This is a genomic window from Corynebacterium sp. HFH0082, from assembly GCF_000411235.1.
GTDB lineage: Bacteria > Actinomycetota > Actinomycetes > Mycobacteriales > Mycobacteriaceae > Corynebacterium > Corynebacterium jeikeium_D.
In genome coordinates this window covers 276829-334499 of sequence record NZ_KE150404.1, presented here as the reverse complement: position 1 = coordinate 334499, position 57671 = coordinate 276829, and the positions used below count along the sequence as shown (strand labels likewise).

The 57671-nt window shown below is 58.8% G+C and carries 42 protein-coding genes and 1 tRNA gene (1 of these 43 running past the window's edge); 23 read left to right on the top strand and 20 right to left on the bottom strand.

Going from position 1 to position 57671, the window contains the following annotated elements; genetic code table 11:
* Together HMPREF1206_RS01410 and HMPREF1206_RS01405 are read left to right on the top strand one after the other, a co-directional pair.
* Positions 1 to 1417: the 3' portion of an aldehyde dehydrogenase family protein gene (locus HMPREF1206_RS01410; RefSeq protein ID WP_016421623.1), read on the top strand. 152 nt of this gene lie to the left of the window's left edge; the window shows 1417 of its 1569 coding nt (coding positions 153-1569); the start codon falls outside the window, past its left edge; it ends in the stop codon at positions 1415 to 1417.
* A gap of 142 nt (positions 1418 to 1559) precedes the next feature.
* Positions 1560 to 2378 (top strand): phosphatidylcholine/phosphatidylserine synthase, encoded by an 819-nt coding sequence (locus HMPREF1206_RS01405; RefSeq protein ID WP_016421622.1) that lies wholly within the window; start codon positions 1560 to 1562, stop codon positions 2376 to 2378.
* On the opposite strand, the gene HMPREF1206_RS01400 is transcribed toward HMPREF1206_RS01405, so the two are convergent.
* Complete coding sequence (locus HMPREF1206_RS01400) at positions 2375 to 3394, bottom strand: hypothetical protein (RefSeq protein ID WP_042388269.1); 1020 nt, start codon at positions 3392 to 3394, stop codon at positions 2375 to 2377. The two genes, HMPREF1206_RS01405 and HMPREF1206_RS01400, sit on opposite strands and share 4 nt — an antisense overlap.
* 204 nt (positions 3395 to 3598) lie before the next feature.
* Here HMPREF1206_RS01400 and HMPREF1206_RS01395 point away from each other — a divergent pair, with 204 nt between their 5' ends.
* The 8 genes from HMPREF1206_RS01395 (at position 3599) to HMPREF1206_RS01360 (ending at position 14472) form a co-directional block, all read left to right on the top strand.
* Positions 3599 to 5083: a YeeE/YedE thiosulfate transporter family protein gene (locus tag HMPREF1206_RS01395; protein ID WP_016421620.1), complete on the top strand. Its 1485-nt coding sequence runs from the start codon at positions 3599 to 3601 to the stop codon at positions 5081 to 5083.
* A gap of 76 nt (positions 5084 to 5159) precedes the next feature.
* Positions 5160 to 5849: a YdhK family protein gene (locus HMPREF1206_RS01390; protein ID WP_016421619.1), complete on the top strand. Its 690-nt coding sequence runs from the start codon at positions 5160 to 5162 to the stop codon at positions 5847 to 5849.
* A 670-nt stretch (positions 5850 to 6519) separates the two neighbouring features.
* The gene (locus tag HMPREF1206_RS01385; protein WP_016421618.1) at positions 6520 to 6612 is read left to right on the top strand and encodes a potassium-transporting ATPase subunit F; all 93 of its coding nucleotides are present in this window, start codon (positions 6520 to 6522) and stop codon (positions 6610 to 6612) included.
* Positions 6609 to 8261, top strand: a complete 1653-nt coding sequence (gene kdpA, locus HMPREF1206_RS01380) for a potassium-transporting ATPase subunit KdpA (protein WP_042388265.1) — start codon at positions 6609 to 6611, stop codon at positions 8259 to 8261. Before HMPREF1206_RS01385 ends, kdpA begins: the two co-directional genes overlap by 4 nt.
* Entirely contained in the window at positions 8258 to 10366 is a 2109-nt protein-coding gene (gene kdpB, locus HMPREF1206_RS01375) for a potassium-transporting ATPase subunit KdpB (RefSeq protein WP_016421616.1), read from the top strand. The genes kdpA and kdpB overlap by 4 nt, the downstream gene beginning before the upstream one ends.
* A gap of 115 nt (positions 10367 to 10481) precedes the next feature.
* A complete protein-coding gene (gene kdpC / locus HMPREF1206_RS01370; protein WP_016421615.1) occupies positions 10482 to 11072 on the top strand; it encodes a K(+)-transporting ATPase subunit C in 591 nt (196 codons plus the stop codon).
* A 46-nt stretch (positions 11073 to 11118) separates the two neighbouring features.
* Positions 11119 to 13722 carry an ATP-binding protein gene (locus HMPREF1206_RS01365; RefSeq protein ID WP_016421614.1) on the top strand — a complete coding sequence of 868 codons (2604 nt, stop codon included), beginning with the start codon at positions 11119 to 11121 and terminating at the stop codon, positions 13720 to 13722.
* A 6-nt stretch (positions 13723 to 13728) separates the two neighbouring features.
* Entirely contained in the window at positions 13729 to 14472 is a 744-nt protein-coding gene (locus tag HMPREF1206_RS01360; RefSeq protein ID WP_016421613.1) for a response regulator transcription factor, read from the top strand.
* Between the two features lie 196 nt (positions 14473 to 14668).
* On the opposite strand, the gene HMPREF1206_RS01355 is transcribed toward HMPREF1206_RS01360, so the two are convergent.
* The 8 genes from HMPREF1206_RS01355 to HMPREF1206_RS01320 form a co-directional block, all read right to left on the bottom strand.
* Complete coding sequence (locus HMPREF1206_RS01355; RefSeq protein ID WP_016421612.1) at positions 14669 to 16351, bottom strand: ABC transporter ATP-binding protein; 1683 nt, start codon at positions 16349 to 16351, stop codon at positions 14669 to 14671.
* Complete coding sequence (locus HMPREF1206_RS01350) at positions 16348 to 17316, bottom strand: ABC transporter permease (protein ID WP_016421611.1); 969 nt, start codon at positions 17314 to 17316, stop codon at positions 16348 to 16350. The genes HMPREF1206_RS01355 and HMPREF1206_RS01350 overlap by 4 nt, the downstream gene beginning before the upstream one ends.
* Complete coding sequence (locus tag HMPREF1206_RS01345; RefSeq protein WP_016421610.1) at positions 17309 to 18235, bottom strand: ABC transporter permease; 927 nt, start codon at positions 18233 to 18235, stop codon at positions 17309 to 17311. Before HMPREF1206_RS01345 ends, HMPREF1206_RS01350 begins: the two co-directional genes overlap by 8 nt.
* Before the next feature lie 4 nt (positions 18236 to 18239).
* Positions 18240 to 19985, bottom strand: coding sequence for an ABC transporter substrate-binding protein (locus HMPREF1206_RS01340; protein ID WP_016421609.1), 1746 nt, complete (start codon positions 19983 to 19985; stop codon positions 18240 to 18242).
* A 498-nt stretch (positions 19986 to 20483) separates the two neighbouring features.
* On the bottom strand, positions 20484 to 22112 hold the full coding sequence (locus HMPREF1206_RS01335) for a protein adenylyltransferase SelO family protein (RefSeq protein WP_016421608.1): 1629 nt from the start codon (positions 22110 to 22112) through the stop codon (positions 20484 to 20486).
* A gap of 140 nt (positions 22113 to 22252) precedes the next feature.
* Positions 22253 to 24484 (bottom strand): 3-hydroxyacyl-CoA dehydrogenase NAD-binding domain-containing protein, encoded by a 2232-nt coding sequence (locus HMPREF1206_RS01330; protein WP_016421607.1) that lies wholly within the window; start codon positions 24482 to 24484, stop codon positions 22253 to 22255.
* A gap of 74 nt (positions 24485 to 24558) precedes the next feature.
* Positions 24559 to 25794, bottom strand: coding sequence for an acetyl-CoA C-acetyltransferase (locus HMPREF1206_RS01325; protein WP_016421606.1), 1236 nt, complete (start codon positions 25792 to 25794; stop codon positions 24559 to 24561).
* Positions 25795 to 26032: 238 nt separating this feature from the next.
* Entirely contained in the window at positions 26033 to 29242 is a 3210-nt protein-coding gene (locus tag HMPREF1206_RS01320; RefSeq protein ID WP_016421605.1) for a type I restriction endonuclease subunit R, read from the bottom strand.
* Between the two features lie 198 nt (positions 29243 to 29440).
* Here HMPREF1206_RS01320 and HMPREF1206_RS01315 point away from each other — a divergent pair, with 198 nt between their 5' ends.
* Positions 29441 to 31162 carry a DUF5635 domain-containing protein gene (locus tag HMPREF1206_RS01315; RefSeq protein ID WP_042388976.1) on the top strand — a complete coding sequence of 574 codons (1722 nt, stop codon included), beginning with the start codon at positions 29441 to 29443 and terminating at the stop codon, positions 31160 to 31162.
* 136 nt (positions 31163 to 31298) lie between these two features.
* Here HMPREF1206_RS01315 and HMPREF1206_RS01310 read toward each other — a convergent pair whose 3' ends face one another.
* The 4 genes from HMPREF1206_RS01310 to HMPREF1206_RS01295 all read right to left on the bottom strand — a co-directional run bounded on the left by HMPREF1206_RS01310 (position 31299) and on the right by HMPREF1206_RS01295 (position 36112).
* Positions 31299 to 32507 (bottom strand): restriction endonuclease subunit S, encoded by a 1209-nt coding sequence (locus tag HMPREF1206_RS01310; protein WP_016421603.1) that lies wholly within the window; start codon positions 32505 to 32507, stop codon positions 31299 to 31301.
* On the bottom strand, positions 32504 to 33553 hold the full coding sequence (locus HMPREF1206_RS01305) for a virulence RhuM family protein (RefSeq protein ID WP_016421602.1): 1050 nt from the start codon (positions 33551 to 33553) through the stop codon (positions 32504 to 32506). The genes HMPREF1206_RS01310 and HMPREF1206_RS01305 overlap by 4 nt, the downstream gene beginning before the upstream one ends.
* A complete protein-coding gene (locus tag HMPREF1206_RS01300) occupies positions 33546 to 35123 on the bottom strand; it encodes a type I restriction-modification system subunit M (protein WP_016421601.1) in 1578 nt (525 codons plus the stop codon). Before HMPREF1206_RS01300 ends, HMPREF1206_RS01305 begins: the two co-directional genes overlap by 8 nt.
* Before the next feature lie 98 nt (positions 35124 to 35221).
* Positions 35222 to 36112: a bifunctional 2-polyprenyl-6-hydroxyphenol methylase/3-demethylubiquinol 3-O-methyltransferase UbiG gene (locus tag HMPREF1206_RS01295; RefSeq protein ID WP_231367156.1), complete on the bottom strand. Its 891-nt coding sequence runs from the start codon at positions 36110 to 36112 to the stop codon at positions 35222 to 35224.
* 93 nt (positions 36113 to 36205) lie between these two features.
* On the opposite strand from HMPREF1206_RS01295, the gene HMPREF1206_RS01290 reads away from it, so the two are divergent.
* Positions 36206 to 37384, top strand: coding sequence for a glycosyltransferase family 4 protein (locus tag HMPREF1206_RS01290; RefSeq protein ID WP_042388260.1), 1179 nt, complete (start codon positions 36206 to 36208; stop codon positions 37382 to 37384).
* Here HMPREF1206_RS01290 and HMPREF1206_RS01285 read toward each other — a convergent pair.
* On the bottom strand, positions 37364 to 39202 hold the full coding sequence (locus tag HMPREF1206_RS01285; protein WP_016421598.1) for a hypothetical protein: 1839 nt from the start codon (positions 39200 to 39202) through the stop codon (positions 37364 to 37366). The genes HMPREF1206_RS01290 and HMPREF1206_RS01285 overlap by 21 nt on opposite strands.
* A 92-nt stretch (positions 39203 to 39294) precedes the next feature.
* Entirely contained in the window at positions 39295 to 40455 is a 1161-nt protein-coding gene (locus HMPREF1206_RS01280) for a DUF3068 domain-containing protein (protein WP_016421597.1), read from the bottom strand.
* Between the two features lie 196 nt (positions 40456 to 40651).
* Here HMPREF1206_RS01280 and HMPREF1206_RS01275 point away from each other — a divergent pair, with 196 nt between their 5' ends.
* A complete protein-coding gene (locus tag HMPREF1206_RS01275; RefSeq protein WP_016421596.1) occupies positions 40652 to 41932 on the top strand; it encodes an acyltransferase in 1281 nt (426 codons plus the stop codon).
* Positions 41933 to 41938: 6 nt separating this feature from the next.
* On the opposite strand, the gene HMPREF1206_RS01270 is transcribed toward HMPREF1206_RS01275, so the two are convergent.
* The 4 genes from HMPREF1206_RS01270 to HMPREF1206_RS01255 all read right to left on the bottom strand — a co-directional run bounded on the left by HMPREF1206_RS01270 (position 41939) and on the right by HMPREF1206_RS01255 (position 46824).
* On the bottom strand, positions 41939 to 45592 hold the full coding sequence (locus HMPREF1206_RS01270) for an alpha-(1->3)-arabinofuranosyltransferase family protein (RefSeq protein ID WP_016421595.1): 3654 nt from the start codon (positions 45590 to 45592) through the stop codon (positions 41939 to 41941).
* 29 nt (positions 45593 to 45621) lie between these two features.
* Positions 45622 to 45816 carry a DUF2613 domain-containing protein gene (locus HMPREF1206_RS01265; protein WP_005510537.1) on the bottom strand — a complete coding sequence of 65 codons (195 nt, stop codon included), beginning with the start codon at positions 45814 to 45816 and terminating at the stop codon, positions 45622 to 45624.
* 197 nt (positions 45817 to 46013) lie between these two features.
* Positions 46014 to 46493: a universal stress protein gene (locus HMPREF1206_RS01260; RefSeq protein ID WP_016421594.1), complete on the bottom strand. Its 480-nt coding sequence runs from the start codon at positions 46491 to 46493 to the stop codon at positions 46014 to 46016.
* Positions 46494 to 46644: 151 nt separating this feature from the next.
* Positions 46645 to 46824 (bottom strand): hypothetical protein, encoded by a 180-nt coding sequence (locus HMPREF1206_RS01255; protein ID WP_016421593.1) that lies wholly within the window; start codon positions 46822 to 46824, stop codon positions 46645 to 46647.
* Positions 46825 to 47001: 177 nt separating this feature from the next.
* On the opposite strand from HMPREF1206_RS01255, the gene HMPREF1206_RS01250 reads away from it, so the two are divergent.
* The 10 genes from HMPREF1206_RS01250 to HMPREF1206_RS01210 all read left to right on the top strand — a co-directional run bounded on the left by HMPREF1206_RS01250 (position 47002) and on the right by HMPREF1206_RS01210 (position 57462).
* On the top strand, positions 47002 to 48333 hold the full coding sequence (locus tag HMPREF1206_RS01250) for an MFS transporter (RefSeq protein ID WP_016421592.1): 1332 nt from the start codon (positions 47002 to 47004) through the stop codon (positions 48331 to 48333).
* Between the two features lie 56 nt (positions 48334 to 48389).
* Positions 48390 to 49559 carry a sensor histidine kinase gene (locus HMPREF1206_RS01245; RefSeq protein ID WP_042388255.1) on the top strand — a complete coding sequence of 390 codons (1170 nt, stop codon included), beginning with the start codon at positions 48390 to 48392 and terminating at the stop codon, positions 49557 to 49559.
* Positions 49556 to 50203, top strand: coding sequence for a response regulator transcription factor (locus tag HMPREF1206_RS01240; RefSeq protein WP_016421590.1), 648 nt, complete (start codon positions 49556 to 49558; stop codon positions 50201 to 50203). The genes HMPREF1206_RS01245 and HMPREF1206_RS01240 overlap by 4 nt, the downstream gene beginning before the upstream one ends.
* Positions 50204 to 50274: 71 nt before the next feature.
* Entirely contained in the window at positions 50275 to 50664 is a 390-nt protein-coding gene (locus HMPREF1206_RS11255; RefSeq protein WP_016421589.1) for a recombinase family protein, read from the top strand.
* Between the two features lie 15 nt (positions 50665 to 50679).
* Entirely contained in the window at positions 50680 to 51147 is a 468-nt protein-coding gene (locus tag HMPREF1206_RS11245) for a zinc ribbon domain-containing protein (RefSeq protein ID WP_224433374.1), read from the top strand.
* Positions 51148 to 51231: 84 nt separating this feature from the next.
* Positions 51232 to 53019, top strand: a complete 1788-nt coding sequence (locus tag HMPREF1206_RS01230; RefSeq protein ID WP_042388966.1) for an ABC transporter ATP-binding protein — start codon at positions 51232 to 51234, stop codon at positions 53017 to 53019.
* The gene (locus tag HMPREF1206_RS01225) at positions 53016 to 54764 is read left to right on the top strand and encodes an ABC transporter ATP-binding protein (protein WP_016421586.1); all 1749 of its coding nucleotides are present in this window, start codon (positions 53016 to 53018) and stop codon (positions 54762 to 54764) included. The genes HMPREF1206_RS01230 and HMPREF1206_RS01225 overlap by 4 nt, the downstream gene beginning before the upstream one ends.
* A 34-nt stretch (positions 54765 to 54798) precedes the next feature.
* Positions 54799 to 55395: an MptD family putative ECF transporter S component gene (locus HMPREF1206_RS01220; protein WP_016421585.1), complete on the top strand. Its 597-nt coding sequence runs from the start codon at positions 54799 to 54801 to the stop codon at positions 55393 to 55395.
* Entirely contained in the window at positions 55388 to 56074 is a 687-nt protein-coding gene (locus HMPREF1206_RS01215; RefSeq protein WP_042388251.1) for an energy-coupling factor transporter transmembrane protein EcfT, read from the top strand. The genes HMPREF1206_RS01220 and HMPREF1206_RS01215 overlap by 8 nt, the downstream gene beginning before the upstream one ends.
* Positions 56071 to 57462, top strand: coding sequence for an ABC transporter ATP-binding protein (locus HMPREF1206_RS01210; RefSeq protein WP_016421583.1), 1392 nt, complete (start codon positions 56071 to 56073; stop codon positions 57460 to 57462). Before HMPREF1206_RS01215 ends, HMPREF1206_RS01210 begins: the two co-directional genes overlap by 4 nt.
* Before the next feature lie 34 nt (positions 57463 to 57496).
* Here HMPREF1206_RS01210 and HMPREF1206_RS01205 read toward each other — a convergent pair.
* Positions 57497 to 57570, bottom strand: a tRNA-Gly gene (locus tag HMPREF1206_RS01205).
* Positions 57571 to 57671: the final 101 nt, after the last annotated feature.

Sequence of the window (57671 nt, the reverse complement as noted above, 5' to 3'; positions counted from 1 at the left end):
CATCGCCGAAGTTGCGGAAGCAGATGCGACCGACACCGAGCGCGCCATCGCCGCCGCCGACGCCGCTTTCCGACGTACCGGGGAAGGTTCCTGGGCATCCTGGAGCACAGCTGAGCGCAGCAAGTTGGTACTCGACATCGGTGCTGCCATCAGGCAGCGCAAGGACGAATTTGCCTGGGCAGAGGCCATGGATACCGGTAAGCGCCTGCCAGAGGCGGCAGCCGATATGGATGACATCATCGCCTGCTTTGAGTACTTCGGGAAGCTTGCAGGCAATGATGCCGGTCGTCTCGTGGACGCGGATGACCCGTCCGTCGTCGCGCGCATTGTGCGTGAACCCGTCGGTGTCTGTGGCCTGATCACGCCGTGGAACTACCCACTGCTGCAGACCGCATGGAAGGTCGCACCGTGCCTGGCCACGGGCAATACCTTTGTGTTGAAGCCGGCGGAGCTGACTCCGCACACAGCAATTCTGCTCATGCACGTTATCGATGACCTGGGTGTTCCGGCGGGCGTTGCCAACCTCATTACCGGCGCTGGCGCCGAAGCGGGCGCACCGTTGTCCTCGCATCCGAAGGTGGACATGGTCTCCTTCACTGGCGGTCTTGTCACTGGCAAGATTATTGCTGGTGAAGCAGCCAAGTCCGTGAAGAAGGTTGCGCTTGAGCTCGGCGGCAAGAACCCGAACATCATCTTCGCCGACGCTGACTACGAAGCTGCTTTGGACAATGCCCTCAATGCTGCGTTCCTGCATTCCGGTCAGGTCTGCTCGGCGGGCGCTCGCTTGATTGTGGAGGAGTCCATCGCCGAGAAGTTCGTCGACGATCTGGTTGAGCGCGCCGGGCACATCCAGCTCGGCGGTCCACTCGATGAGAAGGCCGAGACCGGTGCGCTGATTTCGAAGCAGCACCTGGATAAGGTCGCGGCATACGTCGATCGGGCGCGTGAGCAGGGCGCTCGCGTGCGCGTTGGCGGCGAGGTTGCCACCGGCGCCACCGCTGACGGTTCCGCCTCGCTTGCCGACGGCTACTTCTACCTCCCAACCGTGATTGACCAGGTCAACCGCGAAATGGACTGCGTTCACGACGAAGCCTTTGGCCCGGTGGTGACGGTGGAGACCTTCACCACGGTTGACGAGGCCATCGAGATTGGCAACGACACCGAATATGGCCTGGCCGGTGCGGTGTGGACATCCAACCGCGAGGTTTCTGAGCGCGTTTCCCGCGAGCTGCGTCACGGTACCGTCTGGATCAACGACTTTGGCCCCTACCTGCCACAGGCCGAGTGGGGTGGCTTTGGTCAGTCCGGTATTGGTCGCGAGCTGGGCCCGACCGGCCTGGAAGAGTACACCGAAGCCAAGCTGGTCTACGAGAATACAGCACCGGCGGTTACCGGTTGGTTCGAGGATCGTCGTTAAATAACTCGGCACAAGCCCGAGCAATAATACGGGAAAACGACCCATCGGCCGTTATACTCACCGATTGAAAAAATCGACTCTGCGCACAACTGCGATAAAGGTTTGCAGTTGTGCGCGTTGTGTTTTCTAAAGGACATCTGCCGTGAACGCTACTACCCGCTCCGACAATGCCAGTTCTAGTACCGCCAGTGGGCCAGATACTGCCTGCGCCGATACTGCCAGCACCGCCGCGACCTTTACCCGCTTCACCCGGCGCCAGCATGTCATCGCCTGGGCTGTGCATGCCTTCACGCTGACCGGTTTGGTGTGGGCAACGCTGGCTGCGGTCGCACTGCTGGAGGGCCGCCCACATTGGATGTGGCTCTGGCTGGGCATTGCCCTCGTCGTCGATGGTGTCGACGGCAATATGGCGCGTAAGCATCACATCAAGGAAGTCGTCCCGTGGTTTAACGGCGCAGTGGTGGACAACATCGTCGACTATCTCACCTGGACCGCCATACCCGCGGCTTTCATGGTTATGTATCTGCCGCTGGGGCCACGGCCGTTGGCGATTGCCCTGATCATTTTGGTTCTGGTGTCGTCGATGTTCTGCTATGCCAACGAAGCCGCCAAGTCTGGCGACTACTACTTCGTTGGTTTCCCCGCCGCGTGGAATATCGTGGCGGTCTTGCTGTGGGTATGGAACGCGCCCATGGCGGTGTGTATCTCTGCCATTTTTATCTTCAGCGCAATGACGTTGGTGCCGCTGCACTACACGCATCCATTCCGCGTGGAACGCGGCCGGATTGCCAACATTGCCGCAACGTTCATCTGGATTGTCTCGACCGGCATGCTTATCGCAGGTGAGACGGCGGTAGCGTCGTTAAGCATGACCTCTATCCACGGGCTTGTGGCTGTCAACGTCGCCGCCGGTGCCTGGCTGATTATTGGCGGCGTGCGGCGCTCGCTCAGCGGTCGCTAGCGGCAGGCGGTGGGTGGTTGGCGCAGGATTGCGGAGATGGCGCGGTCGCGTAGCCAGCGGACGTATTCGACGGCGCAGGCTGCGACAATTAATGCAATGACAAAGATGGTGACCCACGCCGGATAATCGCGCCCATTGGCCCAGAAGTAGACGTAAGGCGAGACGAAAGTCACTAGGGTGATCAGGAGCCCCAGCATTCTTCGGCCGAATGAGCGGCCGGTGATCATCTCGACAATTCCCCAGGTGTAGGGGATAGCGGTAATGATGTCGATGCTCCACAGCACCCAGACATTGCCATGGAATCCGGGGACGAAAACCACAGGTAGCGCGCGGAGCGAAGAGTAGACCATCACCACCAGATAGGCGAGGACCTTCGGGTTGTACAGCAGGCGCCACACGGGGTTGCGCTCGATGAGTTTGGTCCCGACTTTGCGTAGTGCCTGCAGGTCCTTTTGCTGCATGACCAGCGTATTTGTTCCCTCCAGCAGGTAAGCGAGCAGTTTTTGCTGCTCGAGACTGCCGTGTGCCCAGGCCTGCACCAGCTCGCTTGGCGAGATAGCGATGGGCACCAGTGGTTCTCCGCGCTGTTTCAGCGCAGTGGGAAGCTCGAGGGTGCTGCCATCGAGCTTATCGACGGCCAGTTCCGGGCCCACCACATGAACGATGTCGCCGCCGAGGATGTTTTGTACCTTCTTCACATCACTTTCGGGCAGCGAGCTGAACCAGAGTAGCTGCCGGGAGGAAATTGCCATCCGCAAGGCGGTGCCCAGAGCTTCTGCCGCGTCATCGATGGCGTAAAAGTCCTGCGTGTTGGTGTGGGCGAGTGAACGCAAGCTGTCGATTGTCACGACATTTTTGGCATTGAGCTCGCTGAGGCGGGCCACGCCGGAAATATCGATGACCGCCTGAGGGTCAAGGGCGAAAGCATGGGTAAAAGGAAGGTCGAGTATCGAGCGCATCGCAAGGAGCCGCTGGTGTCGCTGGTGTCCAACCAGGGCTGAATTCTGTGCGCTCATAGTGTTTTAGCTTGCCACAACTTGCGCTTCTCACCAGCAACTATACGGTTCGGTCTGTCTATTGGCAGGTGTTCTACCCTGTGAAAACTTCATTAAGTTGGACTTTTTTCGCTGTGTAGAGTAGCTTCTAATCCACTAATAGACAGGTCTGTTCATTATGGCTTTGATGGCGGACTGGCTCATACTTTTAGGAGAAACACTCTCATGCTCATTTCAGGACTAGCGCTGGGTGCCGTGCTCGGCTTTGTTATGCAGCGAGGACGCTTCTGCGTCACCGGCTTCTTGCGCGATATCTTCACTCAGCGCAGCTGGCGCGGCTTTGTCGCCCTGCTGATTGTTATTTCCGTCCACGCCATCGGCCTGGCCGCACTGACCAGCGCCGGCGTGATTACTCCCGAATACAACGAGCTGGCACCGCTGGCCGTTATTGTCGGTGGCGTTATCTTCGGACTTGGTATCGTCCTGGCCGGTGGCTGCGCCTCGGGTACCTGGTACCGCTCCGGTGAGGGCCTGATCGGCTCCTGGATCGCACTGGTCTTTTACGCCCTATCCGCTGCTGCCATGAAGACTGGCTTCCTCAACGGCCTGCAGGATTCCCTGAAGGAACGCACCGTCGGCCTGACCAGCATTCACGCCTCTCTGGGCATTAGCATCTGGCCACTGGTCATCGCGCTGAGCGCCGTCACGGCATACTTCGCTGTCCGCTTCCTGCGCGAAGAATTCTCCGGCCCGCGCCCGGCCACTCTGGCGCCGCGCAAGTCCGGTCTCGCGCACATTCTGACTGAAAAGGCCTGGCACGTGTACGCCACCGCCGCCATCGTCGGTGTACTTGGCGTTATCGCATGGCCGCTGTCCGCCGCCACCGGCCGCAACGACGGCCTCGGCATCACGACTCCGTCCTCCAACCTCGCCAACTACGTTGTTACTGGTGACACCGAGCGTTTCGACTGGGGCGTCCTCCTCGTCCTCGGCATCCTCGTCGGCTCCTTCATCGCGGCCAAGGCCTCCGGTGAATTCCGCCTCCGCGTCCCGGACGCCACCCAGGGTGCACGCTCGGTCGTCGGCGGCATCTTCATGGGTGTCGGCGCTGCGTGGGCCGGCGGCTGCACCGTCGGTAACGGCATGGTTCAGACCTCGCTGTTCAGCTACCAGGGTTGGCTCGCACTGGCGTCCATCGCCGCAGGTGTCGCTATCGCCGCAAAGCTCTGGCTGAAGCCGTCCGCATCTTCGCTTAACGACGTCCCGAGCACCCCTTCCACCACCAACGACACAGCGGTATCGGCAACTGCTCCGGTCACTTCGGCTGCTACTTCGCCTGTGTCCCTGCCGGGTAGCGAAGGTGCCGGTGTCGCTGGCACCGAGGCCTCCCCGCTGGCGGGTGCCTTTACTGTCGCGCCGGTAGCGTTGCTCGACCGGAGCGTCGTCAAGCAGGAAGACGGCAAGCTCAAGCCACTGGGCGATGGGCGTTACGAGCTCGACACCGTCGGCGCGGTGTGCCCCTTCCCGCTGATCGAGGCCAAGGACGCGATCAACAAGATTGAGGTCGGCGAGGAGCTGGTGATCCCATTCGACTGCACCCAGGCCACGGATGCGATTCCGCGCTGGGCTGCGAAGGATGGCCACGAGGTCACCAACTTTGAGCAGACCGGTGAAGCTGGCTGGACGATTTCCGTCCGCCGCGGGAAGTAAGGCATGGTGACGGCGGGGGAGCGTTGTTAGGGTGAGGGCATAGATTGATTGACATCAACAACAAAGGAGCTCAACCATGGCAAAGAATATTCGACCACTAGATGCTCTCGTAGTCGCGGGTGCCGCCAGCGTCCTTGTGCTGGCCGGTTGCTCCTCCGATGATTCGGCTAGTACTGAGGCAAGCAGCACTGTTAGCGAGACCAGCTCTTCCGTGTCGGCCACCAGCACTGAGGGCCATGACGACATGGATGATATGGACGATGCCGATGAGCACGGTGAGCACGGCGACCACGGTGAGCACGGCAATCATGATGACGATGCAATGGCAGGCCATAATCACCCGGCCGATGGCGGCCCGGCTCCCGAGGGAATGGCTCCGGCTGACAACGCGAAGTTCCCGGTCGGCACTGAGGTGAAGGTTCTGGCCGACCACATGCCGGGCATGAAGGGTGCAGAAGGCAAGGTTGTCGGTGTTTTCAACACCACCACATACTCCGTGTCCTACACTCCGACCGATGGCAGCGAGCCGGTGAAGGACCACCGTTGGGTTGTCCACGAGGAGATGGAGAACCCAGGCGAGGCTCCGCTTGCCGATGGCTCCGAGATCACCATCAACGCCGAGCACATGGCGGGCATGAAGGGTGCCAAGGGCACTGTTGATTACTCCACCCAGGAGCCGGTCTACATGGTTGATATCGACGAAGATGGCATGACCATGAAGAACCACAAGTGGGTCACGGAGAGCGAGCTCGCACCGGAGGACTAATTAGTCAGGCTTAGTCAGCTACTTCTAGTCCGGTTGCTTCGGGCCGGTTGCTTCGGCCTAACTCAATCCATTAAAACCGGGTATCACGCAGGAAGCGTGGTGCCCGGTTTTTTTAATGCTTCGCGCCTATGCTCGTGTCCAAAAGCCTTCGGGTAGCGCGTGGTCCGACTGTGAGGGGCGGAGACAGCGGGGACGGGGCCGGGGCCGGCGAGGGCAGGGGCGGTCGGCCACTTGTCGATGAGCTATTCACCTGTCGATGCGCTATAGCGTGGCCATCAGTGAATAACGCATCGACAAGTGCCCAGGTAGACCCCACAGCGTGCGCATAAGTGGCGGAAAACCATCGATAAGACAAGGGAAGTCATCGACAGGTCACGGAAAACCATCGATAAGTCGGCAACACCAGTGCGCATGCTCAGCCCACTCGGTCACTGCAGCTGGTATTAATTCGCCGCGTACCTGCCTTGGCACTTTCTTAATCAGAAGTGCATTCGCGCACCTCAAAGCGCATAACCCCAGTTCAGCCGGGTGTTAAAAAAGCGTTAATAGGTGCCCGCCGCGGTAGGTATGAGTGTTTTATAACTGTCATGTTCGTAGACATTTTGCTTCTGCTACTCACCGTCGCGGCCTTCCTGCTACTGCAGGGCTGCGCAAAGGCGGTGAAGAAACTATGACGTGGGAATTGATCGTCGGCGCCATTTTAGGTTTGGCGGCATTGGGCTATGTCCTGGTCGCCCTGATTGATCCGGAGCGATTCTCGTGAGCAACGTCATTATGGGATTTGTCCCGGTAATCATCGTGATGGCCGCACTGGCCATCCTTTACATCCCGCTCGGCAATTACATGGGGCGGGTATTCACCACTGATAAGCACTTGGGTGTTGAGCGCGGTTTCTACCGCGCCATCGGTGTGCGCCCAGAGGCCAACCAGCACTGGACAAAGTACACCGCCAGTGTGTTGAGCTTCTCCGCTGTCAGCGTCATCTTCGTCTACCTGCTGCAGCGAGTGCAGCAGTGGCTACCGCTCAACCACGGCAAGGGCCCAGTCTCTCCGGACCAGGCGTGGAACACCGCGGTGTCGTTTACCACCAACACCAACTGGCAGTCCTACTCCGGTGAAGAAGCCATGACGGTGCTGACTCAGATGGCTGGCCTGGCAGTTCAGAACTTCGTCTCCGCCGCAGTCGGTATTGCAGTGGCGGTGGCGCTGGTTCGAGGCCTGGCCAACCGTCACGGTGACGGCAACATCGGCAACTTCTGGGTAGATCTGACTCGTACCGTCCTGCGAGTGCTGCTGCCCATCGCCGCTATTGGTGCAATTCTGCTGATTTCGCAGGGTGCCATCCAGAGTTTCTCGGCCCCACAGACTATTCAGACTGTCACCGGCGGCAGCCAGACTATCCCGGGCGGTGCCGTGGCATCGCAGGAGGTCATCAAGGAGCTGGGTACCAACGGTGGCGGTTACTTCAACGCCAACTCCGCGCATCCATTTGAAAATCCGAATGCGTGGACCAACATGCTGGAAATCTTCCTTATCCTGTTGATTCCGGTCTCGTTGACCAGGGCATTCGGTGTCATCATCGGCGACAAGCGCCAGGGCTGGGCCATTCTGTCCACCATGGCGGTGCTCTACTTCATCTCTCTGGCTGTCGTTATGTCCAGCGAGACTGCGCTGCAGTCCTTCCAAGGTGGCGGCATGGAGGGCAAGGAGTTGCGCTTCGGTGTGCTGCCGAGTTCCTTCTTTGCGGTGACCACCACCATGACGTCGACAGGCGCGGTGGACAGCTTCCACTCCAGCTACTCACCACTGGCAGGCGGCATGCTCATGCTGAACATGCTGCTGGGTGAGATCAGCCCTGGTGGTGTGGGCTCCGGTCTTTACGGCATGCTCATCATCGCCATCCTGACCGTGTTCATCGCCGGCCTGATGGTCGGCCGTACGCCGGAATACCTGGGCAAGCGCATTGGTGTTTCGGAAATCACCAAGGTCTGCCTCTACATCCTGGTCATGCCAGTGCTGGTGCTGGCAGGTGTCGGTATCTCCACCATGCTGCCGTCGACGCTGGACTCCGTGTCCGCTGATGGACCGCACGGCTTCTCCGACCTGATTTACGCCTACACCAGTGCGTCCAACAACAACGGTTCGGCATTCGCGGGCTTCGGTGCCGACACCCCGTGGTTCAATATGAGCCTTGGCTTCGCCATGCTGTTCGGTCGCTTCCTGCCAATCGTCATGGTGCTGGGTCTGGCTGGTGACTTTGCCAAGCAGAAGCCAGCGGCTGAAACCGCAGGCACGCTGCCGACCCACCGACCGCAGTTTGTGGGTCTGACCGTTGCCATTGCAATCATCGTCAGCGCCCTGACATTCCTACCAACTCTCGTCCTTGGCCCGCTGACGGAGGCCCTGTCATGAGCAAGAATTCCAACGCATCTTCCGCTTTTACTCCCAGCGCGCTGAAGGCCGCTCTGCCGCTTGCGTTGAGCAAGATGAATCCGCGCCAGCTCGTCGCCACTCCGGTGATGTTCCTGGTTGAGGTCGGCGCTGCATTCACACTGGTTCTGGCCATTGCGCACCCATCGCTGTTTAGTTTCTCCATCACCGTGTGGCTGTGGCTGACGGTGTTGTTCGCAACGCTGGCCGAGGCCGTCGCCGAGGGCCGCGGTAAGGCACAGGCTGAGTCGCTGCGCGCCTCGCGCACCACCTCCGATGCCTTCAAGCTCAATGAGGGGGCCAATGCCGCTGAGGCGCTGATTAGCCCTGCTGCTCAGACGACCAAGGTCGCTGCCACGGAGCTTGTTCCGGGCGATATCGTCATCGTCTCCGCAGGTGAGGCCATCCCCGCAGACGGCGATGTCGTCGTTGGCGCCGCCAGCGTCGACGAGTCGGCCATCACCGGTGAGTCCGCGCCGGTAATCCGCGAGGCAGGCGGCGATCGCTGTGCGGTCACCGGTGGTACGCGCGTGCTTTCCGACGTCATCGCCATCGAGGTCACCACCATGCCTGGTGAGAGCTTCATGGATCGGATGATTGGCCTGGTCGAAGGCGCACAGCGCAAGAAGACTCCGAATGAGTTGGCGCTCGGCTCCCTGCTGCACGTGTTGACCTTGATCTTCCTCATGGTCGTCATCGCACTGGCGCCGATGGCTATCTTCAATGGCGCTGAGCAGGATCCGTTGGTCCTGATTGCGCTGCTGATCTGCCTGATCCCGACCACTATCGGTGCACTGCTGTCCGCTATCGGTATCGCTGGCATGGATCGTCTGGTGCAGCACAATGTGTTGGCCATGTCTGGCCGTGCGGTTGAGGCCGCTGGTGACGTCGCCACGCTGCTGCTGGATAAGACCGGCACCATCACGTTCGGTAACCGCCAGGCCGCGGAGTTCACTGAGGTCGGTGGGACTAGCCACGCTGAATTGGTGTACGCCTGCCAGCTCTCCTCGCTTGCCGACGAAACCCCCGAGGGCCGATCCATTGTCGAGCTCGCGGAAAAGGAATCCAGCGAACGTATCGACGAGTCCGTCTACGCCACCGCGACCTTCATTCCTTTCACCGCTCAGACTCGTATGAGTGGTATCGAGTTCCCGGCAACCGGGGAGCAGAAGAACCGCAAGGTGGTAAAGGGTGCAGCTACCGAAATTGTGAAGCTGATGAAGCGCATCGGCGTCACGGTTCCTCCCGAGGTCGAGGGCATTGTGCAGCGCATTTCGGAAGCTGGCGGTACCGCACTCGTCGTGGCCGAGATTATCGGCGGGGAGGACGTAACCAGCGGTGACAGCGGCCGTGTGCTCGGTGTGATTTACCTCAAGGACATCGTTAAGCCGGGTATGCGTGAGCGCTTCGACCAGTTGCGCGAAATGGGTATCCGTACCGTCATGATTACCGGTGACAACGCCGTGACAGCGCATGCGATTGCGAAGGAGGCGGGCGTTGACGATGTTCTCGCCGAGGCTACCCCGGAGCAGAAGCTCGAGCTGATCCGCAAGGAGCAGTCGAAGGGTCGTCTGGTCGCTATGACGGGTGACGGCACCAACGACGCGCCAGCATTGGCGCAGGCTGATGTGGGTGTGGCCATGAACACCGGTACGTCCGCCGCGAAGGAAGCGGCCAACATGGTGGACCTGGATTCGGATCCGACCAAGCTGATTGACGTGGTGGGAATCGGCAAGCAAATGCTGATTACCCGCGGTGCGTTGACGACTTTCTCCATCGCCAACGATGTGGCGAAGTATTTCGCCATCATTCCGGCCATGTTCGTTACAGCCTTGCCAGGCCTGGACAAGCTCAACATCATGAATCTGCACTCGCCGGAAAGCGCCATCCTCTCTGCGGTGATTTTCAACGCACTGGTTATTGTCGCGCTGATTCCGCTGGCGCTGAAGGGCGTGAAGTACCGCGCTGGTTCCGCAGCATCGCTGCTCAGCCGCAACCTGCTCATCTTCGGCGTCGGTGGCATCATCGCACCGTTTATCGGCATCAAAATTATTGACCTCCTGCTCTCCGGAGTGTTCGGGCTGTAGTCCCGTACCGACAGTTCCGCACTAAGAGCCCCGAACCAAGGGGCTCGTACCTACAGTCCCGCACCAAGGGGCCCGCACTCACGGTCCCGCAGGACGGAAAAGAATTGAGAAGGACATGAACAAGAATTTTCGGTTGATATCCACCACAATCAAGGCGTATCTGCTGCTCACGGTGGTTCTCGGCCTGCTTTACCCAGCTGCCATCTGGGCAGTGGGACGCATCTGGTCCGATAATGCCGATGGGTCGCTGATCTACAACTCAAAGGGTGAAATTCAGGGCTCGGAGCTGATTGCCCAGGAGGTGACGAAGCCGGGCTTCTTCTACCCGCGCCCGTCCGCCGCTGGCGATAACGGCTATGACGCAATGTCGTCCTCGGCATCCAACGTCTCGCCCTGCAACAAGGAGTTCCAGGCTGAGATTGAGCAGCGTCGCAAGGGCGTTGCAGCGCGAGAAGGTGTTAATCCTCAGCAGGTTCCAATCGAGGCAGTTACCGCTTCCGGTTCCGGCTTGGACCCGCACATCTCCCAGAAATACGCCGAGCTGCAGGCGCCCCGTGTGGCTAAGGAACGAAACCTGCCACAGGCTGAGGTGGAGCGTCTAATCTCTGAAAATAGTGAGAACACAATGACGGAACAGGGCTCGCAGGATGGTGGGCGACTGGTCAACGTCGTAAAGCTGAACGCCGCCCTGACAGACGGACAGTAAGCATCCCGCGATCGGGCAAGGTAAGGCAAGTAAAGGTCTGTAAGAAATGGCCAAGCGAGGAAAACTGAAGGTCTACCTGGGGTTTGCCCCGGGCGTGGGCAAAACGTGCGCCATGCTGAGCGAGGGGCACGATCTGTACTCCCGCGGGCACGAGGTAGTCGTTGGGCTGGTGGAGCACCACGGTCGCGAGCGGACGAAGAAGCTCATCGAAGGCCTGCCGGTGTTGGATTGCCGAAAGGTGTCCTACCGAGGCAACACCTATCGTGAGCTGGATGTTGATGCGATTATCGAGATGCATCCTGAGGTCGCCCTCGTCGACGAGCTCGCGCACACCGTCGTCACCGATGAGCCGGACAACGAGTTCGTTCAGCAACGCAAGCGCTGGCACGATGTCTACCAGCTTCTCGACGCAGGCATCGATGTCATCTCGACGATGAACATCCAGCACCTGGAATCGCTTAACGACGTCGTTGCGGCCGTCACCGGCGTGCGCCAAATGGAGACGGTGCCCGACCGTGTCCTCCGCGATGCGGACGAGATTGAGCTCATCGACTTAAGCCCGGATGCCCTGCGTATCCGACTGTCCCGCGGCGAAATCTACCGCAAGGAGCAAGCGGAACTGGCGCTGCGGAAGTACTTCCGACCCGGCAACCTCAGCGCCCTGCGTGAGCTGGCACTGCTGTGGCTGGCCGACAAGGTCGAAGAGGTTCTGGACTCCTACCGCGAAGATGAGGAGATCGACGATCATTGGACTACCCGCGAGCGTGTGGTGGTAGCGGTGCGTGATGACAACAACGCCGAGGCCATGATTCGTCGCGGTGCTCGTATGACCGGTCGCGTGGCCGGCCGCGAGATGATTGTCGTGCACATTACCGGTGATGACGATGGCCTCGACCGCGGCTACTTGCGTCGACTGCGAAAACTGCAGGACCTCACCGAGTCGCTGGGTGGGCAGTGGCGTACCATCGTGGGCGATGATGTGCCGGGCATCCTGCTGGAGTTCTCCCGCACGGTGAATGCATCGCAGCTGGTCATCGGATCGGAGCTGGGGTTGCGACGCTATGTGGGGTTGAGTACTTCCCAGCGCATCATTGATCAGGCCGGGCCTATCGATGTGCACATCATCTCCTCGAGCTCAGAGAAGAAAGCTAAGCGGCGCAAGAAACTGCGCTCTCGCTTTTCCAAGGAGCGACGCATCACGGGGTGGCTCCTGGCGCTGGTGGGGCCAGTGCTGTTGACGTTGCTGCTTTACCAGCTGGACACCGGCCCGGAGTTCCTGGGCGTGCTGCTGCTGACCTACCTGATGCCGATAGTCTTCGCCGCGATGGCGGCAGGATTGGTGCCGGCGCTGGCGGCAGTGGCGGTCGCCTCAATACTGGCGAACTGGTACTTCACCGCTCCGGTGAACACCCTGACCATCACCGAGCCGGCTAGCTTGGCGCAAATCCTGCTCTTCGGTGTGATTGCCGCGGCTGTGGCGACGGTGGTGGAACGTTCCGAGCGCCGCCGAGAGATGGCGGACAGGAGTCTGCATCAGGCAGTCGTAATGTCCGAGTTGGCACACGGTGTCGTCCACGATGGCGACAACATGTCCAACCTGGTCCACAGCTTGGCGGATACGTTCTCGATGGAGCGTGTGGACGTGCAGCGTTACTCTTCAGAGCGCAAGAAGTGGTTGACCATTGTCACCACCGCAGAACACGGCTTGTCCGAACCATGGACGACAGAGCTGCCGATGACCAAGGTCAGCTCCGGCGATGATCTGCGCTTTGTGCTCAGCGGGCGCGAACTCACCGCCGCGGAGACCGCCATGATTGCGGCTCACGGTTCCCGCATCCGGGCGCTCATGGACATGGAGGAGATCGCCGCGATGCGCCGCGCCACCGCCGCCCTCGAGGCAGGCAACCGCGTGGGCAGTGCGGTGCTGACCGCCGTTTCACACGACCTGCGCACACCGCTGGCCAGCATCAAGGCCGCGATCTCCAGCATGAATATGGAGGACGTCGAGCTTGACGACGAAACGCGCCTCATCCTCATGGAGACAATCGAGAGTTCCGCGGACCGACTAGAAGTGGTCATTGGCAACTTGCTCGATGCCAGCCGCATCGACTCCAGCACCAAGCGGGTGGAAAGTGTGCCGGTTAGCGTCTCCGATGTCGTGGATGCCGTATGCGCGGAGTTGCCGGAAGCCGCAGGTCACATTGACCGCGATATTGACCGTGACGTCTGCATGGTGGAAGGCGATCCGGGACTTATCCAGCGCATTGTCTCCAACATCGTCATCAACGGTCGCCAATATGCGCCGGAGTCGAACCTGACCATTCGTACGCGGCCCAGCGAGCGAGGTGTGCGCGGTCCCGCCGACATGCCCGTCATGGGCTCGCTGGGAGCCATCGCTGCGAGCGCGTGCATAGACATTTTGATCATTGACCACGGTAAGGGCATCCCGGAGGATAAGTTGGAGGAGATTTTCCAACCATTCCAACGCCTTGGCGACTACTCGGCACAATCCCAAGGTCTTGGCCTGGGCCTTGCCGCCGCCTCGCGTTTTGCCGACGCTATGGGAGGCGCCATCCGCGCCGAACAGACACCCGGCGGCGGTGTCACCTTCGTGCTGACTTTGCCGCGCGCAATGGGCGAGAGAAAGTAGGATTCCATGAACCTCAGTTCAGGCAAACTCACAGGTCAGGCTGGTGACAAACCCGGACGAAAGATCCTCATTGTCGAGGATGATGTCGCCATGGCCCGCACTGTGCTTGTCAGTTTAAATGCCCGCGGTTACGAGCCACGTGTCGCGCAAACGGCTACGCGCGCGTTGGCCGCGGTCAGCGAGTGGAAGCCCGACGCCGTTCTCCTGGATCTGGGCTTGCCCGATGTTAGCGGGCTGGAAGTGTTGCGTTCTTTGCGCAGGTGGAGCGATATTCCAGTGCTGATTGTCTCCGCGCGTCACGACGAGGCGGGGAAAATCAACGCACTGAACGAAGGGGCCGATGACTACGTCACCAAGCCCTTCTCGATGGGGGAATTGCTGGCTCGGCTGCGTTCAACCATGCGGCGTGCCAGCAAAGTCGTGGTCGAAGAGGTGCCGAAGGTGACCTCCGCAGATGGTCATCTAGTGGTTGACCTGGCCAAACGACAAGTTCTCGTGGCGGACGAGCTCGTGCATCTGACCCCGCGCGAGTGGGATATCCTGGTCTATCTGGTGCAGCATCGCGGCGAGTTGGTGACCAAGCTGGAGCTTCTAAAGGCCGTCTGGGGTGATCAGTACGAAAAAGAGACCAACTACCTGCGCGTTTACATCTCCCAGCTGCGCCACAAGATCGAACCCCAGCAGGCTCACAACAAGTACTTGCGCACTGAGGTGGGGGTCGGCTACCGCATGGTGCTGGGCGAGGAGTAGCAGTCGGCTGCCTTTCCCGGTCCCCGTTTCTGCGCCGCTCCCCGCGCCGCCCCCCGGTCCGCTCCGTTCCCCTCCGTTCCCCTCCCGCGACTTCACGACGCCCATGTCACCTCATGCCACCTCCACAGCTGGCATGAGGTGACGCTTGTGTCGTGAAGTGCTGTGTGTGCGGGCGGCGGCAGGTGGCGCTGCCCAGCTACAGCTCCAAATCCAACGACGCACCCGGGATGGCATCCAGCAGGCGCTGCGTGTACTCCTTCTCCGGGTGGTCGAAGAGATCATCGGTCGGACGGTGCTCCACCATCTTGCCGTGCTCCATCACGATGATTTCATCGGCTACCTGGCGCACCACCGCGAGGTCATGCGTGATGAACAGGTAGGCCAGGTCCAGCTCTTCCTGCAGCTCAGCCAGCAACTCGAGCACCTGCGCCTGCACCACCACGTCGAGGGCGGAAACGGCCTCGTCACAGACCACAACCTCAGGATTCAGCGCCAGCGCACGCGCAATCGCCACACGCTGACGCTGACCACCCGACAGCTCACCGGGGAAGCGGCGCCCCATTTCCGCGGGAAGTGCGACGCGGTCGAGAAGCTCGAATACGCGCTGCTCACGCTCCTTCTTGGTGCCAATCTTGTGAATCCGCAGCGGCTCCTCGATGGAGGAATGCACCGTGCGCATCGGGTCCAGCGTCGCATACGGGTTCTGGAAAATCGGCTGAATGCGACGCCGCAGCTCCAGCTCCTCTTTACGATTCCGGCCCTGGACGCGTTTGCCGTCGAAAAGCACTTCGCCTTCGGTCGGATCGAGCAGCCCCAGCGCCATGTTGGCGACAGTGGACTTGCCCGAACCGGATTCGCCCACGATTCCAATGGTGCGACCGCGACGCAGCGTAAAGCTGATGTCATCGACGGCGCGGAAGGAATCCTTGCGCCACGGACGGTCGCCGCGGATGGCAAAGTCGCGCACCAAGTTCTTCGCGACCAGAATCTCCTTCTGGTCCGCATCCGATGTCGTCGGCGCCGCCACCACGCGATCACCGCGCCGGGCAGCCAGCGATGGAGCCGCCGCGATTAGCTGCTTGGTGTATGGATGCTGCGGGCGGGTGAGAACTTGCAGGGCAGGGCCGGTCTCCACGACACGTCCTGCTTGCATAACGACGAGTCGGTCAGCGCGCTCGGCAGCCAAGCCGAGGTCATGGGTAATAAGCACCACGGACGTGCCGAGTTCGCTAGTGAGCTTGTCGAGGTGGTCGAGGATTTTCTTCGCCACGGTCACGTCGAGAGCGGAAGTGGGCTCATCGGCAATCAGCAGCTTTGGGTGCGCGGCCAAGCCCATCGCGATAAGCGCGCGCTGGCGCATGCCGCCGGAGTACTCGTGTGGGTACTGGTCGATGCGCTTTTTGGCATCGGGAAGACCAGCCTGTTCCAGCAGTTCAATCGCCTTTTTGTGGGCCTCGGAGCCAGTGGCGATGTTATTTGCGCGCAGCGCCTCGGTAATCTGGGCGCCGACGGTCCACACCGGATTCAGGTTGGTCATCGGATCCTGCGGGACCAAGCCGATGCCGCTACCGCGGATACTGACAAACTCGCGGTCTGTCAGATGCGTGATGTCGCGGCCATCAAAGGTGATGGTGCCCCCGGTGACTTCGCCATCACCGGGCAGGAGCCCCAGCGCGGCATGGACAGTGGTGGATTTACCCGAGCCGGATTCGCCAACAATGGCGACCGTCTCACCGGGGAAAATCTCCAGGTCGACGTCATGCACCACATCGGTCAACGATTTACTGCGGCGGCCGGACGCTGTGGTCGTCGGAAAGCCAATGCAGACATCCTTCAAGGTGAGAATGGGCGCTGCGGAAGTATTGGTGTCGGTGCTCATCGACGACGCTCCTTCGGGTCGAGAGAATCCTTCAAAGCGTCACCCATGAGGATGAAGCCGAGAACGGTAATCGCCAGGGCGAGTGCTGGCCAGAACAGGTTGGACGGGGCCTGGCGGAGCACCTGCTGTGCGACAGAGATGTCGTTGCCCCAGGAAACGGTGGTCGTCGGCAAGCCAATGCCCAAGTAGGACAGCGTGGCCTCGGCGACGATGTAAATACCCAGTGAGGTCGTGGCCATGACGATGACAGGGGCGAGGCAGTTCGGCAGCACATGGCGGAAGAGAATGCCAGTGCTGGACAGACCGAGCGCCTTGGAGGCGGTGACGTATTCCTCGTTTTTCACTGAGATCACCGAGGAGCGCACCACGCGCGCCATCTGCGGCCAGCCGAAAGCAGCGAGCACGAAGACCACGGACCAGATGGTGCGTTCGGTAAACAGCTGCATCAGCACGATACCGGCGAGAATCAGGGGGATGGCAAAGAACATGTCCGTGATGCGAGAGAGCACCGCATCGACCCAACCGCCGAGATAGCCAGCGATGGCACCGAGGATGATGCCCACCACGGTCACGGCCAGGGTGACGCCGATGCCGACGATGACCGAGGCGCGGGCACCGTAGATGACACGGGCGTAGACGTCGTAGCCCTGCTGAGTGAAGCCCATCGGGTGGCCGTCGCGGGCTGGGGCCAGCGAGTCACGCAGGTTTGCCGCCGTCGGGTCCACAGAGGTGAACAGCGACGGGAATGCGGCCACTGCGATGGAGAGCAAAATAATGAATGCGGAAACCCAGAACAGTGGGCGGTAACGCAGGTTCTGCCAGGCCGAACCCCAGAGCCCCAGCGGCGGGGTATCCGGCAACTGCTTGTGGTCGGGGTTCGTTGCCTGGGCGGTGCCGGTATGCACGGTGTTGGCCTGCTTTTCTGGCTGAGTCGAATCTAACTGCGTCGAATCTGGCTTAGGCATAACGAATCCTCGGATCCAGGACTGCGTAGAGCAAGTCGATGAGCAAGTTGGCGAACATGTAAATAACCACCAGGATGGTCACGATGCTGACCACGGTGGGAGCTTCACCAATCTGGACGGCGTGGAAGATCAGGCCACCGATACCGGGCACGTTGAAGATGCCCTCGGTGACAATTGCGCCACCCATCAGAGCAGCGAGATCAGCGCCGATGAAGGTCACAACGGGAATTAGCGAGTTGCGCAAGATGTGGCGGCGGGTGACTTCAGAGGTTGGCAAGCCCTTGGCGCGGGCAGTGCGTACGAAGTCAGCATGGCGTGCCGACGAAACCTCGGAGCGCGTCAGTCGCAGAACATAAGCAACCGAGACGAGACCCAGCACGAATGCCGGCAGCAGCAGGGAAGTAAAGGAGGCATCGCTACCAACGGTGGGGGAGACAATCTCCCAGCGCACACCGAAGAGGTAGCGGGCCACGAAGCCGAGCACGAAGGTCGGAGTTGCGATAACCAGCAGGGACATCACCAGAACGGTGGAGTCGAAGAATCCGCCCTTGCGCATGCCGGCAATAACGCCGAGGCCAATGCCGAAAATGGCCTCAATGGCAACGGCCATCAGCGCCAGGCGAATCGTAATAGGGAAGGCCAGCGCAATTTCCTCGCCGACCGAGCGGCCGGAGAAGGTCTCGCCCATATCCAGGGTGAATAGGCCCTTGAGATACTCCCAGTACTGGACGAGGAAAGGCTCATCCAGGTGGTAGTGAGCGCGCAGTGCTGCGACCTGCTCCGGTGGCAGCTGCTTATCACCAGCCAGTGCAGCGATGGGGTCGCCTGGCATGGCGAAGACCATTGCATAAATCAGCAGTGTGGCACCGAAGAAAACCGGCACCATCTGCAGGAGTCTCTTTCCGATGTACCAACCCATGGTGCTAGTCCTTCTCAATCATCGGGTAGTCCAAAATGCCGTCCCACATCACCACGGGGTTACGCAGCTTCGGATTCCACGCCACCGAAGCATTCGGGTACCACAGCGGGATTGCAGGCAAATCTTCCATCAACACCGACTGAGCCTTGACGTAAATCGGCTTAGCGTCTTCTGGGCTCTTTGCCGAGGCCGCCTCTTGAATCAGCTTGTCGAACTCCGGATTGGAGTAGTGGTTGTCATTCGAGGAACCACCGGTGACGAACTGCGGGATCATGTAGTTGGCCACTGACGGGTAGTCCGCTGACCAGCCAGTGCGGTAGCCGCTGGTGATGGTCTCGTTGGAGATTTCATCGCGCAGCTGCTTGAAGGTCGGGTAGGCCTTGCCGTGGGAATCGATGCCGAGGGTCTCGCCAATCATGTTGGTCACCGCTTCGACCCACTGCTGGTGTCCTCCGTCGGCGTTGTAGGCAATGTCGAACGAGCCGGTAAACGGCGCAATTTTGTTGGCTTCGGCCCACAGTTGGCGGGCCTTCTTCGGGTTGTATTCCAGCACCTCTTGGCCAGGTACGTTCGGGTCAAGGTCGCCGAGCGTCAACGAGCTGAACTCGCGCGCCGGGGTGCGGGTGTCGAAGAAAATCTTCTCAGTGATTAGTTTCCGGTCAATCGCCATGGAAATCGCTTGACGACGAAGCTTGCCCTCTTCACCCGAAAAACCTGGCAGATTTCGCGGAATTGCGAAGTACTGCGAAGAGGAGGTCGGGACGTTTGCGCTGGAGTCGGGGAAGTCGGTTTGGAAGCTGGCGAGAGCCGTTGGTGGAATTGTGCGTGGCAGCGTGTCCAGGCGGCCTGCCTGGAGGTCTGCGTATGCGGTGTCCACGTCCGAGTAGAAGCGGTATACCAGGCCGTTGTTACGGGCCTTGTGCTCACCGGCGAAGTCATCATTGCGAACCACAGTTAGCTGGTTGTTGTGCAGCCAAGCGCGGCCTTCGGCCATCTTGTACGGTCCATTGCCGATTGGGTGTTCACCGAAAGCCTTCTTGTCTTCGAACGCGGCCTTCGGCAGCGGCATAAACGCGACATAGCCGAGGCTGAGCGGGAAGGAAGAATCTGGGTTGGTCAGATCCACGGTGAACCTCAGGTCATCGACCTTTTTCAGGCCGGAGAGTGTTTTCTCCGTGGCCTTTTCTCCCGAAACAGCATCAAAACCCTGCACGTTGGCGAAGAAGGACTGCTGCTTCTGCAGGTTCGGTCCGTAGGCAGCGTAATTCCAGGCATCGATGTAGCTCTGCGCGGTGACTGGTTCGCCGTTGTGGAAGGTCCAGCCCGGTTTCAGCGTGATGTCGAAATGAGTCGAGTCCTCGTTGGGCTTAATTTCTGCCGCATGATCCAGGATCATCGAGCCGTCGGTGTCGTAGCGCACCAGACCCGAGTAGAGCATGCGGAGGATATCGCCACCACCGGTTTCATTGGTGTCAGTGGTGTACAGCGGCGACTGTGGCTCGGAGTTCTGGACCACAATGAACCCCGCGCCGACCTGTTGCTGGTCAGTGCTGCAGGCAGCGAGCGCGCTTCCTGGCAAGGCGATTACCAGCAAAGCCGCCAGGATCTGGCGGACATGCAGCGTGAACTTTCCTTTTCCGCTGAGCGTTGTTGCGTGCAGTTTTGTGGCACGGGACTTCTCTCGCTGTCGGAGCTTCCGCCGGAGTTTCTGCCGGGTGTGGAAGGGGCCGGAGGCAACGGGTCTATGCATCGCGAGCCTTTCTAGATTCTGCCAGATAGGCGATATGAATTTGGCGATCGGCTCACTCCAAATGACTTAGATACCCACCTCCCACCTGCATAAGCAATGGTGGTGGTGACAACTTGGGTGTGGTGGACTCTAAGGTTTGGATACGACCGTTCAATACAGTCTCTAACCATACAAGTCCAAAAAACATATGAGTATTAATCAGGCGAATCATCCCTTATTTGACGGTGTCTTTTACCCTCGATTGGGGAGTTAATCCTGTGCAGTGGTGCAACGTTGTAACATTCTGGCACCCCCGCAGGGGTTGCCCTTTGGTTCTCCGCGCCGCTGGCACTCAGTCAGGGCCCTACCCGCGTTGGGCCCGTCCGCGGGCCCATCCGCGACTTCACGACAGCTATGTCACCTCATGCCACCTCCACAGTTGGCACGAGGTGACACCCGTGTCGTGAAGTGGGTTTTGGAAGAGGAAGTGGACTTTGAAGGAGGCGGAGAGACAGCGCATTAAGTCCCGCAGTACGAGTGGAAAGCACCCAACTCCCGCGGTGCCGGCTCCGTGAACCCCGCTGGGACGTCTTGCGACTCAAAGGGGTTGGTTACCGCCTCCAGCAGGTGCCGGTAGTCGGTCAGATCCCCCGCCCCTGCCGCCGCTAACGCTTCCGTGACCAGGTGGTTTCGCGGAATATACAGCGGATTCGTTTCCTCCATAAGTGCCAGGGCCGTCGTCCGGTCGATTCCCAGCTCCTTCCGCGTCCGCTTCCACAACTGCCCCCACTCAGCCGCGGCGGCGGGGAACGCAGGATCAGCGGTCAGCCTGGTCAGCGCAGCCAACGCAGCAACTGTATCCCCATCACCATCGGCCAGAACCTCAATCAGCGCCCGATGAGCATTCGTATGGTCGAGCCCAAACTTCGCCAGCAACGCCTGCCACTGCTGCACCAGGGGGATGGCCAGCGGGTCGTCGTAAAGCGAGGGGAGAATCCCCAACTTGGGCAGCCACCTGCGGCTGAGCGCATCGGTGAATTCGTCGGCGAATTCGCCCAGGATGTCGCGGGCGCGTGCGAGGGCTTCCTCCGGGGTGCCTGCGAAATGCGGTAGCAAAGTCTCCGCAAGCTTCGACATATTCCACCCGGCAATCGTCGGCTGCGCGCCGAACGCGTATCGACCGCCTCGATCAATGCTGCTAAACACCGCCCGGGGGTCGTGCGCATCCAGAAACGCACACGGCCCGAAGTCGATGGTCTCGCCCGCGATGCTGGCATTGTCGGTGTTCATCACGCCGTGAACAAAACCGCAGGCCAACCACGCCGCAACGAGATTGGCTTGCCGCTTGACGACGTCCCGGAGAACCGACTCCGCCGAACCTTCGTAGCCATGCCGCTGCGCGGCGAACTCGATGAGCCGATCCATGATTCCGGTGTCCGTTCCGGAGCGAGCGACCAGCTCGAACGTGCCAACTCGCAGGTGGCTGGATGCTACGCGCACGACGATGCCACCCGGTTGAAGTTCGGTGGTGGGGTCGGTGTTGTCGAATGGGGTTTGCGAGCCGCGGTAAATCTCTTCGCCGGTTTTGATGACCGCCAGCGCGCGGGTGGTGGGGATGCCGAGCGCATACATGGCTTCGCTGATGAGGTACTCCCGCAGCGCGGAGGTCAGCGTGGCTTTGCCGTCACCGCCACGGGAAAAGGGCGTGGGGCCGGTGCCTTTCGCCTGAATCTCGTAGGCCTGGGTGTTGTCGCTGTGGGTTGTCTCTTTGGGGCAGTCGGGCTGGTTAGGCGGACAGTGCAGCCCAGTCAGCCCCGGTTCAACCTCAACTGTGGCAAGCAAGAGCGCGCGACCATCACCGAGTAGGCCTGCGAAGTTGCCGAACTGGTGGCCGGCATAGGCCGTGGCCATCGGGGTTGTGTATGCGCCGAGTGGGGTATCGGTTTCCTGGCCGACTCCGTGATCGGCGCCGTGGCCAGTGAGGAACTTCAGGCCAGCCTCCGAGCGAAGCCACTGCGGGGAGAGGCCGAGTTGGGTCGCGAGCTCGTCGTTAAGCATGACCAGCTGCGGCGATGGGGCATCAAACCCCTGCTGGTCGATAGCGAGTTCAGGCAGTGCGGTGGGCAGATCAGCGACGTTTCTAGCCATGTGCGCAGTTTAACGGGTAGGCCGAATTGGGGTTGGCGCGCTGGTGCGTTCAGCGGTGCTACGCCGTTGACGTGGCCTCGAAGGCGAAAAACCCCGGTTACTGGAACAATTCCAGCAACCGGGGTGCGCTCGGGGTAGTCCTACTTCTTCAGGGACTCCGGAGCGTTGAAGCGCTCACCGTGCTTAGCGGCCAGCTCTTCGGCGCGCTCGACGAAGCCCGCGACGCCGCGGCGCTCCGGGTGAGCTGCGGCCGGGTCGACAACAGTGGCGCCGTCGTAGTTCTTAATGAACTGGCGAGTACCACCGGTCCAGGCCGGGTAGCCGATACCGAAGATGGAGCCGATGTTGCCGTCGGCGTCGTGAAGCAGAACGCCCTCGTCGACGCACTTCTGAGTCTCGATGGCCTCGATGAAGAGCATGCGGTCAACCAGCTCCTGCAGGTCGGTGTCCTCCGGAGCGATCGGGGTGATGTTTAGCTCCTCGCGGAGCTCGTTGAACAGGCCCGGCCAGAGACCGGAGCGCTTGCCGTCGACGTACTCGTAGAAGCCCTTGCCCTCGAGCTTGCCCGGGCGCTCGAACTTGTGCAGCATGGCCTCGACCAAAGCCGGTACGCCGCCCTCGTCCAAGGTCTGACCTGCAGCCTCGGCGGCAGCGCGGGTCTCGCCAGCGATCTTCTCCATGAGCTTGAGGTTCAGCTCGTCGGCAAGCTGGAGCTGCGGTGCCGGGTAACCGGCCTGGCGACCAGCGGCCTCGATGATGGCCGGGTCGTAGCCCTCAGCGACCATACGCAGGGCCTCGTTGATAACGGTGCCGATGACGCGGGAAGTGTAGAAACCGCGGGAGTCGGTAACGACAATCGGAATCTTGCGGATTGCAACAGCGAAGTCCAGCGAAGCGGCGAGGATTGCCGGGTCGGTGTTGTCGCCGGAGATGATCTCAATCAGCTGCATCTTGTCCACCGGGGAGAAGAAGTGCAGGCCGATGAAGTCCTTCTCACGCTTGACGTGGGAAGCCAGCTCGGTGATCGGAAGGGTGGAGGTGTTGGAGCCCAGGATGCAGGTCTCCGGAACTGCGGCCTCGATCTCGGCGTGAACCTTGTGCTTGAGGTCGGTGTTCTCGAAGACGGCCTCGATGACCAGGTCGACATCGGACAGGTCGTCGTAGGACTCAGTCGGCTTGATGCGGTTCAGCAGCGCTGCGGACTTCTCCTCAGTGGTGCGACCGCGCTTGAGAGCCTTGGCCTCCAGACCTTCAGAGTAGGACTTACCGCGCTCGGCGTTCTCCAGGGAAATGTCCTTCAGGACAACTTCCATGCCAGCCTTTGCACACACGTAGGCGATACCTGCGCCCATCATGCCGGCGCCGACAACGGCAACCTTCTTGAACTCGCGCTTCGGGTACGGGGTGCCGTCAGCCTGCAGCGGACGGGAGCCGCCGCCCTGAGCGTGATTGAGGTCGAAGAAGAACGCCTGCATCATGTTCTTCGACTGAGTGCCGGTGACCAGCTCGGTGAAGTAGCGGGACTCGATACGCAGTGCGGTGTCGATGTCGACCTGAGAGCCCTCGATGGCAGCCTGCATCGCAAGGCGCGGAGCCTTCATCGGGGAGCCCTTGAGCTGCTTGGTCAGGTTTGCCGGGAAGGACGGCAGGTTCATTGCGAACTTAGGAGTCTTCGGGTCGCCGCCCGGGATCTTGAAGCCCTTCTCGTCCCACGGCTGTGTGGCCTTGGCATCTTCGCTGGTCAGCCATGCTCGAGCAGTGTCAATGAGCTGCTCCGGAGCAACAACCTCGTCAACGAGGCCAGCTGCGAGGGCCTTGCCCGGGTTCATCTGAGCGCCGGTCAGAATGACCTTCATCAGCGCGTCCTGAATACCCAGCATGCGAACGACGCGGGAGACACCGCCGCCACCCGGCAGCAGGCCGAGGGTGACCTCTGGCAGGCCAATCTTGGAACCGCGGGCATCAGCCGCAACGCGGTGGTTAGCAGCCAGCGCGACCTCGAGGCCGCCGCCCAGTGCTGCGCCGTTGATGGCGGCAACAATCGGCACCGGGAGCTTCTCCAGGCGACGCAGGGAGGCCTTCATGTCCTCGACCATGTTGAACATGTCAGCTGCATCGTCCTCAGTGGCCTTGGACATCTGCTTGATGTCACCGCCTGCGAAGAAGGTCTTCTTCGCAGAGGTGATGATGATGCCCTTGATGGAGGTCTCAGAGCCGTCGCCAATTTCGTTTTCCAGGCGCTCCACGGTGGCGCGGATGTCGTCCTGGAAAGTCTTGTTCATGGTGTTGACCGGTGCGTTCGGGTCATCCATGGTGAGGGTGACGATTCCGGCGTCGTCCTGATCCCACCGGAACATGTTATCTGTGCTCATAAATCAGTCAGTCCTTTGTGGTTATCGCGGTGTGGCCGCGGTAATTGTCGCTGTGAGTTTCGTTCCGGTTTGCTTTAGACGCGCTCGATGATGGTTGCAACACCCATACCGCCAGCCACGCAGAGCGAGATGAGTGCGTAGCGGCCACCGGTGCGGTGCAGCTCGTCGATTGCAGCGCCGGTGATCATGGCGCCGGTTGCACCCAGCGGGTGACCCATGGCCATTGCGCCACCGTTGATATTGAGCTTGTCGTAGTCGATGCCCAAGTTCTGCTGAGCATGCTTGACGACGGCGGCAAACGCCTCGTTGATTTCCCACACGTCGATATCGTCGACGATCAGGTTTGCCTTGGCCAGAGCCTCGCGGACCGCCGGCTCGATGCCGGTCAGCATGATGGTCGGCTCGACACCATTGACGGCGGTGGCGACAACGCGTGCGCGTGGGGTCAGACCCATGTCTGCGCCGGCCTTCTCAGAACCAACCAGGGTCAGTGCAGCGCCGTCGACGATGCCGGAGGAGTTACCTGCGTGGTGGACGTGGTTGATGCGCTCGAGCTGCGGGTACTTCTTCAGTGCAACTGCGTCGAAGCCACCCTGCTCACCCATCATGGTGAAGGCTGCGCGCAGGCCGGCCAGGGACTCTGCGGAGACGCCCTCGCGGATGGTCTCATCGCGGTCGAGGATGGTCAGGCCGTTAGCGTCCTTGACCGGGACGACGGAGCGGTCGAAGCGACCCTCAGACCAAGCCGTTGCGGCACGGGCGTGGGAGAGTGCTGCCATTTCGTCGAGGGACTCGCGGTCAAAGCCGTCAAGCGATGCAATTAGGTCAGCGGAGATACCCTGCGGGACGAAGTCAGTTGCGAACGAGACCTGTGCATCCATTGCCATTGCGCCGCCGTCGGACATCATTGGCACGCGGGACATGGATTCGACGCCACCGGCGAGGACGAGCTCGTCCATGCCGGAGCGGACCTTCTGAGCAGCCAAGTTGATGGCGGAGAGGCCTGAAGCGCAGAAGCGGTTGATCTGGACACCGCCGGTGCGGTACGGCAGACCTGCGGTGAGTGCTGCGGTGCGGGCAATGTCCGCACCCTGGTCGCCGACCGGGCTGACGCAGCCAACGATGAGGTCGCTGATGCGTTCTTCATCCAGCTCCGGGAAGCGGTTGCGAATTTCGTCGATGAGGCCGACGAGAAGTGATACCGGGCGTACCTCGTGGAGGGAGCCGTCCTTCTTGCCCTTGCCGCGCGGGGTGCGAATTGCCTCGTAGATGAAGGCTTCGCCGCCCGGCTGAATGGTGGCGGAAGTCATGTGTTTTTACCTCACAGATTCGTCGTAAAGTGTCGTGCGTCACTCTATAACGAATGCCGGATTGCCGGGGGTGATTTGAGGGGTACTGGGGAGAAAGTTAACTTGCCGTAGTCTCTCACCTGCGGTTATGGGAGAAACCGGGGGTAATTACATAAGTATTTTTAAACACAGCTTCGCGGAAGCGAGGCGGTAACGGTCTGCCATGTGAAGGCCCAATCGTTACGCCCGTCCGCAACCATCAAGCCGCCTCTCCATCATCCTGCGCGAACCCCAAGTTCCGATAGCGCTCGACAAAGGCCTGGATGCGCTGCAGCACCCGCGTCTTGACCTTCTCGCGCTCATTACCTGGAGTAAACCGCGACATTGGCGGAAGAACTCGAACAATTCCGGTGCCAAGCGTGCTGACAATGCCGGTGGTCAGCGCCTCTTCAATGAAAGATTGCGCAGTGGGCATCCGCAGCTTTTCTTCAGTGATGATCGCATTGAGTTCTTCCGTGCGTTTGGTCCTGATGAATTCTTCCCACTGCTCGTCAACGGGCTGTGTCAGGCTCACGGTGTTGACAAATTCTTCAATCAGATCGCGCTTGTTCCGCAGTGATGGGCTGGAGTTTGCAGCGCGAGAAATCTGGGCACGAATTTCTTCTCTCTCGTCACTGCCGTGGGTTTCGCGGTATTGCTCGACGAGCATGAGAATGTAGTCGACATTGATCTCTACCTGCTTAATCAGCTCCATCTCGAAGACCACATCTTCGTTGATGGACTCCCGTTCCCCGTCGCTTTCAGTACGGAATTCCGCGAACAGGTCGAGGTAGATACTGCGGTAGTCCTGCTCCTGGCGAGGCGTCAGCAGCGCGTCATCGGCGAATTGGTCGAAGGAGGTCAGGATGTTTTGGACACGCAGAATCGCGCCGAAAAGCTTGATGAACTCTTTTTTCGCCTTCTCGCCAACAATGACCTTATCCAGCGGGTATTCCTGGAGCAGCTGATTCACTAGCTCGGCGTATTCCGCAAAGTACTCAGCGTAGGGCTTGAGCAGCACTACGCTTTGCGCATCGGTGTCGCCGAAGAGCCGCAGCGCCTCATTTGTGGCATCTTCGAGGTCTCGGAAGCAGACAATGTTGCCGTACGTCTTGACTGAGTTGAGGATTCGGTTGGTACGCGAGAACGCCTGAATCAACCCGTGGTATTTCAGGTTCTTGTCGACGAACAGGGTGTTCAAGGTGGTGGCATCGAACCCGGTGAGGAACATGTTGACCACGATGGTCATATCGACTTCCCTGTTCTTCATTCGCAGGGAGAGGTCTTTGTAGTAGTTCTGGAATTTCTCGGCTGAGGTGTCGTAGTTGGTCTTGAAATATCCGTTGTAGTCGGCAATCGCCGCTTCCAGGTAATCGCGCGCAACCTTGGGTAGCTGCTCGGGCTCCATGCCTTCTTCACGGAGCAAGCCTGTCTCGTCGGCCACGGCAGTAGCTGCCGCAGCGTTTTTCTTTTCGCTTGACGACGGAATCGTCGGTGACTCATCCTTTTCGGCCTCATTTGGCGCGAATGAGTAAATCATGGCGATCTTCAGCCGCTCTGCTTCCGGCAGTGACGCTTGCGCTTCTTTGAAGAGGTTGTAATAGGTGTAGGCAGCCTCAACAGAAGCGGTGGCGAAGATAGCATTGAAGCCACGAACTCGTTGATTTTTCTTTATTTCCTTAATGCGACCGCGGTGTCGGGCCTTTGCTGAGGCGGATACGTTCTCGACAACGCGGTGTTCGTAGAAGGTTTCCCGCTTCGTTTTCTGCGCGAAGTGTTCGAGCGTGTAGTCGACGACGTTTTTCAGGCGTGGTTCCGCCAGGAGTGCGCCTTCGGTGTCGATGCCTGTGACTTCCTTGTCTTTAACGTTTCCAACCGAGATGGTGTTGACGTAGTCAATCCGGAAGGGCAGGACATTTCTATCGGTGATGGCGTCAACGATGGTGTAGGCGTGGAGTCGTTTGCCGAAAGCCTGCTCGGTGGTTTTGAGGTTGGCCTTGGTGCCGCTGGTGGAGTTGTCGGCGAAGATGGGCGTTCCGGTGAATCCGAAGAGGTTGTACTTTTTGAATGCCTTCGTGATGGCAGTGTGCATGTCACCGAATTGGGAGCGGTGGCATTCGTCGAAGATGATGACTACGTGCTTGCTGTAGACATCGTGGTGTTTGTTGCCTGCGATGAAGTTCGACAGCTTCTGAATTGTGGTGATGATGATGGCCGCATCGTCGTCTTCCAGCTGCTTCTTCAGCACGGCGGTCGAGGTGTTGGAGTTGGCAGCACCCTTTTGGAAGCGGTCATACTCACGCATGGTTTGGTAGTCGAGGTCCTTGCGGTCGACGACAAAAAGGACCTTATCGACATGCGAGAGTTTACTAGCCAGCTGTGCTGTCTTGAATGAGGTGAGGGTTTTCCCCGAACCGGTCGTGTGCCAGATGTAGCCGCCGGCCTCCGTGGTGCCAAGGCGTTCACGATAGTTATTGGAAATCTCAATTCGTTGCAGAATCTTCTCAGCAGCGACAATCTGGTACGGGCGCATCACCAGTAGTTCTTCCGCGGCGGTGAAGACGCAGAACTTAGTCAGAATATTGAGAAGCGAGTGCTTGGACAGGAATGTCTTAGTGAAGCCAACAAGATCCCGGATGGGTTGGTTGTTTGCGTCAGCCCACCACGATGTGAATTCAAAGCTCTTAGCACCGCGTGCTGGGCGGCCTTTTCCTCCCGTTTCCTTGATGTGCAGTTCACGGGTGGTGTTGGAGTAGTACTTGGTCAGCGTGCCGTTACTGATGACAAACAGCTGCACATAATCGAACAAACCGTCGCCAGACCAGAAAGAGTCACGCTGGTAGCGCCTGATCTGGTTAAAGGCTTCACGCAGCTCTACGCCACGACGCTTGAGTTCGATATGCACCATGGGAAGGCCATTGACCAGGATGGTGACGTCGTAACGATTGGAGTGTTTCGCACCGCTTTCGCCCTTTTCCACCTCGTACTGGTTAATGACCTGCAGCCGGTTGTTATGGATATTTGCTTTATCCAGCAGTCGGATGTTTTTGCTTGTGCCGTCGTCACGCGTAAGAACCTGAATGTGGTCTTCGTGGATGCGACGGGTCTTTTCCTTGATTCCGTCGTTGGCACTGGTGATGCAGGTGTGATAGAACCGTTCCCATTCCGCGTCGCTGAAGGTGACGTGGTTGAGGGTTTCTAGTTGGCGGCGAAGGTTGGCAACGAGGTCTGCTTCGCTGTGGATGGGCAGGTAGTCGTAGGCCTGCGACTGGAGGATGTCGATGAGCTCCTGCTCCAGTTGCGCCTCGGTTTGGTAGTCCTCCGAGGTGCGCTCCTCGGCCTGGTACTCCGCGACGACGGTGCTCTGCTCACCGACAGCGATCGGGTCGTACTTGGTTACTCGTCGCTTGCCGACGCCGTCCTGGTTCATGCTGCCAGCACCTTTTCCATAGTGTTAATTTGAAGCGTTACTTTTATGAGTCTCTATCTTAGAGAGTCCGGGGTAACACGGGGTGGTGCAGCTAATCCACCAAGGTTCCCACAAAAACCACAACCACTGTTAGAATAAGGGGGCTCTAATCTAACAATCCCCAGGTGGTGGTTCGCTGTGGCTCCGACTTTGCCGGGAATGGAAGTTCGCCGGGAGCAGCTGATAGCTCAAGTTGACGCTATTTTGGAGTCGGCAATCGACGATTGTGTGCGTAAAACCAAAGAGACCCAGTCGATTGATTTCAAAGAGGAAGCTGGCCGACGTAGAGGTTCCCAGATTGAACCTGGTAAGTCGGAGAATCCGACAGCTGCCGACAAACTTGCCGACGAAGTGGCCTGCATGGCCAATACTCCTGGTGGCGGTGCCTTGATTGTTGGAATCGAGGATAAAACAGGGCGGATTATCGGTACCGAACTGGACATAGATTGGTTGCGGCAGGCTATCTATAGCCGGATTGATATTGCGCCCGATGTTGTCGAAAAGCGTGTGCAGGGCCAGCGAGTGCTTGTCATTTATGTTGCGGCAGCCTCTGAACCCGTTGAAGATACTGGGAACAGGCTGCGTTGGCGTGTTGGTGATTCGTGCAAGCCGGTGGACCGGTCGGAATGGTGGGAGTATCGGCGTGCGCAGGACGGCTTTGATTCAATGGCGCAGGTTAGTGCCGCAACACTTTCCGATGTCCGTCCCGGTGCCCTGGCGTTGGCCAGGAAATGGGACCCAGTGTTTGCCGAGCTTACCGACCAAGAAGTGCTGCACGGCATTGGTGCTCTTGATGCCAATGGATTCCTATCAATGGCAGGAAAGCAGCTATTTACTTCGGCAGGGCGTACGGTTATTGAGCTCAGCATTTTTGATGTTCACGGTGGTCAGGTGCTTAACAGAGTGGTGCCGGAACCTGAGAAGTCGTGTCTTGAGCAGCTTGCGTACATAGAGCAGGCTCTGAATGTGGTGAATAAAAACAACACTGTGGTGGAGGGGTTCGTACATAAGCCAGTGCCAGAGATTCCACGCGGTGCAGTGCGTGAGGCGATGCTAAATGCCATGATTCACCGCGATTGGAATCGAAGCGAAGCCATTGATGTGCGATGGATTGAGCTCGACAGCACCTTGATTGTGCGAAGCCCCGGTGGTTTTCCAGGAGCAATCACCGAAAACAATGTGTTAAGTAACCGTTCTGCTCGTTACCCCGCTCTGGCTGATGTGTATCGCGCAATTGGGCTCGTAGACAAGCAGGGTGTTGGGGTGGATCGCATGTACCAATCGATGATTGCCCTGGGGCATCGGCCGCCCACCATTGAAGAAGTAGCGGGCCCGTTTGTGGAAACGACTTTGGTGGGGGGCAGTCCCGTGCTGCCCGTTCTTGAGCTGATGTCAAGGATAATCCCGCAAGCACGGCAGGAAGATTACCGCATTGCAATCGTGTTGTATCTACTTTTTCAGCGCCCATTTGTCACGGTTGCGGAAGTAGCGCGTGGGCTGCAAGCCGGGCCTGAATCGGCTCACAATGCCCTGGATGCAGCCCGACAAACGACGGTACTGGGTGAACCGCTGATTGTCCCCCATGCTGGAGTGTGGGTGCTTGGCGAAACATGCCGAGCAATCTTGCGCAAAGCTGAACCGACGCCATTCTTGCCTGCGCGGTACCTCACCACCGATCAGGATGAACTCCAGAAAGCAGCGATGTTGTGGCTGTGTGAGGTTGGGGATATCGCTACAAGTGACCTCATGGTTCTGTCTGGAAGCTCCCGCGGCACAGTGAAGGCCTGTATCGACGTCATGGTAGAAGCCGGCATTGTCACTGCCATTGGCAACGGCCGATCGCGCAGGTATCGGCTCACTAATCCGTCAAGGTCCCTGTAGAAACCGAAATCATTGTCAGATTAGACACTGCCTAATCTGACAATCCGGAGGTGGGCGATGAATGCGGAAGTATCGCTGACCTGATGGAGCGAGGGAAGTCCGGCGTCCCGCTGGGACTCGCCGACGTCTCCCTGGTTTATGCCGAAAGCTCCTTAAACGTGAGTAGTTGATCCCGGTAGTACTCGTACTGCTGCCGGCGAGCTTCAATCTCGGCAGGCAGACCGGAAGTGAGGTCATTCACGAGTGCATCGAACTTGTCGAGGATGTTTACGATGCGCTGCTGTTCTTCAAGGGGAGTGATGGGGATTCGGAAATTCTTAATAATTTTGGAATTAAGGTCGGAACGCGCACCGCGTCCTAATGCCTTCAATTCTTCATAGTGAGCAGCTGTCCAGTAGAAAGCGAACTTAAAATTAACAGCTGTTTCGTCGAGTTCTATATTGCAACAATGTTGATTAGTGGTTAGTGGGATTTTATTCACTGCACAACGGCCGGCGCTTGCTCCTGAAATTGCAACAATCAGACAATTTTCTGGAATCCAGTGCGCCCCTGTTTGCGCAACAGCTTGCTCGGTAATGAATTCGTTGGTTGAGTAAATCTCGTTGAAAACGACCTCTTGAGTTCGAAGCCAAGGTATCTTTCCACCTTGGTAGAAACCTCTGTTTGATTTTGCCGGAGTTGCGCCTGAGCTGACCCGCTGGGAAACCTCGCCTAATGTTGCCCACCGGACTCTCTCTCTCTCGGTAAATGTCAGCAGTTGGTCACGATAAAATTCATACTGCTTTTTCCTAGCTTCCAGCTCCGCTTCCAGCTCCGCTTCCAGCTCCGCTTCCAGCGATTGGAAGGTATCGAGGATTTTTACAATTTCATTCTGAATAACCAGAGGTGGGATGGGGATAGGTAAAGTGTCCGTATCCTTAACACTAAGTTGTGGGATTTTTACCGATGTTGCCCGTGCGTACTCCTGAAGTTGTGGAGATTTGGTAGTTAGATAATAGAAGACGAATTTCTGATTAATATTCCCATTCTCATTTATTGAGTAAGACCATAATTCTGATTTATGTGTGAATGGTTGGTCGTAGTATTCAAAACCAATATAGCCGCGAGATTTTACGATGATGCTCGGTTTGTAAATTATTCCTTTTGACTCAATTGATGTCGACTGGGCCTGTACTGAAGTTTTCCCGCCTGCAAATATTTTGATATCACCAGTGTTGTCTGCAATATCGCGCATTTTCTTTGCGGTGATCGGAATGCCTTTATTTCGAACCCCTAAGGACCCCAGCGGTTTGTACTCCACACCATCCGGGCAGAGTTCCTCGATGAGTTTTTCGATCTGGTTCACTTCTGCTCCTTCGGTGGTTGCTGGATCTGCTTCTGAACTGCAGTGATTTCCTTGAGATAGTCCCGTTCCACACCACTCGGTTGGGCATCCATCACAGTTTTGTACTTCTCGTATTCCTCATGGGCCTTCTGTACCGCTTGGCGGTGGGAAACCGTTCCTGCTCCCTCCAAGGACTTGCCTCCCATGGCCGCAATCATTGTGGTGAGATGATCCATCCAGTCCGCCATGTACGTCGGCTGGTGCATCTGCGCACGGAATTCTGCCGCATCGAAGTAGGCAGAAACCAAGGTATTTAGGCGTTTTAGCTCGTCCTCGGCAAGGAAATTCTTGGCAATCTCCACCTCGGCCTTGGTGATGCGTTCGCCCTTCCAATTGGTCAACCCCATGTTTGGCTTTGTGGCATCCGAACGCTCGAAAACCACCTCGGCTGCCGTGTGGCCGTGAGCACCAAAATGAAGCTTATTTTGGACCGTGGCAAAGAACTGCTTACTCACAGCGGCCCGTGGATCGTAATCCACGCTGGTGGCGTACAAATCTAGAACCTGGCGATGAATGACCTTCTCACTAGAGCGAATATCGCGGATACGCTCCAGCAATTCACGCCAGTATGTTCCGCCGCCGCCTTCTTTCAGCCGCTCATCATCCATGGCGAAGCCCTTGATCAGGTATTCGCGCAAGACACCTAGCGCCCACTGTCGGAACTGAGTACCGCGCAGGGACCTCACTCGGTAGCCCACGGAGATAATCACGTCGAGGTTGTAGTGTTCCCGTTCGCGCGAAACTTCCCTTGAGCCTTCGAGTTGAACTGTTCGGAATTTCCGAACAGTTGCCTCTGACCTGGGAAGCTCGCCTTCCGCAAACACATTCCTAATGTGCTCGGAGACGTTCGCCTTCGACGACTGAAACAGCTCCACCATTTGGGCCTGGGTGAGCCAGACGGTTTCGTCGACAAGCCGTACCTCAATGCGAGTAGCGCCGTCGTCCGTGCGGAACATCACCAGCTCGCCCGCAGACGCCATGCTCATGGCACCGTTCATGTCAGACATCGGTGCGGGTTCCCTCAAGATCTGCCACAACCTCATCGATGGCCTCGCGCAGCTGGCGCTGGCGCTCCACAATGCCAACGATCTGCTTATTCAGCTCCACGATGTCAATGACCTCGCGGGTGTCTTCGGGTTCGACGTAGGAGGAAACTGCGATGTTGTAGTCGTTATCCGCAATCTCCTCAGCGGGCACCAGCTTGGTGAAATACTCCACATCCTCTCGGGCAGTGAAGGCATCCAGAATCTTCTTCTGGTTCTTGTCATTCAGTCGGTTCTTGTTGCCACTGCGCTCAAACTCTGCGGAGGCATCAATGAAGAGAACCGAATTGTCCTTCTTCGACTTCTTCAACACGATGATGCAGGTCGCGATGGTGGTGCCGAAGAAAAGATCCGGCGGCAGCTGAATAACCGTATCGACATAGTTGTTATCCACCAGGTACTTGCGAATCTTCTTCTCCGCGCCGCCGCGGTAAAGCACACCGGGGAACTCAACAATTGCGGCTGTGCCATTCGTCGCAAGCCACGAGAGAATATGCATCGTGAAAGCCAAGTCAGCCTTTGACTTCGGCGCAAGGACGCCTGCCGGTGCGTAGCGCGGATCGTTAATCAGCAGAGGATTGTTATCGCCCTCCCACTTGATGGAGTAGGGCGGGTTGGACACGATTGCCTCAAACGGCTGGTTATCCCAGTGCGCAGGTTCAGTGAGTGTATTGCCCAGCGCAATGTCGAAATTGTCGAAGTTCACATCGTGCAAAAACATGTTGATGCGCGCAAGGTTATACGTGGTCAGGTTGATTTCCTGGCCGTAGTAGCCCTCGCGGACGCCGCCTTCGCCAAGCACTTTCTTGAACTTCAACAGCAGCGAACCGGAGCCAACAGCCGGGTCGTACACCCTGTTCACGCTATCCTTGCCCACCACAGTGATCCGGGTCAGCAGCTCAGAGACCTCCTGCGGCGTGTAGTACTCGCCACCGGACTTGCCTGCCTGAGAGGCATACATGCCCATCAAGTACTCGTAGGCATCGCCGAATAGGTCGATGGAGTTGTCATCGGCTTTAACGGTGAGAGGCATATTGCCGATATGCCTCATCAGCTCGTAAATCTTGTTATTGCGTTCGATGACCGAGTTGCCAAGCTTGTTGCTGTCCAGGTTGATGTCGTCGAAAAGCCCTTGAAGATCGCTTTCGCTAGCGGTGCCTTTTGCAGATGCTTCGATATTTTTGAATACCTGCTGCAGTCGCTCATTGAGGTTCTCGCGGTAATGTTCGTCAGCCGCCTGCTTGCAGACATTCGTAAACAACTCAGAGGGCAAAATGAAGTAGCCCTTTTCCTCGACGATACTGGTGCGTCCCCACTCAGCATCCTTGTCAGAAAGGGAAGCGTAATCCGCGTCCTCATTTCCGGCGTCACGTTCGCCGTCATCGATGTACTCGGAGAGCTTCTCTGAGATGAAGCGGTAGAACATCATGCCGAGCACATAAGACTTAAAATCCCAACCGTCCACGCTGCCACGCAAGTCGTTGGCGATGTTCCAAATAGTCCTGTGCAGCTGTGCCCGGTCCGCGTCGCTCATAGTGAAAATCCCCGCTCAATCAGTAAAAATGCTTGAGCTCCCAGTCTAGTGGCAGACGATACGAAGTCAGGGGAGCACGCTCCGAGAGAAACTGGCCCCTACCGCTTCCGCAGCACCAGCACCAGGTTCGACACCGCGAACTCGCGCAGCCCCGGTACGTGCACCATCCACCAGGCCCACCACGGGTGGTAACGCGGAAACGCGGCCAGCAGTTCGCAGTCGCCGGCCTCCGCGGCAGCGTGCGCCCACTTCAAACCTTCACCGCAACCGACCTTGAACAGAGACTCGCCAAAGTAGTTCTTCGGCCGCTTGCCATGCTTCTTCTCATACATGCGCCGCGCGCGGTCGCCACCCAGGTAATGCGTCATCCCCATCTCGTGGCCGCCGAACGGGCCGTACCAAATGGTGTACGAGTAAACGACCAGTCCGCCCGGCTTGGTTACACGCAGCATTTCCTCGCCCATCGTCCATGGCTCGGGCACGTGCTCGGCAACGTTCGATGAGTATGTCAGGTCAAAAGCATCATCGCGAAACGGCAGTTCCAGCCCCGATCCGCGTACCGACGACTCCAGTTTGATACCCGCCGCCGCCATCTCGCCCACATCTGGTTCACAGGTGTAATATTCCACGCCACGCTGGGCAAATGCTCGGCCAAAGTACCCAGGGCCGCCGCCGACATCAAGGATGCGCTTGCCATGCAGTGCGGTATTCGTCGTAACGCTTGACGACGTGCCCCCTGCGCCCGGCGACTCCGCCGTACCAGCGGTGCCCCTCGCATCCACCGCGCCCACTGAACCATCCGCGCCAGCCGCGATGCCTTCTAGGAGGCCGATGGTGTCCTCGGCAAGGTGCCCGTAGAAGATATCGGGATCGGTTTGCTCGTATTTGAAGTCGTTGAGCAGCCCAAATGAGCGCGACAGAGTAGCAAAGCTGCGCAGCTCTTTCAGAGCGGGCGGGACGATAAAAGCGGGAAAGCGAAAGCTGGTCACGTCAAACAATCTAATGGACTGGTTGGGTCTGGGAGTATGGATTTGAGCTAAAGCGGCAACGAAAGCCGTGCCGAGCGTTAGGCTCATATTGTTATGAAAATCTTATTGTTGTGTTGGCGCGACACTGGTCATCCCGAAGGTGGAGGTAGTGAGCGCTATTTGGAGCGCGTCGCAGGTTACCTTGCCGACCAAGGCCACACTGTGGTGTTCCGCACGGCCAGCTACCCAGGCGCACCGGCCCTTTCACGTCGTGACGGCGTGACTTTCTCCCGCGCTGGTGGAAACTTCTCCGTCTACGTGCGTTCCTGGACCGCGATGCTGGGGGCTAGATTTGGCGTGGGGCCACTTGCCAAGGTGCTCGGCGGCAAGCCGGATGTCGTGGTCGATACCCAAAACGGTGTCCCCTTTTTCGCGCGGATTTTCTCCGGCGCACCGACGGTGCTCCTGACACATCACTGCCACCGCGAGCAGTGGCCAGTGGCGGGGCCGATTATTAGCCAGCTGGGGTGGTTCATCGAGTCGCGTCTGTCGCCGATGATTCACCGCCGCAGCCGCTACATCACGGTTTCCGAACCAAGTGCCGCTGAACTGGTAGAACTCGGAGTGTCGCCGGGGCGCATCGCGGTGATTCGCAATGGTGTGGACCCGATTCCGGGGGAGTTGCAGTCGACCGAAATCATGGCAGATCTATCCGAGTGCGACGGTCCGGCACCGCATCTGGTGACGCTGTCGCGATTGGTCCCGCATAAGCAGATTGAGCACGCCATCGATGTGCTCGCAGATCTTGTGCAGGATCGTCCAGGTGCGATTCTCGATGTTATTGGCTCGGGGTGGTGGCACGACAACCTCGTGGAATATGCCCGTGACAAGGGTGTTTCGGATCACGTGGTCTTCCACGGGCAGGTCACAGAGGCGGATAAACACCGCATCCTCTCCAAGGCGTGTCTGCATCTGATGCCTTCCCGCAAGGAGGGCTGGGGGCTCGCCGTCATCGAATCGGCGCAGCACGGCGTGCCAACGGTCGGTTACCGTTCCTCGGCGGGATTGCGCGACTCGGTCAACGACGGTGAAACTGGCCTGCTGGCCAGCGATGAAGCTGACCTAATTGCCAAGACACGACAGATTCTCGATAACGGCGAACTGCATCGCGCCATGTCCAAGGCATGCGTCGCCCGTGCCTCAGAATTTGGCTGGGACAAAACCGGCGAGGCAGTTCTGAATGTCTTGGAAAACCCAACTCTGGACAATCTGCTACCTGCGGCGGGGCAGTAGCGCTTCCTTTACTCCAGCCAATAGTCCCGCCAGTAGCCCAGCGAGCAGGCAAAGAGTCCAGATTCCAAAGGCTATCCACGCAGCTGCATAGGCCCCCTGGCTTGGTTCTGTGGTCGGATTGATAACGCCGGGAACATGGTATAGCTGCAGGTCAGGTGTTTCATAGACGGGATCTAGCGCTGCCACAATGTCAGCTGAATCGCCGAAGTTGCCGGGCGAATTCTCCACTAGGACCCAGCCAACGCCCTGGTCCCGAAGGCTCTGGAGCGCAGACGCAAGCTCCTCCTGCCTCTTTGCACCGCCGAGCAGCGTACGCTCAACGGTTGTGGCTCCCTCGCCAGACACCGACTGCCCAGAAACGATCAATTCGCCGGAGCTCACCACCGGAGCGGGCAAAATCTTCGTAGCCGGGTCGAGGACAGGGCGCCCATTAATGATGCGGTAAGAACCGGCAGGTAGAACCGCAACGCGATCGTCGTCAAGCGCGACGACACCGGAAACCGCCGACCAGCCCTCCCATGACGGAATGGGGCGGAGTGGAGCGACATCGGCGGGCAGCGTGGGGACAGCGGCAATGATGATGAGCGCGCTGACGCCAGTAGCCAACCACTGGCCGATATTGGCGGTGGCGCTGCGAGCGCGGCGTGCCAGGTACTCCGCACCGCTGGCGGCGAGGATGACATAGGCAGGGACAGCGAGCGCGATCCACTTCTGTGCATCACGAAGCAGACCCGCCCCCGGGATGTGCTCGAGCGCCCAACCCATCATCAAAATGCCCGGCGTTGTTGCGGCGAGAGCGACGAGCACAATGCTCAGGGCGCCGGCAATCATCAGACCCCGCCAGCGCTCCTGCGAATCCCAGACACGACGGAACCCCAGGCCCATGAGTACCAAGAGCACCAGCACCATAATCGCTGAAAAACCGGCCTCGCGAGTTAGCGGCACAGCCTGCTTATTCCAGATGCCACCCAGCCCCAACAGGCTGCCGAGCGTGCCGACGTGAGCCTCTGCTCTGGCCGCAAATGCGGCAGCGCCAGCCGCATCGGAGGACCCCGCCGCACTGGGGTTCAGCAAAGATGCGATCAACCACGGCGAGCTGACCGCTACTGTTGTGGTCGCGATCCAGGCGCGATCGCGGTGATTGCGGGCGGCGACAAGGCCGGTGATACCAGCCAAAAGAGCACCGGTCGGTGTGAGACCCGCTGCGGCAATGACACTGGTGCGCCACAAAGCACTGCCCATCTGCGTTGCCAGAACAACTGCTGGAAGTAGCAATACAGCGATGACCAGTGACCACTGCCCCTGCAGTAAGCGCTCGACCACGAACGGATTCCAGAGCAACATCGTCGGTGCAATCAGTTGGCTGACCAAGCTCGGAGTCATTCGAACAAGCCCCGAACCAGGTGTGGCACTGGCGCCGGCGCCAGCGCTGTCGAGTGTGAGCCTGCGGGCGAGCTCAGCAGCTGCAAGGCCGCCGATTAAGCAGGCGCCAACCATGGCAAAGCGCACCCAATGGCTGGCATCCACAAAGTAGCCCAGCGCCCACAGGGCAGTGTCCTGCGGAACTGCTCGTGCCGCAGCGGGGCCGAGCCCCAGGGCTGCGTCGGTAAGCGGTGGGTGATTGGGGATGATCATGTCGCGCAGCAGAAACATCGGTGCCCCAAAGCGACCCTCATCCGGTGCCTTGTGCGGGATAAAGAGCGGCCAGCACACGGCAGTGGTCAGCATAAGAATCCACGAGAACACAAAAACCCAGGCGACTCGCTCCGAGTGAGAGCGAGCCGACTGGGTCAAAGTAGTGCGGAAACGTTGCGTCACGTGCCCTATATTAAATTATTTTTAGATTCCCTCAGTGAAACTCGGTGTAAGCGAGTGTCTGAGGAATCCTAGCGGTGCCGTAGCTTGGCCTCTTAGGCAGACTTGCTGCGAATACGGAAGCCAATCACGATCAGGACCAGGCCGAGGATGCCGAGAATCCACGGTGCGACAGTGCCACCGATAGTCAGCGACTTACGTGCGTCCTTCGCGCGGTCCATTTGGCGACCCTTGGAGTCTTCGTCCCACTGAGCGGTGTACTTCATTGCGGTACGGTTTTGCTCCTTGGCCTCCTTCTCACGGCCAGCCTTAGAAGCAATCTCTTCGGCTTCCTTCTGATCCTTGGCGTAGAACATGAACATCTCTTCAGTACCGTTTACAATCACGCCAGAAGTCGGCTCGACGCGAACAGTACGGACGTTGGTGTAGTAACGATCCATCTCGACGTCGTCGTCACCCTCCAGGCCCCACTTGTGAGCCGGGAAGCTCAGGCGCATGGAAGCCAGCGAGGACTTGTCGGCCTCGGTGAGTTTGCGGCCGTCACGAGTGAAGTGCTCGGTCAGGGACTCGTAGAGGTTCTGCGGCGGAATCGTCATGGAGTACTTGTAGACCTTGACGCCGTCCTGAGTTTCCTCACCGACGAAGTCGATCTCGAAGTTACGCATCGCCTGGACATCGTAGTACGGGTAGGACTTCTTCTCAGCGCCAAACGGGAACTGGTACTGGATGCCCGGACGGGTGAACGTCGGCGGCTTGGTGTCCGAACCGCCCTGCGGTGCGTTAATAGCAACGCTGGAAATCGGGTCATCTACCGGGTACGCAGTGCTGCGGTCGACAGTGATGCGGTCAAGGGTCGCATTGATGAGGTTCTTCGGCTCTTCGCGGTCATCGCGCAGCAGAGTGGTACCGACCTGGAGGGTTGCGATCTTGTCGTCAGCCGGCTCCTCAATCTCTACGTGGCGCTTCGACTGCATAGGAGTCTTGTCGTTGATGAAGCAGTGGATCGGGAGGTCGCGCTTCTCTTCGTCCGTTTCTGCCTCACAGCGCGGGTCATTCTTGCGGTTTGGTGTTGGCTCATTCTTGCCCAGCTGGCCGGAGTCCAACAGAGTGCCGTCGCGCACCTCCGTGATGGTATCGCTCACAGTGTCAAGCGGGATGACCCGGAGGCGCGGCACCAGGAAGGTTGGCAGAAGGACGGCAATGACAATCAATGCAGCACCGATGATAATCAGTGCATGTCCGAGAGTTCTCTTCATCAGCGGATAGTCCTTTAACTGTACGTAACTTTCTGCTGCAAAACCTAGCAGGAAGTTAGGAGCGTTGTGGTGCGTTTTTTAAAAATAACTTGTCAGGAAAACAAAAGAATTTTGGAAAAACCGGTCTGAACAGGACTTATTTCATAATAAAATACAAGTGATTTTACTCATTCCGGTCTCCGTGTAAGAAAGTACTATGACGTCCAAGGCATCTGAGACAGCGCCGAACGTCGAGCTAGCCTCCGCGACAAATGTAGCGCCGAACTCCGCGCCGAGCACCAGCTCGCACACCGGGTCAGGCTCGTCGTCAAGCTCGGCCACCACCTTCCGTCCGGGCTTCCTGCCCTCGCTGGAGGGCCTTCGTGCTGTGGCTTCGATGGGTATCATCGGCACGCACGTCGCATTCCAGACCGGGCATGATGTGGGGGCGCTGTGGGAGCGTGTCCTCGGCCGCTTCGACTTCTTTGTGGCCGTCTTCTTCGTGCTGTCCGGATTCTTGCTGTGGCGTTCTCACCGCTCGGGTTACGGCGGAATCCCCCGTCGGAAAGCGCTGGCTGATGCTGACGGTGGGCGGAAAAAGAGCTGGGCGAAGTACTACAAGAAGCGCGTCGCGCGCATTATGCCTGCCTACTGGGTGCTGGTACTTATTGTGCTCATCGTACTGCCGGTGGGCCGTGGGGCGGATCTCAAAATTTGGATGACAAACCTGACGCTGACGCAGGTTTATTTCTCCGGCTCGCTGCACGGTGGGCTGACGCACCTGTGGTCGCTGTCGGTGGAGGTCGCGTTCTACATCACGCTGCCGCTGTTTGCCATCGCACTGAGCCGGTTGGACCCGCATCGCCAGCAGGGGCGTCGCATAGTGGCGCTTACTCTGCTTGCGATTTTGAGCTTCGGCTGGCCCTACTTGCCGCTGCCGTACCCGGACGGCGTGAACCCGCATATCCAGCCAATTGCGTACTTTTCATGGTTCGCCGCTGGCATGATTCTCGCCGAACTGGAATCGCTCCAAGTCGTCGATACCGATGCCGCACGCGCGAAGGTGGAAACCATGCAGCGCTGGGCTCGCCGCCGCCCACTGTGGCTGGCGATCGCCGTTGGTGCGCTGGTCCTGGCTTCTTACCTGGGGCCCGAAGGGCTAGTCGAACTGACCAACTGGGAATTCACCCGCCGCCTGCTGTGCGGTCTGGTCTTCGGTGCCGCCATCATCGGTCCCTGGACGATGGCGCCGGAATCGCGCTTCCTCGAACACCCCATCATGCAGGCGCTGGGACGCTGGTCCTACGGTATCTTCCTCTGGCACGTGGCGATGCTCTCCATCGCATTCCCGCTGCTTGGTGTGAAGCTATTTACTGGCCATCTTCTCAGCGTCACCATTGTCACGGTCGCACTGTCGATTCCGGTGGCTGCCGCCTCCTACGCGCTTGTCGAGGAACCCGCACGTCGCTTCTTCGCACGAGTCTGGGTCAACCGCTAACAGTTTTTAACCAGCATCATTGCCGGTGTCGTCGGCGTCATTGTCGGCGTTGTCATCAGCACCGTTGCCCGAAAACATCGAGCAGCATGCCACAATCGTCAGCGCCGCCGTCAGCAGTAACTGCAGCGGCCAGCCAGCGCCGGCGTAGTCATCCTTTGGCCACGGGTTCGCCGCCAGCACCATGCCCGCAATCGTCATCGTCGCAGCAAGCGCCACAATCAGTGCGTTTCGCACGTTCAGCCACGGCTTGACGACGTCCCCACGCTTCCGTGCCCAGAAAGCCCCACCAAGGGTAGCGGTAACCACCACGAGGGCAACGACCACGCCAGGCCAGCTGGATACCAATGTCACTGTCGCGGCAGCGGCAATGCCAATAGCCGCCCGCGGCAGGTCATTGCCCAGCGAAGCCCTGGGAATCGGAGAAGGGTGAGCGAATCGTCGCCAAGCGTATGCCAGCCCCACAGTGACCAGCGCGTACACGGCTGCGAGTGCGCCGCCTGAGAGGATTCCAGTCCGCCAGGTCTGCTGCGGCGGGTAGGTCAGCTCGACTGCGCCACCAACGCCAGCCGGAATCGTCCAACCCTGCTGCCATCCAGAGACTGTTACCGGATTCATGGCGGCACCTCCGACTCGCAGCTCGTGGCCCGCATTGACGGAGATGGGCAACCACACAATGCGGTCGCGGTCGCTAGCACCGATGGTGCCACTCAGATCGATTGGCGTGACCTGCTGCTGCTCGGCTGACGGCGCGAAGTAGTCGGTCGAGGTAAGTGATACCCAATCGGACTTGGCATCGATGCGCCATGGGCCCGGCGAGAGCTCAATCTCTTCGCCACAGGTCAGCTCACGGTGATCAGAACCGTCACCGCGCTGGAGGCTGGCCCACGGATCTCCGATGTTGCTGCGGCAGGTGTCCGCATCGACCTTCACCTTTACCGGCTTCGGAACAGTGAACAGGCGCACCAGCGTGCCCTCATGAATCTCTTGACCAAAGACCCAACGCTGTGCCAGCGATGAGGAATTCGGCACCACCGGGACACGAACCGGAGTGAGGTCCTCCGCTATGTCCTTGTCGGAAAGCTGGGTCTCCGCATCGGAATCTGGGGTAGCAGTTTCGTACGCATCGAAATCAGTGTCCCGCTTTGGAATCACCAGCCTCAGCTCGGAAATAGAAAAGCCTACAGGGGCAATCTTTGCAGTGATAAGTACAGATGTGGTCTTGCCGCCAGGCAGTGGAATACGAGTCGTCTCACCCGGGACCAACTGTACGGAGCTGGAGGCCGTATCAGTCTGGATGCGCAGTTGCACTGGAACGCGAGCACCGGTCAGGACGAGCACCGCGTTGTCGGTTGGCTTCTTCCAGGAAAGCTTGACCCACTCAGCCTGGCTCTTACCCGCCAAGGGTTCCCACCAGGTGGAAGTGTCGCCGTCGAGCATTGCGTTGACGGAGTGGTCGGCGGATGCACCACCGACGTTGTATGGCTCCGAGGCCGACGACGAAACCTCAATTGTGGCCCGGCCCGTTGCCGTCTGCGTCAGCGGAAGCCCAGCGACGGGGTAGTCCGGAACGAGGTTGCGGACATATGAATCCTCGTCTTCGGCCAGGATTGCCGACTCCGCGCCAACGACTTCACCGTAGTTACGGCCGCGGCGTGCAGGAGTGTCGGTGACCGTTCCGGCATCCTTGCCAGACAGAATGCGCACTGGGGCATCGGAATCGACCTCATCAAGCCGCGGGAGCACCTCGGGACCACCGGCGACCAGCGGCACCTGCGCGGTGTCCACCAAGCGCGGTGACAGAGCGTGATTGCGCAGTTCCTTCGGTCCTGCACCCCAGATCTGGATAGCAGTATGGCCGTCCTCGTCCGCAAACTCTGCCACCTTTTCCATGGTCGGGGAGTCCTGCAGCGTGGAGGTAATGGCGCGCAGTGAATCGCCTCTTGATGCCACTCGCAGGTCGTGGCGGACCAGTACATAGCCGATGCCATTGTTGCGCAGTGTGGCGTCCAGCGCCGGTACTTCACGCCCACGAGTCAGCGAATTGCGCAGACCATCGAGGCCGCGAATCGCCTCTGGAGGCGCCAATGGCACGGTATCGCGGACGGCCCAGGGGACGTCGGCAAGCGGCTGGAGTGGTTCGTCACGAGTATTGCCCCACGTCTGATCGGCAAACGGTGATGACGGTACGACCAGCGTGCGGGTGTCCTCGCCCTGCTTGTTCAGCCAATCGGCGGCCTCGTGCCAGTAGCCCGGAACCTCGGAAAAACCTCCTGCCGGAGCTAAGCGAGCACTCCACGCAGGTGCGGTGGCGCTAGCGAGAACCATCAGAACCAGCATCGATGCGATAGCGCGCGGGTGCTTCTCCGGGTGCAGCCACTGCTGCCAGCCGATGGTCGCTTGAGCTGCGGTTGGCACCTTGGCATCGGTGTTTTCGGCGTCAGCATCAGCACTCGCCTTCTCCGCACGGTCAATCGCAGGTTCCCGCCACGGCCATGGCAGCTGCGCTGTCGCATGAGCGAAACCGATAACGAGCGGCAGGCGCACAATAGTGTCGAATTTGTGCAGGTTGCGTACCGCTGCGAGCGTGGAATCGAGCATCTCTCGAGCCGATTCCCACACCAGTCCGAATGGCTCCGTCCAGGCCGCCATGATGACAAGGCCGATGAGCATCATCAGCAGCCACATCCGGCGCAGCGGCAGTGAACGCATGACCAGGCCAAGCAGTCCGATTGCTGCGACAGCCATCGTGGCGTAGATCAGAATTGGCTCCGCGACCAGCGCATTTCCACCCACGCGCTCAAAAGAGACAAACGGCGTCCACGAGGTAGCGCCGCGCAGCGTCTCGCCGAGGCTCAGCCAGCGAGTGGTCACACCGGAGGACTCAATGTAGTCCGTAAACGGTGGTGAGTACTTGCCCAGCAGTAGCAGCGGCACGATCCACCACATGCTGACCGCCGCGCACGCAGCCAGCCAACCGCCGAGCATCGCCCATGCGCGCCCACGGCGGGGTCCCGTAAAAGCGAAGAAGAGCAGCATCAGTCCGGCAGGGATGCAGGCCGCAGCCGTACTGACGGCGTTGACTGCGCCAGTGCACAGTACAGCTAGACCGGAAAGCAACACAGCGCGGGTGGTCGCACGCCAGGGCAGCTCTTCGCGCCGGGCGGCAACCCGCAGTAATGGAAGGAGGATCCATGGCGCTAGCGCCACAGGCCAGGTCTCGGACGAAATCGCGCCCAACGTCGTAATTACGCGCGGCGACAATGCGTACAACAATGCCGCCAGCACGCGCGAGGTATGCGTGCCGACGCCGATAGCTTCGGCCACACGATATGCGCCGGTAAAAGCTAAGCAGAGAGTGAGACTCCACCACAGCGCCTGGATAATCCAACTGGGCGCTAATACGTCGGGCAGCAAACTGAACAGGGCGAAGAATGCGCCTTGCGGAAAGAGGTAACCATAGGCCTGGTTCTGGAGCTGTCCCAGCGGCATGGTGTCTGACCACATGTTAAGCGATGCGGACAAAAACCCGATGGGGTTTTCCGTCAGGTCGTGCTTGGTGTCAGCGACAGTTTTGCCGGGGGACTGAATGAATGCCAGCAGGCACAGCAAAGCCCACCAGGGTACAAGCACGCGCTTACGCGCTCGAACAAAGGTGGGCATAGCTTTAAAGGAGGGCTAGCGTTAAAGGGTTAACGCTGACCGTATTCGACACCGCCAAGCAGAGCGTCATCGGTGGAAACAGCCTGTGCTTCCGGAATTCGGTCTTCGGTCAGAGCCTGGCCGATGCCGAAAATTGCGGCACCACCGAGAAGGGCACCAATAAGCGCCGAGGCCAGGGCGGGGCCAACGCTACGACGCTGCTCGGAATCAGTTTCGTATGCCATGTTGAGGACTCCTCGTGTGCATTAAGTCAATACTGTTTATAAAACTACACTCTGTGACTTCTGTAAACCAGTGGAACAGCTGGGAATCTTTCCCTGCCTTGAATTTTGAGTGGCTTCAGCGATCATTGAGTTTTCTTAGTTGAGAGGTTATACCATTTTCTATCAGCTAAGTAAGTTTTTGAAAATTTTCTAGAAATTTATTCCTTTTCCCCTGGAACTACGAGGACTGGGCGACCAGCATTCTTGAGCAATGCGTCGGAGGTGGAGGCAGTAAATAGTCCGCGCAGACCAGTGACGCCACGAGTACCGGAGATAATCACACCCGCATCGAGGTCGTGAGCTGCGTCGACGATAGCCGACCAGATAGTAGTTTCGGTCTCTACCAGGTATGGCTCCGCGACGAAGCCGGCCTCAGCGGCAATTTGCACGCCCTCACGGCAAATGCGTACAGCCTCGTCGTGAGCCGGATCGCCGTCTTCAGTAGTGGCATCCCAATCAGGTTGCATCATGCCTGAGGCGCCAGCGGTACGAGCTGCAGCGCGCTGCAGGGGCTCCCAAGCAGTCAGAATGTAGGCAGTTTTGACGCGCAGCAACTTTCCGGCGTAGGCCAGTGCCCGCTTGGCTTCGTCGGAGCCGTCGTAGGCAATGAGCATGGAATCAGAAATCGGTTCAACCATTTTCAGTTCGATCCTTACGTCAGAGATAGCTGGAAGACTGTCAATAGATACAGAAAAAGAGATGTCGCTGTAGTCCAGGATAGGGCAACAGCGACATCGTGTACGTCAATTTTTCAGGCTACTCCCGGCCATTGGTGGCAGAAGCACTGAACTAGCCGAACAGGCGTCCGAGGAAACCGCGGTTTGCACCAGCCGCCTTAATTTCTTCATCGGTGTGCTTTCCGCCGCACCACTGATCTGCCGGAACAGTTGCCTTTACCTGGTCGATGTGCTGCCCGCAGCCAGCCCAGGTCGTCTTGTGGCAAACATTGCATTCAACGGGTCGACACATACTTCATCAATCTCCTTGAGGGGCGGCCAACCTGCCTGCTGGCCAGGGGTAGGGGCGTGAGGGCAATGCCGTTTCACTACCGAAAATTATCCCCTATTCAAGTGGAAACGATAAATCGACCGGGGGAGTCGTAGCCGGCTAGAGAGGCATTAACAGGAAGCGGTAACGTCCACTGTTATGGCAATAGAAGAAAAACCGGGGCAACCACAACCAAAAGCTACTGGTACCTCGAAGAATGCCATTACACTCGGCGTTCCCATCCTCGTCATAGCAGTAATCGTTGCGGCGCTGAACTTGCGCCCGAGTATCGCGTCGATCGGCCCGGTGCTCGATCAGCTCCTTTCCACCCTCGGTGCATCCTCCGCCTTTGGTGGTCTGATTACGGCCATTCCGGGGCTCGCGTTTTTCGCGATTGGGTTGTCTGCGGTGTCCGTCGGCAAGCGCATGGGGCTAAGCGGCGCGCTCACACTGTCAGCGGCGTTGCTATTCGTCGGCCTTGCGGTGCGACCGTGGGTGAGCAGTATCTGGCTATTCCTACTGTTCACTGCGCTGTCAGTTGCTGGTATCGCGCTGGGAAATGTGCTGCTACCTGCGTGGATTAAGGTGCACGGCGGCCGTCATACGGTCGTGCTGATGATGCTGTATTCCAGCATGCTCGCCCTCGGTGGCGGCCTGGGGCCGGCGACGGCGTTTTTGATTAGCGATTCACCCGAAGCGTCCGCAGGCAGTATCGACATGTGGCGCTGGGCGATTGCCGCATGGGCGATTACCGCCCTGGTGCAGCTCGTCGTGTGGGGTCCGCTGCGTGCGCGCATTGGATTCGACTACCCGAAGGCGCCGGTCAGCTCTTCGGCAAATACACCAATCTGGAAGTCGCCGACAGCCATTGCACTGGCGGTCTTCTTCGGCGTGCAGTCTATGAACGCCTACGTTCTCATGGGCTGGATGCCGAAAATGCTTATCGACGCTGGCATCAGCGTCAGCGTAGCCACCGCAGCATCCATGCTCGTCCAAGGGTTGGGCATCATCGGTGGTCTGCTGATGCCGCCGCTGATTGCACGGCTTCGTACCATGTCCTACGTCGCTTTTAGTCTCGGCTGTCTTTTCTTCCTCGGCTATCTGTTGATGATTCTTATCGACCAGCGAGGAGCGGCAGCAACTGGTGCGGGATACGCTATCGGCGCTGCGTTCCTGCTGGGTGTGGGTGGTTTTTGTTTCCCCATGGCTATCGCGCTGATTCCAGCTCGCACTCGAAGCCATGAGCTGACCGCGCGGTTGTCCGGCTTCGTGCAGCCAATCGGCTACATTTTCTCCGCAGTCGGGCCATTCCTGGTGGGCGTGGCCGCCGGAACCGCGGAAACATGGACCCCCATTCTGATTGTGCTGCTTGGCACCACCGTCGTGCTTGCAGTGCTTGGACTGATTATCGGTCGGCCAACGTTCATCGATGACGAATTGGCCGACCGTGGTATCGGAGAAAAGAAGTCGGGGCGTATTCAGCTCGACTGAATTTAGGGGAGTCAGCTCCACTGTTTTTGGGCGCGGGCCAATTTAGCTTTGAAACTATGACAAAGAAAAAGAATTTAATCGCGCTGGCCTGGAGTTTTATTCTCGGACTGCTGTTCATTCCGGGTTTGATCGTCTCCGTCGTTCTTCTGCCCTGGATTCCGCTCATCGGCCGCGGCGCCGACTGGCTCTCTCGTATGGCGGCATCGTGGTCCGGCACTCCAATCCCCAATCGTGTGACAAATCGCTGGTTCGACATCCGTAACTTCGTCAACCTACTCGTCCAATTGGTCATTGGGTTCGTCACCTTTACAGCGTGGGTCGGCGGTGGTTTTACTGTCGGAGTGCTCTTCGCTGCACCTTTCCTGGTTGACGAACTGGAGTTTTTCAGCTGGACTCTGACGGATCCCGCGCAGAAGATCACTGTTGGCTGGGTTTTCGCAATCCTCTTTTTGGTGCTGACCATCGCCATCAACCTCGGTGCCGGCTTGCTGTCCATTTGGCTCTCCCGCGTCATCCTCGCACCATCCAGCGAAGAAGTCAGCCAGTCCCGCGACGTGCTCATTGGCTCCTTCTCCGGTGAGCGCCGCCGCATCGAACGCGAGCTTCACGACGGCCCTCAGCAACACCTCACCGCCTTGAAACTCAACATTGCCGCTGCTCGCATGGGCAAGACTGAAGAAGAGGTAGCCGAGGCGCTCACCGCCGCCGATAACAATGCAACGCAGGCGCTTGCACAGCTGCGCTCCGTGGTGCTTGGCATTGCCCCGCCGGTACTGTTTGAAAATGGACTGGTCGCTGCCGTGAGGGAGCTGGCAGCGCACGCTGGTATGGAGGTTTCCGTCCGTGAGGACGGTGTCTCAGACTTCGGGCCAATTGATGAAACCACAGCTCTGCTCGCCTACCACTGCGCAGCGGAGGGGCTGACCAACGCCACTAAACATGGCCATGCCCATCGGGCTGACATCACTCTCGCGGTTCAGACTCCGAAGAAGGCGCTCGTGTCGCATCTCGGTACGCTTATGGTCACTGTGCGCGACGATGGTGTAGGGCTCGAAGAACCAACGAGTGCGGGCGCTGTAGACGTCGTAAAGCATGGTCGGGGCACCGGCATTGCGGGCCTGTGCGAACGGGCGGCAGCGCTTGGCGGAACCGTGTCGCTCGCCAACGCCGACGGCGGTGCTGAATTGCGGTTGGAACTGCCCGTTCGTCAAGGAAGGACACGATGAAAGTACTGCTGGCCGAGGATTCCGTGCTCCTGCGCGAGGGGCTGACCGGCCTGCTGCGGGCGTTGGGGCACGAGGTCGTCGCCGTCGGCGATGCAGATCAGCTGCTCGCCGCTGCTGAAGGGCAGGTGTTCGATGTCATCGTTACTGACGTTCGGATGCCGCCGAGCATGCGTGACGACGGCCTGGTCGCGGTATCCACATTGCGTCAGAGCAACCCCAACCAGCCAGTTGTCGTGCTCAGCCAATACGTGGCGGCCAGTTACCTGGATCGCCTGCTGCAGCATGGTGGCTTTGGGTACTTGCTGAAAGAACGTGTCTCGGATGTCGAGCACTTTGTCTCAGCACTGGAAGAGGTACGAAGTGGCGGTACCGTGGTTGATCCTGAAGTGGTCGCGACGCTGCTTACTGCAAAGCAGTACGGTATCGCCACGCTGACTCCGCGTGAGCGCGAAGTGCTCAATCTGATGGCGCAGGGGCTCAGTAATAAGGAAATAGAAAAACGCCTGGTACTAACCGCAGGCGCTGTGAGTAAACATGTGGCAAATGTGTTCTTGAAGCTGGGTTTCCAACCGGAAGATACAAACCGTCGTGTCAAAGCCGTGTTGCGGTGGCTGAGGTACACCGCGCCGTCGCCATCCTCGTAAACCGCGACCACGTAAAAGCCCCACGCCAACTCCTCCGAAACGGGAGTCGGCGTGGGGATTATGGGTAATTGGTGCTACTCGGACATAAGAAAGGCGAGGGTGGAAGCCTCGTCATCGACGAGACGCAGGCTCCGACCGTGCGGTTGATCTACCAGCTGTTCCTTGATGGGATAGCGATCAGTGAGATTAAAACCGAGCTCGCTGCCCGCAAGATTCTCACCCCGCGCGGGAAAGAAGTGTGGTCAACCTCGACAGTGTGCTCCATCCTGTCCAACGAAAAATACAAGGACGACGCCCTGCTGCAAAAGACGTTCACCACCGATTTCCTTACTAAGAAGATGAAGGTCAACGAAGGCGAAGTACCCCAATACTATGTATCAGGTAATCATGAGCCGATTACCGAACCGCGTATCTGGGATCAGATGCAATACGAACTCGCCACCAGGCATGGCAACATATAGTCAGCGAAAGTCGGGTTGTTCTCCACCCGGCTGGAATGTGCTCGGTGTGGGGCGTGGTATGGGCGTAAAACGTGGGCGTCGAACACGAAATGCAAAGACGCAGTTTGGCAATGCAACCATAAATACACAGACGAACATCCCTGCAGCAGCGCGACGGTGAAAGACGAGCAGATCGAAGCGCTGATTGCGGAAAACCAGCGGTGTGCGCTCGACCAGGACGCCTGCCAATCCGCGTACGCCGAACTCGATACTACCTACCGTAAGACGCTCGCACGTAGAACAAGCCTGGAAAAAGATATCGCAGCGAACACCGCCAAGCACGCCGCCATCACCACAACCCTGAATGATCTGACAGGGGAACCTGTGAGCGAGTTTCACCCCGCACAATGGAGCGCACTTATCGACCACGCCATTGTCACCGAGGACGCGATCCGGTTCGTGTTCCGCACCGGTGAACAGGTGAGGATTGCCCTGAAAGGGTGATGTTCGTATCAGTTGACGTGCACAGTAGACACACCTCCCAGAAATATAGTAAGGTTAGGCATGCCTAAGAAGGATGGTGCTTACGTGAACGAAAGTGCAACGGATCAGGTTGTTGAAGGCGAGTATGGGTCGGCGAAGGAAAAATCAGTCGCTGGCCAGAACGCGATCCGTCAGCTATCGCAGCCGGTGAAAGGCAAACTGTTTATCGCGCAGGCCTTAACGTTCGCCTCTGGGGTGTTGGCTATCGCACCCTATGTGGCTTTGGTGGAGCTGGGAGCTGCGCTGATGCAAGACCGGGTGGACCCGGCGCGGGTGAACTGGATCGTGATGCTCCTTGTTTCTGCTTACATGGCGCGGTTGACTTTGTATTTTGTTGCGTTGGGCGTGACGCATTTTATTGACCTGTCGTTGCGTAATCAGATGCGTCGGCAAATTGCCGCCCGAATGTCGACTGCTCCGCTGTCGTGGTTTACCCGCGAGGGCGAAGGGAAGATCCGCAAGACCATTCAGGATGATACGGCCACGGTGCACACAGTGATCGCACACGGGCCGATCGAGAAACTGAACGCAATCGTCTCCCCGCTCGCCTTGTTGGCCTATGCGTTCGTGGTGGATTGGCGGCTCGCTCTGCTGTCGATTGCAACGATTCCGGTTTATGTGGGCATGTATGGCATGTCGATGCGAGGGATGAATGAGAAGACCGCGGAAATGGACACCAAGCTCGCTCAGGTTTCGGCAACGATGGCCGAGTTCGTTGCCGGTATCTCAGTGGTGAAAGCGTTCGGCAAGGTCGGCCAAGCACATAAAGCCTATTTAGATGCAGCTAACGAGTTTTCTAAGTTCTACCGGGCGTGGTGTATGCCGCTGGTGTCGATGTCGGTCGCCTCATTTTCGTGGGTGTCGATCCCGGTGCTGTTGATCGTGAACCTTGGCGGTGGCGCGTTGATGATGAACGCCGGTTGGGTGAGCATCTACGAGGTGATAACGACGACGTTGATCGCCTTGGTGCTGCCGGGAGCGTTGATGGCAGTCGCAACCATCGCCTGGTCTTATCAGCTCGCAGGTTCAGCGGCAGTACGGCTGGTGAATGTCATGGAGCTACCGGCGTTGAGTCAGCCCGATGCGCCACAGACACCACACGGTCATGATATCGAGATTCGGGGTGTGTCGTATGCCTATGACGACACCCAGGCATTAGACGAGGTGAGCCTGAGCATTCCGGCAGGCACGGTGACCGCGCTGGTTGGCCCGTCGGGTGCGGGGAAGTCGACGTTGGCGAGTTTAATTGCCCGCTTCGATGCCCCGGACGCTGGCACGATCACCATCGGCGGGGTTGATCTAAAGAGCATTTCCCAGGATGTGTTGTATTCGACGGTCGCATTCGTCCTGCAAGATGCACAGCTTATTCGCGACACCATCCACAACAACATTGCCCTGGGCGCGCGAGACGCAACCTTGGAGCAGGTGCGGCAGGCAGCGAGAGCAGCGCAGATCGACGAGTTCATCATGAGCCTGCCCGATGGTTACGACACTGTGTTGGGGGAGGACACCCACGTTTCGGGCGGGCAGGCAGCCCGTATCGCGATCGCCCGGGCGCTCATGGTTGATGCCCCAGTGTTGGTGCTGGACGAGGCGACGGCGATGGCGGACCCGGAATCGGAATCGAAAATCCAACAAGCTCTCTCGACTCTTGCCAAAGGCAGAACCGTGATTGTGATCGCCCACCGACTGGCCTCGATCAGAGGGGCAGACCAAATTGTCGTCATGGAACGCGGGGGCATTGCTGTGGTCGGTAAACACGACGAGCTGTTGGGTAATGCGCACTATCAGGCACTTCTTGCCCAAGGTGCATGCGAGGAGATGAAACGATGAATCAACTATTGCTGCCACGCTTTAAGCGTTTGATGGAACCCACCTCGTGGCGAGACCTCTCGGTCGGTCAAGCGTGGGGTGCGGTCTCAGGACTGTGTCACGGCTTTGCCCTGCTCGCGCTACTCCCTGCAGCAAGCGCCTTGGCGACCGGAATGCCGGTGTGGGGGCTGTCGTTTTGGGGCTGGCTCATCGCCTTGGCGGTGTTCGCGGTGCTGGGCGTGGGCACGGAGTTTTATGGCATGCGCACCGGCTATATCGGCGCGCTTGGATTCATTCACGACGTCCACCAGGCAGTAGGTAACAAAGTAGCCCGCCTACCACTGGGAGTGTTCGATTCGGGTAGCTCTGGCCGACTGTCGCGCATGGTCACCAAGGAAATGATGGACTTGGGCGAGTCGGCGGCACATTTCATTTTCTCCCTCGTCCAAAAACTCTCAGCCGTGCTCGTAGTCACTGTGGGAACCTGGTTCTGGGATTGGCGGCTGGGACTGACCTTGACGATCGCGTTCCCGATCATGCTTGCCTTCCTCCATATCTCCCGTGTGCTTCTCGATAAGGGCAAGAAGGTTTCCGAACCAGCCGAGTCAGAGTTGGCGGCTCGCATGGTCGAATTCGCCACCTGCCAAGGTGCATTGCGTTCCTGTCACGTCGCCGACGACTACCCGGCCCTTGATCAGGCTTTCGACCAGGCTGACCGCAAGGGCCGCAAAGCATTGTGGTTCGAAACACTAGCGAACCTGATTAATGGGATGTTCGTCCAAGCGCTCATTGTGGTGATGATCTGGCTCACCGCCCAACTCACCCTCGGCGGGCAGATGAATGCGCTGAACGCCTTGGTGACAATCGGCATGTGCCTGCGGTTCACCACCATGCTCCAAGACATTGGCGGAAATATATCTGGGCTGGAAGAACGCCGCCAGCAGATGAACCACGTCGACAAGGTCATGGACGCTCCCGAACTGTCCGAACCTGTCACCTCCACACCGGTGAGCGCTCCTGGTGATGTTCGCTTCGATGATGTGACCTTCGGCTACGATCCGGACACCCCGGTTCTCCGTGATTTTTCCTTCCATGTCCCGCAAGGCGGCATGTGTGCCCTGGTTGGTCCATCTGGGTGCGGGAAGACGACGATCGCCCGGTTGGTTGCACGTTTCTGGGATGTGCAGTCCGGCAGCGTGCGCGTTGGCGGGGTTGATGTGCGTGAGCAGACCACCGAAGATTTGATGCGCCAGATATCCCTGGTCTTCCAAGACGTCTACTTATTCAATGACACGCTTGAGGCCAACATTCGCCTTGGCAACCCAGAAGCTACCGATGAAGAAATCAGGTGGGCCGCTGACCTGTCGGGCGTGACGGAAATCGTCAACCGCCTCCCAGATGGCTGGAATTCATTGGCGGGCGCTGGCGGGCGTGCACTGTCAGGTGGGGAACGCCAACGAGTGTCCATCGCTCGCGCCTTGGTGAAGAAGGCCCCGATCGTGCTGTTCGATGAGGCCACCAGCGCATTGGACGCGGAAAATGAAGCCAACATTGTTGCGGCGATGAACGAGCTACGCAAGCACTCCACGCTGATCGTGATCGCCCACAAACTGGAAACCATTCGCCAAGCTGACCAAATTATTGTGCTCTCCCACGGTGGGCGTATCGCCCAGCGCGGGCCTCACGACGAGCTGGTCAACCAGCCGGGTCAATACCGCGATTTCTGGCAAGAGCGCATCAACGCAGGCGGATGGCAACTCGTCTAAACACAGCGCATATCAGCACATAAAAGGAAAAACTATGTCCACACGCACATCCTCGCGCCTCAACACGCGCGACTTCATCAACATCGGCGTCTTCACTGCCTTGATGTTCGTCATCGTGTTTGCATTCGGAATGCTCGGGTTCATCCCCGTCGCCATGTATGCCGGCTTCTTGCTTTCTATCCTCGTTAACGGCATCGTCTTTGCGCTGTTCACAGCACGCACTCCGAAGATGGGGGCATTGACCATCATGCTGATCCTCATCGAAATCCTCTTCTTCGTGACCGGCCACTGGGTGGGCGGCATCGCGATCGCCGCTGTATTCGGCCTGCTCGCCGACCTAGTCATCACCAAGGGGCCGAAGAGCGTGAAGGTTCGCGTTCCGCTGGCATACGCACTGTTTATTCTGCCGATCTACGTGTCACCGTGGATGCCGCTATTTATGAACCAAGAGGCATATATGTCGCAGATCGCCGAACAAATGGGCGCCGAGTATGCCGCGAAGATGGCCCAGGTTGTCACTATCCCGATTCTGTTGGGCTTCTTCGTCGTGATGCTCATCGTTGGCTGGCTTGCTGGTCTGTTGGGAACCAGGGTCGCGCGCAAACACTTTGAACGGGCCGGTCTTGTCTAAACTTCCCGACCCGCGCACGATTATCGTAGCGCTCGTCATCGTCTCCACCACGATCTACAGTTCCTACTCGCCGTGGTTCGTGTGTGCTCTGGGCGGATTCGCTGCCGTGATGCTGGCGAGCGCCTCGATCAACCCCAACACGCTCGTGCGCCCGAGCTGGGTGGCCGTCTACCTGGCCACGTTTGCGGTCCTCGGTGGGCTCGTTTATGTGATACCCCTGGTCTGGGAATCAACAGCCAGCGCATTCCTCGTGCTGTTTCTGCAGTGGATGTGGCGATTCAGCGTCAGCGCAGGCATGGGCGCATACGCGATCGGTGTAATCCGACCTGCCACCTTGCAAAAAGCACTAGCCAGCTCACGAATCCCGACTTGTTTGACGATCCCTATCTCAGTCGCGTTACGGGTGCTGCCCGTGATCGGCCACGAGGTTAAAGCGATCTCAGATGCGATGAAGCTTCGCGGGATGTCCGCGCTTTCCCTGCGCGCGGCCCAGTACTTCACGATCCCGCTGCTATCGACCGTGGTGCGAAGCGGGGACGAACTGGCATCTGCTGCCCTTGTACGCGGACTGGGCGGAACCGCAAAGCCTACCTCAGTCACGGTCGTGAAATTCCGGGTGGTCGACGCGGTCATTCTGCTCATCGTTATCGGCTTCGCGATATGGAGAATCACCCTATGACAACAGCCCAAGCCACCGGCGTCACCTTCACCTATCGGGGAGCAGACCACCCCTCAATCACAGACGCAACCATCACCATCACACCTGGAACCGTCACCTTGCTGTGCGGCGCGTCTGGGTCAGGGAAAACTACCGCGCTACGGCTGTTTAACGGGCTGATCCCGCACTTCCACGACGGCGACCTTACCGGAAGCGTCACAGTCGACGACATTGACGTGGCACGAGTAGATCTATCAGAGCTTGCCCACCACTGTTCGACAGTGTTTCAAAACCCGCGCACCCAGTTCTACACCACTCACGTGCGCCAAGAACTCGCCTTCGGCCCAGAAAATCTCGGCCGCGACCCGCAGGAGATTAGTGCCCGCATTGACGAGGTTGCCGCCGAGTTAGGTATCGCCGACCAGTTGGAATCCCGCGTCACACAACTGTCGGGTGGGCAGATGCAACGCGTGGCCTGCGCCGTCGCCATGTGCAACAACACGTCGCTGATCGTCTTTGACGAGCCGACCGCGAACTTGTCCGCTGACGTTATCGACCAACTCGCCACGCTCATCGCCCGGCTCAAAAAAGACGGGCACACCATCATCATCGCTGAACACCGGCTGAGTTTCCTCGCCGGGATTGTCGACCGCGTCTACTGCTTCGACAAAGGCAATATCGCCCTCACCGCAACCGGCGAAGAGTTCTACGCTACCTCGGATGAGGAGCGCAAACAGCTTGGACTGCGATCCCTTGTGCCCGTGCCCATGCCGCAGCTACCGCAACCGGCAGGAGATGGGCTCACGATCGACAACCTCACCTTCGCCTACCGCCACGGAAACACAGTCCTCAACATCGACCATGTGCTCTTCCCGGAAGGGAAAATCACTGCACTGTTGGGCCCGTGCGGGTCGGGCAAATCAACACTGGCACGGATCGTCTGCGGACTTGAAAAGGCCAAGCATACATCCATCACACTCAATGGACAGAAATTCACCAGCCGTGACTCCTACCTTGTGATGCAAGACCCTACCCGACAGTTGTTCTCGGACACAGTCATTGACGAAGTCACGCTCGGCACGACCAAAGCCGAAAAGCAACGCATCGATGCCCACGCGATCCTTGAAGAACTCGACCTTGCCGACCACGAGGCTGATCATCCCCAAGCACTCTCTGGCGGGCAACGCCAACGCCTGGTTATTGCTACAGCGCTTGCTGCGAACAAGAAAGTTTACATCTTCGACGAGCCCACGTCCGGTGTTGGCTACAAGCACCTTGTCGCGATTTCCCGGGTAATGCGTAAACTCGCTGACACTGGTGCCGTCGTCATTGTCATCACCCACGACGCTGAACTCGTTACCGAGGTCGCCGACCATAGCGTCCGCCTCGACCAAATCAACGCCTGCTAACGCAAACGCCTACTTATCATTTTCGACGTCATAGTGGAGCCGATGACGGGAATCGAACCCGCGCCGCCTGCTTGGGAAGCAGGAGTTCTACCATTGAACTACATCGGCACACAGTAGGCGGAATGATTAAAAGCACGCCACGAGATTGGCACAGTAGATGTGACATGCAGGCAATCAGTCGCCCTCTGTAACTTCAATGTAGCACTCTC

What these genes read in the sequence shown, in the direction of transcription:
- HMPREF1206_RS01400 (WP_042388269.1), bottom strand. Translation starts at nt 3,394, where the DNA reads ATGAGCGCACAGAATTCAGCCCTGGTTGGACACCAGCGACACCAGCGG.
- HMPREF1206_RS01395 (WP_016421620.1), top strand. Translation starts at nt 3,599, where the DNA reads ATGCTCATTTCAGGACTAGCGCTGGGTGCCGTGCTCGGCTTTGTTATG.
- HMPREF1206_RS01390 (WP_016421619.1), top strand. Translation starts at nt 5,160, where the DNA reads ATGGCAAAGAATATTCGACCACTAGATGCTCTCGTAGTCGCGGGTGCC.
- HMPREF1206_RS01385 (WP_016421618.1), top strand. Translation starts at nt 6,520, where the DNA reads ATGACGTGGGAATTGATCGTCGGCGCCATTTTAGGTTTGGCGGCATTG.
- kdpB (WP_016421616.1), top strand. Translation starts at nt 8,258, where the DNA reads ATGAGCAAGAATTCCAACGCATCTTCCGCTTTTACTCCCAGCGCGCTG.
- kdpC (WP_016421615.1), top strand. Translation starts at nt 10,482, where the DNA reads ATGAACAAGAATTTTCGGTTGATATCCACCACAATCAAGGCGTATCTG.
- HMPREF1206_RS01365 (WP_016421614.1), top strand. Translation starts at nt 11,119, where the DNA reads ATGGCCAAGCGAGGAAAACTGAAGGTCTACCTGGGGTTTGCCCCGGGC.
- HMPREF1206_RS01360 (WP_016421613.1), top strand. Translation starts at nt 13,729, where the DNA reads ATGAACCTCAGTTCAGGCAAACTCACAGGTCAGGCTGGTGACAAACCC.
- HMPREF1206_RS01355 (WP_016421612.1), bottom strand. Translation starts at nt 16,351, where the DNA reads ATGAGCACCGACACCAATACTTCCGCAGCGCCCATTCTCACCTTGAAG.
- HMPREF1206_RS01350 (WP_016421611.1), bottom strand. Translation starts at nt 17,316, where the DNA reads ATGCCTAAGCCAGATTCGACGCAGTTAGATTCGACTCAGCCAGAAAAG.
- HMPREF1206_RS01345 (WP_016421610.1), bottom strand. Translation starts at nt 18,235, where the DNA reads ATGGGTTGGTACATCGGAAAGAGACTCCTGCAGATGGTGCCGGTTTTC.
- HMPREF1206_RS01340 (WP_016421609.1), bottom strand. Translation starts at nt 19,985, where the DNA reads ATGCATAGACCCGTTGCCTCCGGCCCCTTCCACACCCGGCAGAAACTC.
- HMPREF1206_RS01335 (WP_016421608.1), bottom strand. Translation starts at nt 22,112, where the DNA reads ATGGCTAGAAACGTCGCTGATCTGCCCACCGCACTGCCTGAACTCGCT.
- HMPREF1206_RS01330 (WP_016421607.1), bottom strand. Translation starts at nt 24,484, where the DNA reads ATGAGCACAGATAACATGTTCCGGTGGGATCAGGACGACGCCGGAATC.
- HMPREF1206_RS01325 (WP_016421606.1), bottom strand. Translation starts at nt 25,794, where the DNA reads ATGACTTCCGCCACCATTCAGCCGGGCGGCGAAGCCTTCATCTACGAG.
- HMPREF1206_RS01320 (WP_016421605.1), bottom strand. Translation starts at nt 29,242, where the DNA reads ATGAACCAGGACGGCGTCGGCAAGCGACGAGTAACCAAGTACGACCCG.
- HMPREF1206_RS01315 (WP_042388976.1), top strand. Translation starts at nt 29,441, where the DNA reads ATGGAAGTTCGCCGGGAGCAGCTGATAGCTCAAGTTGACGCTATTTTG.
- HMPREF1206_RS01305 (WP_016421602.1), bottom strand. Translation starts at nt 33,553, where the DNA reads ATGTCTGACATGAACGGTGCCATGAGCATGGCGTCTGCGGGCGAGCTG.
- HMPREF1206_RS01300 (WP_016421601.1), bottom strand. Translation starts at nt 35,123, where the DNA reads ATGAGCGACGCGGACCGGGCACAGCTGCACAGGACTATTTGGAACATC.
- HMPREF1206_RS01290 (WP_042388260.1), top strand. Translation starts at nt 36,206, where the DNA reads ATGAAAATCTTATTGTTGTGTTGGCGCGACACTGGTCATCCCGAAGGT.
- HMPREF1206_RS01280 (WP_016421597.1), bottom strand. Translation starts at nt 40,455, where the DNA reads ATGAAGAGAACTCTCGGACATGCACTGATTATCATCGGTGCTGCATTG.
- HMPREF1206_RS01275 (WP_016421596.1), top strand. Translation starts at nt 40,652, where the DNA reads ATGACGTCCAAGGCATCTGAGACAGCGCCGAACGTCGAGCTAGCCTCC.
- HMPREF1206_RS01270 (WP_016421595.1), bottom strand. Translation starts at nt 45,592, where the DNA reads ATGCCCACCTTTGTTCGAGCGCGTAAGCGCGTGCTTGTACCCTGGTGG.
- HMPREF1206_RS01265 (WP_005510537.1), bottom strand. Translation starts at nt 45,816, where the DNA reads ATGGCATACGAAACTGATTCCGAGCAGCGTCGTAGCGTTGGCCCCGCC.
- HMPREF1206_RS01260 (WP_016421594.1), bottom strand. Translation starts at nt 46,493, where the DNA reads ATGGTTGAACCGATTTCTGATTCCATGCTCATTGCCTACGACGGCTCC.
- HMPREF1206_RS01255 (WP_016421593.1), bottom strand. Translation starts at nt 46,824, where the DNA reads ATGTGTCGACCCGTTGAATGCAATGTTTGCCACAAGACGACCTGGGCT.
- HMPREF1206_RS01250 (WP_016421592.1), top strand. Translation starts at nt 47,002, where the DNA reads ATGGCAATAGAAGAAAAACCGGGGCAACCACAACCAAAAGCTACTGGT.
- HMPREF1206_RS01245 (WP_042388255.1), top strand. Translation starts at nt 48,390, where the DNA reads ATGACAAAGAAAAAGAATTTAATCGCGCTGGCCTGGAGTTTTATTCTC.
- HMPREF1206_RS01240 (WP_016421590.1), top strand. Translation starts at nt 49,556, where the DNA reads ATGAAAGTACTGCTGGCCGAGGATTCCGTGCTCCTGCGCGAGGGGCTG.
- HMPREF1206_RS01225 (WP_016421586.1), top strand. Translation starts at nt 53,016, where the DNA reads ATGAATCAACTATTGCTGCCACGCTTTAAGCGTTTGATGGAACCCACC.
- HMPREF1206_RS01220 (WP_016421585.1), top strand. Translation starts at nt 54,799, where the DNA reads ATGTCCACACGCACATCCTCGCGCCTCAACACGCGCGACTTCATCAAC.
- HMPREF1206_RS01210 (WP_016421583.1), top strand. Translation starts at nt 56,071, where the DNA reads ATGACAACAGCCCAAGCCACCGGCGTCACCTTCACCTATCGGGGAGCA.